This is a genomic window from Pseudomonas sp. AM8, from assembly GCF_036346475.1.
Classification (GTDB): domain Bacteria; phylum Pseudomonadota; class Gammaproteobacteria; order Pseudomonadales; family Pseudomonadaceae; genus Aquipseudomonas; species Aquipseudomonas marginalis.
The window spans coordinates 1-57,671 of record NZ_JAOTNX010000021.1; the positions used below are offsets into that span (position 1 = coordinate 1).

Genomic DNA, 57,671 nt, shown 5'->3' on the forward strand with positions numbered 1-57,671 from the left:
ATTATGCGTAATACAATGTTACGTAATGAGGGGCAGTGCCCGTCAGATTCCAACAGGCAAAGCCCCTCTCTGGTTCAAACCTGAGCGAACCCTCCATCCACAAACATTTCGCTGCCGGTCATGAAACTGCTGTCGTCCGACGCCAGGAACAATGCCGCCGCCGCAACTTCTTCCGGTTGGCCGATACGGCCCAGTGGCAATTGCGCCGTCATGTCATCAATGATTGCATCCTTCTGGCCGGTACTTGAAAGCGCCAGGTCCAGGCCCGGTGTCGAGATTGGTCCCGGTGAAAGTACGTTGACGCGAATACCGCTGCCTTTCAAATCCAGCGCCCAGCTCCTGGCGAAATTACGCAATGCGGCTTTCGTGGCGCTGTACACGCTGAATGCCGGTGTGCCCATGGTGCCGGTGGTCGAACCTGTGAGGATCACCGAACCGCCGGCGTGCATCAGTGGCAGCGCTGTTTGCACGGTGAACAGTGTGCCTTTGACGTTGATGCCGAACGTGCGATCGAACGACTCTTCGGTGATCGACCCGAGCGGCTGGAAATCCCCCAGGCCTGCATTGGCGAACAGCACGTCAACGCGACCTTTGACGCTTTTGATGTGGGTGAAAATGCGCTCCAGGTCGTCCAGCCTCGAGATATCCCCTTGAATGGCGATCGCTGTAGGCCCGATCAGGCCCAGCGCCTTGTCCAGTTCTTCCTGCCTGCGTCCCACAATCACCACCTGTGCACCTTCCGCTGCAAAGCGAATGGCGGTTGCCAGGCCAATACCACTGTTGCCACCGGTGATCACTGCAATTTTCCCGTCGAGCCTGCTCATGGTTAACTCCGAAGAATGTTGAGGCCCAACTCTAGATCCAGACTATTCTTTTGAATAGTATGCACCTTTTAGTAAGTACCCCTTTGGAGCACCCATCACATGGCGAACAACACCTTCAATTGCGGGCTCGAGGCTGCCCTGGCGGTGATTGGCGGCAAATGGAAACCGCTGGTCCTGTATAACCTGGCGCGACATGTTCATCGGTATGGCGAGTTAAGGCGTGCGATTGGCGGCGTGACCGACAAGGTGTTGATCCAGCAACTCAAGGAATTGGAACGCGACGAAATCATCGCGCGGATCGACTTCCAGGAGATCCCGCCCAAGGTCGAGTATTCCCTGACACCCTTCGGGCAGTCACTGGCCACTGCGCTGGGCGCGTTGTGCGTGTGGGGCACCGAACATATGGACACCGTCGAACGCATCAGCGAACGGCGTATCAGCGCCCTCGCCCAGGCCTGAGCCCTGCCCCGATAGCCAACTCAACTAAATGACTATTATTGGTATCACCTAAAACTATACTAAGTGCATTAGATTAGAGGTAAAACCTAGCTCTACCTCCCCCTAGAAATCAAAGTGTTGACACCTATACATGTACTATCTGTACCATCCGCACCTTTTTGGGTGGGTGCATTGGATGGCGGTGGTTCAGGTAGTAGCGAAGGTGGTGGTTGACGATACGGGAATCCAGAGCGAGATCCCTGTCCTGATAACTGAGCATGGAGTGGTGTCCTCGCTGGTTGACTACCTCCTGGATAACCACCACCTGAGTCCTAGCTGGCAGCGTTCGGTCACCCAGGCCACAAAGCTGCTGCTGGAGTACATGGAGGCCAACCAGCACCACTTCTCTGATCCCCGCGCCCTCTTCCAGGCTTTTGCCTCACGCCTCTATACCGGAACGGTTGGAGATGATGGCCTAGATCCATCTGGTCTAGGGTGGGTTCCAGCCAGTCGCAACTCATCCAACCGTCACGTTTCAGTTCTCAAGGGTTTCACAGACTATCTTGCTGATCTGTACGACGCTCCGGCCATGAACCCCTTGATGACCGCCAGTACCTATGATCAGAGACTTAACTTCGCTGCCTGGCATCGCCGTAACAGCAATGATTTCCTAGGGCACATCAGAAGCAAGGCGCTCTCGGAGAACGTGGATCAGTCGCGGAATATTCGAGGCCGGCGCACGCTCAGCAACGCTGATGATGATGCCGTGGCATTCCCTGAGAAGTTGTTCCAAGCGATGTACATGGATGGCTTCGGTGGAGCTTCTGATCCTAGGTGTGCAGTACGAGATCAATTGATATTGATCATGATGCATGGCGCGGGTTTGCGAGAGAGCGACGCACAGCATCTATGGGTAGTCGATGTTGAAGATCACCCACTGATCGAGGGTGGCGCCATGGTTCGTGTCTATCACCCAGAGGAAGGCAAGGCACCAGACAACTGGAGGGGGCGCAAAGGCACGACAACACGTGCGGCTTACTTAAGGGAGAAGTACGCCCTAACGCCCCGAAATCTTCGCCAGGGCACCAAACGTGTTGGGTGGAAAACCAGGATGGTTGACCACGTCGACAATTACATCCAGCTGCACTGGTTTCCTCCACGCTTCAGCGTGCTCTTCATGATGCTTTGGAGGGTGCATCTCCGCTACCTGACCACAGTAGAGCGGCACCACCCATACGCCTTCGTCTCCTACGAAGACTCCGCCGCAGGCCAGCCTTACACCCTTCAAGCGCTCAACGGCAACTACAAGCGGGCCCTAGCGCGAATTGGGGAAACGGTTTCAAAGCCCGAGGGTCGATCTACCCATGGCCATCGACACGCTTTTGGTCGGCGGATGACCAAGGCCGGGGTTCCCCCGCAGATCATCCGCAAAGCGATGCATCACCGCTCCCTGGATTCGCAGAAGAGATATACCGCACCAGGTGTTGCGGACGTTTCTTCTGCGCTTACAGCCGCTGAAGAGAGGCTCGATGAGTTGACCGACAGCGGCAAGATCATTTCGCCATTCAACGATTGGGACGAAGCGTTGCCAGAGATCCTGGCAGCTTTCGAATCGCCACAAGCAAAGTACAGAGTTAAGAAATTTTGACTAAGACAACACGACGCGGCTCGCGTGACGGTCGCTCTTCGGACACGAACTTCAATTGGATTGTTCAAGAGCGAGGCGAAGCTTGGGAACGCTGGCGTCAGCTCTTTTCCGGCTGGATAGCCACGCAGAACGGCTCCATTGGCGTGAAAATCAACGCGATGAATTGGTTCATGGCTCATTACCTACCAACGGTGCCGGGCGGGGCCAGTCCAGACGTGTTTTTCCAGATCGCAGAGAAAGGTTTGCTGCCGGAGTTGAGGCCAATCCTGGAGGCATCCATGAGCGCCGCGACTGCCGTTAAAAACCAGAACTGGATCGTGGATCTGCTCGGCTGGATCATCACTCACAGCTACAGCGAGCCAAATGACCATGGCGTCCCTATGGCCGTGGTCAAGAATCCGTTTGTCAAAGGGAAGGAAAAGACGGTAATCACCGAGACCGTGTACAACCCATTGCCCTACGCATACATTCGGGAGCTTCGCGAAATTCTGTGCCCGCAGCCCAGGGGAACATTCCGCGACTGGGAATGGGCTCAATCCCAGTCCGGCCAATTGCGCTCGGATTTCGGAGACTGGTTTCCGGTTGAGCAGTCAGCCATCGACGAAGATGACCCGGATTGCGTATGGCGCTACAAAAATGATCGTTACGAAATCTGGTCTCCCGTTAGGTCAATGGCGCTGCACATAAAGCTTCATTTGCCGCTTCGCACTTATCAGGTACGTTTTCTGGACTCTGGTGAGGCAGATACGTGGCGGTACGAGGGTGGCGACTGGATTCTGAACAAGCGCCATGGGTTCTCTCTAGGCCGTGAGGCGAACCCATGGAAACGAGGGGTCTTCTGCCGTATCCACGACCGGGATATCGGTGAAATCATGACCGGCCTCTACGTCAGTACGAACAAAACGGCAGACCAGAACAAGGAGTCTCGTGAGCGTGGCTACACGATCCCATGGCAGAACGAAGATGTCCTGTACTGGCTGGAACGCCTGAGGGACTGGCAAGAGAAATACAACCCTATTAACGGCCCTACGCCCTGCACCGTGCTTGTAGAGAAGCACTTTGGTAGCGTCAAAACTGTCGAGCAGAAGAAAGACATGGGCTCGATCTGCTTCCTCTTCCGCGACCCCACAGCGGCTCCAGGTGAGCGCGACAAGCCCATTGCAAGCAATACACTGCCCAACCTATGGTATCGATTGCTCTCCACGCTAGAGGATCGGGCTGCCGCGCGTGGTCAAACCCTGTCAGACGGCTCTAGGTTGCGCTTTGTGCAGCCTGTCGACCCCGAATTAAATGTACTACCGGTCAAAACGCATTTCCCGCTTCATAGCCTCCGTGTTTCGCTTTTGACGTGCTATGCCATGGAGGGGCGTGTCCCGATTCAAGTGCTATCTAAGCTGATTGCTGGGCACTCCAGGATCATTATGACGCTGCACTACACCAAGCCAACCCCGGCGATGGTGTCCCAGGTAATGGACTTGGCCAGCGGACGCATCAGTGCTGCGCAGGATGAAAGCCTGAAGATCTTCCTCCGGGACGCTGATATGCGTCAGATCCACTCTAAAACGGCATTCATTGATGCTGGCGCAATCGACATTGCGTTGGCGAATCGCAACGCCATTGGCTGGGAGCAGCGTCACATAGGCTTATGCCTTGTCGGCGGAAACAGCGCTCGATCTGACGAAATGAGCAACATAGGCGGATGCTGGAACGGAGGGGAGATTGTCGGTCGGAGCAGTAAAGGCCACATCTATGGGCCAGTTCCACACGGCCTAGAAAACTGTCCCCGCTGCCGTTGGTTCATCACGGATGCACGCTATCTACCAGCGCTTGTGGCCCACCTCAACATGCTGAGTTATTTAGCCTCTCAGGTCTCATCACTTGCCGTTGAGATCGAACAAGATCGCGATGAGCTGCTCAACGAAATGTACTTTGCTGAGCAAGAAAAACGCCCCTTCCTCCTGCATGCGGAGCTGCAACAGGCTGAAAGGCGCTACGAAAAGCAGATCAAGGAGGCCGATGAGTACGCGAAAGACTTGGTCTCCTGCTTCCAGATCATCAGCAAGATTGTCGCAATCGAAGAGGGCCGGGACACAGATGATTCGGGCACGAAGCTGGTAGCTGTGGGTTCCTTGGAGGACATCCATCAGCCCATCTCATTCATCGAAACCCGTAGCGAGCTGTGGCAGATATCTCAGCTGTGCGAGAACGCTGAAATTTACGCTGATTTGACCGATGAGCTGAGGGCCACACCTGCCATCGAAAAGCGCTCCCGCGCTTTAAACCATCTCCTCATGCAGGGCGGCTACGCACCTATTTTGATGGGAATGGATGATCGCCTCCAGCTCATCGCTGGGAATGCAATGATGAGGTCTATGGCTTTGACGCTATCTCCTAAAAACCAAATGGAGGGATTCCGCGAGGTTTCCAGCCTGCTTGAGGCCGGAGAAGGCCTAAAGCTTCTTCCAGCCGCCATGGAGCCGCTAGAGCGCGTTACGAAGCAGCCTGTAGCGAAGCTTTCTGACCTGATCACAACCACCTCAAAACAAGTACGGGAGGCCATCCGTGATCGATCCGCAGCTGATCTTTGAAGAACTCGTGTCACAGGCTACCAAGCAACAAGCCAAGTCCCTGACCGTGCTGCATGGCGTCCTGGAGGCTCATCAGAAAACGGGGAGTCGCAATTTCTCGATTGCCACGATTGCCAAGCTCTCTGTTGAGGCTGGAGGGCCGTCTGCCTCAACGATACGCAACACCGGGGGGTTTCGCTTTCGGCAGTTAATTGAGACTTGGGCTGCCAGTGTGGGAACAGATAGGAAACTGCCTGCGAAGTCCAAGGAACAGGGTGTACCAAGCGATAATGAGCTAGTTCGACGTATCGACGATCCAGCGCTGCGTGCAGTTTTTACGCAGATCTTGGCCGAGCGTCGCCGCTACCTGGCCGAACTCAACCTGTTGAAATCTCAAAAGGACATTGTTGTTGACCGACGCCCCAATGTGGTCGAGATATCTCAAGAGAGCGAGTCAGTTCAGCTGCTGCCTTCACTGAAAGGGGTTCTCAGTGACATGGAGATTACAGCCCTAAGAGCTGCGGTTTCGGACGATTTCTTCGACAAGCAAGGCTGGATGGTCACCAGGGCAGGTCAGGTGAAAGGGGATTCAGGTGAGATCTACAAGCATGGTTACGTGCCTGCGATTAGGAAAATTCTGAAGGAAATCGAATGATCTGACGGGCTGTGGAGGGATGGCTTGTAGTACAGCATGTTAGTACATACACTAACCGTCCCTCGCGGCTTTAGCCCCCAGTGCTACTGGCCCACGGTCATCTTAGTACAGTAGGTGATCTTATCTGTGTCTATTTAGTTGAGTTATAGGCTTGGCGACGAATTCGCCGGGTTACGCTCAACGAGCACTCTTCATTTCCAGAGCCTGATCGAGAGTGAGCTTGAGCTCTTCATCATTCCAGGGCTTGCTGATGTAACGGAACACATACCCATCGTTGATTGCCTGCGTGATCATGCTCATATCGGCGTAGCCGGTCAGCAGGATATTCACGCAGTGCGGATCGCGCCTATGCACCTCGCGCAGCAAGGTCGGCCCGTCCATGAACGGCATGCGCGCGTCGCAGACGATCAGGTCGACCGCGTGTTGTTCGAAAAGGCTCAGCGCCTGGGCACCGCTCGTGGCCAGCAGCAAGTCGTAAGGCTTTGCGCGCAGCAGGCGCCGAAGGCTGTTGAGGATACTTTCCTCATCATCCACCAGCATGACGGTGTGTCGTTTTTCGCAGGAAGGCAACGTATCCATGATCAGCGTCCTTCAACGGCGCAGGTAGAGACAGCCTCAATTACCGGCTGGCGTAAGGGTAACCAGACGCGGAAGCGACTCCCCCTGCCCGGCTCACTGTCGACGGTGAGGCGTCCATGGTGCTTGACCATGATGCTGTACGACAACGACAGGCCAAGGCCCGACCCCATGCCCACCGGCTTGGTTGTGAAGAACGGTTCGAATATCCGGTTCTGGATTTCAAGGGGAATGCCATGGCCGTTGTCGGCGATTTCGACGAAGACTCCACCGTCCTCCCTGCCGCTGCTGATGGTGATTTCGCCGTCGGCGCCCACGGCATGGCTTGCATTGATGAGCAAGTTCAGGAAGACCTGGTTGATCTGTGAACCCATGCATTCGATGGGCTCGACATCGCCGTAGCACTTGATCACCTGAGCCTTGAACTTGATCTCGTTCCAGATAACGTTGAGGGTACTGTCGAGCCCCTTGTGCAGGTCGGCCAACTGCCATTCGTAACTGTCGACGTGGGAGAACTCGCGCAGGTCCTTGACGATGCGAGTGACCCGGTCAAGGCCGTCGACCGACTCGGCCAGCAGGTCGTCGATGTCCTGGCGCATGAAGGTGTAATCCATCTTGTCCCGCATCACCGCAAGCTCGGGATGAGCGCTGGCATGCCTGTCGTCGGTCGCCTGCTCATGGGCTTCGAGCAGCGCGAAGATGTCCACCAGGTAACGACGCAGGCTGTTGACGTTGGAGCCGACAAACCCGATCGGGTTATTGATCTCGTGGGCCACGCCTGCAGCAAGTTGCCCTATCGCCGCCATTTTCTCGGACTGCAGCAACTGCGCCTGTGCGTCTTCGAGCCGCGCGATCAGCAGCGCCTGGGCGCCCTTCTCTTCTTCCAGCAACTTGTTAAGGTGCGTCAGCTCAAGTTGACGGGCAGCGGTATCGGTCGTGTCACTGATGGCCAGGCCCACGCCAAGATTGCTGCCATCGGCGTCTTGCACCGGGAAGAAGGTGCAGTTCTGATACATGTGCCGGACCATGCCACTGATGGGCCGGGTACTCTCGAAATTGAACAGGTGCGGCCGCTGCTGCCATGACGTGAACGCAAAGTTTTGCAGGGTGATGACGCTGTTGATCTTCTGCCGGGTCCAGGCCTCCGGCAGCTCCGGAAAGGCTTCGAACAACGTACGGCCGACCAGTTCTTCCGCGCTGCGGCCACTGTTGATGGACATGAAATGGTTAGAGAACAGCACCTTGCAGTCCTGGTCGACCAGCAATACGCCCATGTTGATGGCCTTGAGCATCGACTCAAGGGTTTCCCGGGAAATTGCCTTGATGTCTGTCATGAAGAGATCCCTTCAAAGTTCGTCCAGCAAACGATCGATGGCCCGAACGACAACGCCTGCCGTACGTTCAGTGATGCAGATCAACAAGTCGCAGGAGAACTGATGAGCCTGAACCTCGAAACGGATTTCCAGCACCATCGCCAGGTGTTCATTCAGGTTCAATTCATCCAGTGCATTCGCCGCATGTTCGGTGTGGACGAGAATGGACGGTGCGTCATAACTCACCTGAGTCGCCACCTGCCGTGCCAGGCCACTGATGCAGGCGCCGGTCAGGATGTTGGTGACATCAAGCATCAACTCGTGCTGCTGCTCCAGGCCGCTGCCCTTGTAGCCCAGCAGTTCGGCCAGTTCATCGGCCCCCTTGGAGCCAAAGCACACGAACACTTCGCCGCGTAGCTCACCCAGAAAAGACTGGCGGGTGACGATCATGAAGCTCCGACGCAGATGCTCCGGAATCAACAGGTGATTCTGTTCCCGGATCAGCGGGTGAATAAAGGGAACCGAAAGCGTCACCATGGTATCGGTCAGCAGCGCCAGTCGCTCGGCCGCCTGTCCCATGGCGATGTTCATCAGTTCCTGCAGGGCATCACGTTGGTCTTCGGTGAGTGCGGCCAAGGTTTCCATCAAAGCACTCCTATGACGTGCAAGGCATTGACTACAGCTTCAGCCGTAACCGGCTTGGCTACAAAGGCAGCAGCGCCCAGGTCGAATACCCGTTGCCTGGCCAGGGGTTGGATGTCTGCACTGATCACCACGACGACCACGTTGGCGTCTTCGCGCTTGAGTGCCTCCAGGGTCTGGAAGCCATCCATGACGGGCATGGTGAGGTCGAGAAAAAGCAGGTCGACCAAACCGGCGTGGTAAGCCTCCATCACCTCGGCACCGTTGCAGGCCTGGCGAACATCTTCGGTCAGTGATTCCGGCAGGGAACGCAAGACCATCTTGCGGGACATGGATGAATCATCGGCGATTAGAACTTTCATGGTGCACTCCACAGGTATGAAGTGTCCTGCGGCCTCGGCCGAGGCCGGAGAAATCAAGACTTCATTGAATCTTCCAATCACTCTAGCGTGACATATAGCAAAGAGCCATGAAGAAATCCGGATAGTGCTCTAATGATTTGCGCAGCCTGTAGGGATTTCCCTACAGGCTGCCAGGCGCCGGCCCGAAACTCAGTAACCACTGGCCGCCGTCATCGCCCCGCCGACAATCGCAATCCCCGAACTGCTGCCCAAGCGCGTCGCCCCGGCTTCAATCATTTTCAGTGCCGTCGGATAATCGCGCACACCCCCGGACGCCTTGACCCCAACCGCGGCGCCCACGGTTTTACGCATCAGGGCCACGTCTTCGGCGGTGGCACCGCTTCGGCTGAACCCCGTGGAGGTCTTGACGAACGCCACACCCAGGTCCCGGCAGATTTCGCAGGCCTGGACTTTCTCTTCGTCGTCCAGCAGGCAGGTTTCCAGGATGACCTTCAACGGCACGGCGCCGCAGGCCTTGTGGACCAAGGCAATGTCTTCGCGCACTGCGTCCAGCAAACCGTCCTTCAACCAGCCGATATTGAGCACCATGTCGATCTCCCCTGCCCCGGCGGCAATCGCCCGTTCGGCTTCGAAGGCCTTGGTGTCACTCAGGCCGGCGCCCAGGGGAAAGCCCACCACGGCACAAATCACCACGCTGTCGTCGGCCAGGCAGGAAGCGGCGTAAGGCACCTGCCCTGAGTTCAGGCACACCGAATAAAAACCGTGCTCCCGGGCTTCCTCGCACAAAGTGCGAATCTGCTCGCGGGAGGCGTCGGGCGCCAGCAAGGTGTGATCGATGTACTTGGCCAATGCTGCGGGTTGAAGAGTGTTCATTTAACGTGCCCTTGCCTGTATGTTGCGAATGGTCGTGTGCCGCTTGTCACAGCACCCACACTAATGCGTTATAATAATAACATTGAATGTTACTTATCTAACACAAACAATCAAGCCCTGGAATACTCGTGGACAGTAGAAAAGCCGAGCGACTCAAGCTTATCCAACAAGCCTTGCAGGACCAGAACGCCATTCACCTGAGGGAAATGGCGGCGCTGCTGGAGGTTTCGGAGATGACCCTGCGCCGCGATCTCAACCACTTCAGTGATCACCTGCGCCTGCTGGGTGGCTACATCACCCGGGTCGGCAGCGAGGTCAGCGATTACCGGGTTGCCGAGCAGGACACCCGCCACGTCGAGGAAAAGCGCCGCATCGGCAAACTCGCCGCGCGCCTCATCCAGCCCGGTGACACGGTGTTTTTCGACTGCGGTACCACCTCGCCGTTCGTGATCGACTTCATCCCCGACGACTTGGAGTTCACGGCGGTGTGCAGCTCGTTGAACGTGCTGCTCAAGCTGCATAACAAGCCCAACTGCCACATCGTGTTGTGCGGCGGCACCTTCCATCGCAAGAACCAGGTGTTTGAAAACAGTGCCGAAAGCAGCATCCTCGACAGCGTGCGCCTGACATGGGCCTTCGTGACTGCCGCCGGCGTCAGCCAGGCATTCGGCGTGACGTGCTTCAACTTCAATGAAGTCGAGGTCAAGCAAAAGGTCATGCGCCAGGCCCAGCAACGTGTGTTGCTCGCCGACTTCAGCAAGTTCGACACGGTGCGCACCGCTCACTTCGCTGCCCTGCAAGACTTTCAGTACGTGGTCAGCGACAAGAAAATCCCCCGCAGCTACAAGGACGCCATCCAGGCCCACGGCGCGCAATTGCTGGTTTAACCCAGCAACCGCTGGCGTTCCTGCGCGCTCAGGTAGCCGGTGGTGACACTGAACGAAGCGCTGGCTCCCGCCGCCAGCAAACGCACGTGGCCTTTGGCTTTCTCGGCGTTATAGCCCTCGGGTTCGCACGTCGATGGCAGCACGAACGCCGCCACTTGCTGATCCGGCGTGTGCAGGATCCAGCGTGCGGCGTGGGCGAATTGTTCGGGGCGATAGCGGGTGTAGAACGCCGCGCCATCGGGATGATCCAGCAGGAAGTGGGCCTGGCCGGTGGCGTCTGTGCCGACGCCGTCGAAGAAAAACACGATTTCAGGGTCGTACAACCCCGGCTGATCGAGACAGGCCAATTGCCCGGGTTGTTCGGCCAGTTGCGCCATGTAGGCACCCCAGTCCGGCGTCGGCTTGACGTGGTCCGGAATACTGGTGCGCAGGCGCAGGCGCTGCATGCCCCATGGCTCTACAAACCGCGCGCCGGCCACAAAGGCGTAGTTCATGTGGGCCATGTACATCAGTTCCATAGGCTTGCCGGCCAGGTTGGTCACGTCCATGTCAATATCGAACACCGCCGAATCGGCGCGCAGGGTCACGCTGGGGCACGCCCGGTAGCGATCGCCGAAGCCCTTGGCGTATTGATAGCAACCGCCCAGGCGCACAAAGCCCTCGCCGATTTCCAGCCAGGCCGAGTCCATCGGGGCGCAAGGCATTTCGCCGTGCAAGGAGTGGGTGTCATCCGGCGCCGGGCAACCGTTGCGCAGCAGGCCACTGTGAAACATGAAGCAGCCGTAGGTATCGATGACCGTCGGGCTGGGCCGGGGGTGCTCGAACAGGTTGCTCATGGTCAGGTCACAGCCGTCGAACACCGCCGACCAGATCATCTGCCCTTGATAAGGCAGCAGCACCAGGCGTCCACGACTGTTCTCCAGGCTCACGGCCAGCACGCCGGACGGATAGATCCAGGCACTGACCTTGAAATCCTCGGACTGCAACAGGATTCTCTCCTGCTCGGCAAACACCGCTGGATACAGCGCAATCCGCGTATTCATGAGGCCACCGCCGCAACAGCGCTCGACGGTAACGTGCCGGGTTGGCGCATGCACTTGACCGCGTACATCACGATCACGATAAAACACAGCAACGGCACGCTGTAGGCCAGTTGCATATTGCCGCCGCTGGCATCGGACAACAGGCCCTGGAAGATCGGAATCACCCCGCCGCCGACGATGCTCATCACCAGCAATGAACCGCCGACGCCGGTGTCTTCACCCAGGCCATCGATGGTCAGGCCGTAAATGGTCGGCCAGCACGGGCCGAGGAAAATACTCACGCCGACCGCTGCGTACACCGCCGAAATATTCGGCACCAGAATGGTGTAGGCCAGCAGCACAATGCACAGCACACCGTAGATCGCCAGGACCTTGGCCGGATGCAGGCGGCGCATCAACAGGTTGGCGATCATCTTGCCGACAAAGTAGGCGGCAAAGGTGGTCAGCAAAAACCATGAGGCGCTGCGTTCATTCATTCCGCCCATTTGCATCGCCAGGCGAATGGTAAAACTCCACACGCCGACCTGGGCGCCCACGTAGAGAAACTGCGCCAATACGCCAAAGGTAAAGCGCGGGTTACGCCACAGCCGGCCCAGGCTGTGGCGCAGGCTGCCAGGCCTGCTGTCAGCCGGCTTATTGCCCTTGCAGGCAGGGAACCGAGTGATCGCGACCAGGATAAACATCAGCACCAGCACGGCGATCATCCACTTGTAGGGCAACAGCGTGGACTGGATCATCTGCAACTGCTGCACGGCAGCCTCGGAGGCGCTCATCCGGGCCAGTTGTTCCGTGGTCGCGTCGGTGTCCTTGAACATCACGAAGCTGCCGACGTACACCCCGGCCATCGCACCGAAGGGGTGGAACGTCTGCGAGATGTTCAAGCGCCGCGTCCCGGTTTCCCGTGGCCCCATCAGGGTCGAGTAGGTGTTGCAGGCGGTTTCCAGGAACGACAGGCCGGCCGCAATCACAAACAGCGCCAGCAGGAACATGCCGTACTTGGCCGTCGACGCCGCCGGGAAAAACAGCAGGCAGCCGAACATGTACAGCAGCAACCCGATCAGGATCGTGCTCTTGTAGCTGAAGCGGCGCACCACCATCGCCGCCGGAATCGCCACGAAAAAGTAGCCCAGGTAAAACGCCGACTGCACAAAGGCGGTCTGGAAATCACTGAGCAAAAACGCTTTCTTGAAGTGTGCGATCAGCACGTCATTCATGCTTGCCGCCGCCGCCCACAGCGCAAAGATGCTGCACAGCAGGATAAAGGCGAACCAGGGCGTGCGGTTCAGGTAGAAACCATCGGGTGTCTGTTGCAGCGCAGGTTTGTTCATTATTGTTCTCCGGGCTGGTTTGGGGGTTACGGCTGTTGCTGGAAACGGGCGAACGCCTCGCTGTCGGGATATGACGTCTGGGTGCCCAGGGCCATGACCGAGCAGGCGGAATACGCCACGGCCTGTTCCATGGCCTGCCGGATACCGCCGTCGCGGCTCCAGTGCTGAATGAAGCAACCGATAAAGGCATCGCCGGCGCCCGTGGTGTCCCGTGCCACGACCTTTCGGCCCGACACCCGGAATTCGCCCTCCTCTCCCACGTACAACGCACCGTGTTCACCGAGGGTGACGATCACGTGACGAATGCCGCTGGCCACCAGCGTGCGCGCGGCACGCTGGGCGGCGTCCGGCGAGTCCACGACCTGGCCGGTGATCAACGCCAGTTCCGATTCATTGGGGATCAGGAAGTCCAGTTGCGCCAGATGCTCCCCGCTCAGGCCGGCCAGGGCCGGTGCCGGGTTGAGCAGCACCGCGATGCCGTGCCGGTGCGCAAATTCGATGGCGTAGTAGACCGTCTCCAGATTGATCTCCAACTGCAGCACGATCAGCGTGCACTCGCGCAGGTCGGCGGCCGCTGCGTCGATGTCCGCCGGCAACAAATGCGCATTGGCGCCTTTGACGATCAGAATGCTGTTGTGGGAGTCGGCCCGCACAAAAATCGGCGCGACACCGCTGGAAACCCCAGGCACCCGCTGCACATGACGGGTGTCGATACCAAAACGCTGGAAGTTGGCCAGGGTGTTGTCGGCAAACATGTCGTCGCCGACCTTGCTCAACATCAGCACCTGCGCCCCAAGCTTGGCTGCCGCCACCGCCTGGTTCGCCCCCTTGCCGCCACACCCGAGGGCAAAACCAGGCGCTTCCAGGGTTTCGCCCTGGGCCGGCATGCGGTCGATGTAGGTGATCAAATCCACCATATTGCTGCCGATGACTGCGATCTTGCTCATTGCTATTCCACCTTGTTGCACCCCGACCAGGCAGGTCGTGGCGCTCTTGTTTTGTTATTTAAATAACATTAGGTGTGAATATTCAATCTTTTTTTTGCAGGGGCCGGTCAATGAGCGCTGCGGGTGGGCCGGTGGACCGGGCAAAAAAAACCGACCCACAGGGGGCCGGTCCATAAAGCGTGTATCAGGTCTGTGCGGTGTTACAGGCTGAAGCGATCCACGGATTGCGACAACTTGCCGGCCAGCCCGGCCAGTTCATCGGTGGTCGAGGCGGTTTCGCCGATGATGCGGCTGTTGTTTTCCGACATCCCTGCAATCATCTCCACCTGGTGGGAGATCTCGTTGCTGGCCAGACTCTGTTCACCGATGGTGCGCGAGATGTCGTTCACCAACTCGGTGGTATTCAGGGTGGCCTGCAGAATATCGCGGATCGCTCGCTCCACCTCGGCAGTCACCGCCATGCCTTTATCCACTTGGGTGACGCCCTCCTCCATGCTGGTCACCGCTTCCCGGGTGTTCTGCTGGATACGCCCGACCATGCTGGCAATTTCCTGGGTCGAGGCGCTGGTGCGGCCCGCCAGGCTGCGCACTTCATCGGCGACCACCGCAAAGCCGCGTCCCTGTTCGCCGGCGCGGGCGGCTTCAATCGCGGCGTTAAGGGCCAACAGGTTGGTTTGGTCCGCGATGCCCTTGATCACTTGGATAATGCTGAAGATCGCCTCGGACTCCTTGTCCAGCGTACGAATGACCTGGGCCGATTGCTGCGCTGAGCGGGCAATGCCATCCATGTCCTTCACCACCTGGTGGATCACCCGGCCGCCGTCCTTGGCCAGGGCTTCGGCCTGGTTGGCCATATCCAGGGCGCGCCCGGCATGCCGGGTGATCTCTTCGATACTGGCGGTCATTTCACTGGCCGCCGCCGCCATGGTGCTGGCGGCCGCGCTTTGCTGCTGGCTGCTGCCGGCGACGTCATGGCAGCCTTGGCTCAAGCGTTCGCTCATACCATTGACGCCATGGGCATTGCTGCGCACCACCTCGATCATGCCGCGTAGATCTCGCTGCATGGTGGCAAGGCTGCGGATCAACGAGCTGGCTTCGTCCTTGCGCTTGGGTTCGACAATCGGCTCGCTCAAGTTGCCCCGGGCGATACTGTCGGCAATACGGCTGGCGGCCTGCAGCGGCGCCATGATGCTCGACAACACCCAGCGCCCCTGGGCCAGCAGCAGCAACAGGCTGGCGAGCAATACGGCGCCCAAGGTCAAATTGGCGTGGCTGATGGTCTGCCGCGTGCTGGCGCTGGTCTCCTGAGTATTGCTTTCGATCAGCTCGCTCATCGCCGCCATTTGATCTTCCAGCTGGGAAAACGCCTTGTTGAAGGTGTCCAGTTCCCCGCGAGCGGCCTCAGGATTCTCCAGTGCCAGCGCGACGATGCGCTCGCCGGCACTGATATAGGTGTCCAGGCTGGGTCTGATTTTTTCCAGGCCGGTCTTGATCGTGGCATCCAGCGGCAACTTGAGGTTGTCCCCCAGTACCTGACGGAAATGCTCGGCGTGTTCCTTCAACGAGGTGTTGACCTCGTCCTTGCTGCTGGTGCTTTTGCCCAACCCCACGAGCATGGCAGACAGCACGTCGGCACGCAGTGCGTCGTGCATCATGTCGGCTTCCATATGGTTGCGCAGGACCGTCATGCTCACCTCGCTATCCTGTACGGCCTCGCTCATCCGAACATTCCCCAGGTAGCCGGCCAGGCTCATGACCAGAGCCGTGAGCAACCCGGTCGCAATCAACAGCATCAAGCGTAATTTGATCGTCATGCTGACATCCCCATACCCAACCGTCGAAGCAACGTTCTTACCGTTATCGGCATCAATCCCTGTTAGTGAAGCCTAAGTTTGCGGATCTGCGCGGATCCCTTAAGCTGATCGGCTTTTGCGCTGCCGGAAACCGCCCATGTCCCGAAGTATTGCCCACCTTGCGTTACTGCTGGGGTTGATCACCGCCGTCGGCCCGTTCGCCATCGACATCTACCTGCCCGCCCTGCCTACCCTGGGCGCCAGCCTGCACGCCTCGCCGGCGGCGGTACAGATGAGCCTCACGGTGTTCTTCATGGTCATTGGGGTGTGCCAGCTGTTCTACGGCCCGATCAGCGATGTGTTCGGGCGCAAGCCGCCGATTTACGCCGGTCTGCTGATCTTTGCAGTGGGCAGCGTCGGCTGCGCGCTGGCGCCCACCATTGAAGTGCTGATCGGCTTTCGTGCCGTGCAGGCCTTCGGCGCCTGTGCCGGGATGGTCATTCCCCGGGCGATCGTGCGTGACCTGTACACCGGCCATGAAGCCGCGCGGCTGATGGCCTTGCTGATGCTGGTGATGAGTGTGTCGCCGATTCTCGCGCCACTGGCCGGCAGCCTGGTGATTTCGTTGTGGAGTTGGCGCGAAGTGTTCGCCGTGCTCGCGGTGGTGGCCGTGCTGTGCCTGGTGATGACAATTGTGCATCTGCCCGAAACCCATCCCGCCGAGCGCCGGCTGGGCAAGACCTTGGGCACGGCGTTCAGCAGCTACGGCGCACTGCTGCGTGACCCGGTCTTCATCGGTTTGTCGGTGGTGTGCGGGTTCGGGCTGGCGACGTTCTTCGTGTTTATCGGCAGTGCGCCCTTCGTGTATATCGAATACTTCGGCCTCACGCCTACCCAGTTCAGCCTGTGTTTCGCCCTGAACGCCGCGTCGTTTTTTGCCATGAGCCAACTCACTGCACGCTTGAGCGCACGCTTCGGCCTGGCGCCACTGATTCGTTGGTCGGTGGTCGCCGTAGCCGCCGTTATGGTGCTGCTGGCCGCGACCACGCTGTGGGTCGACAGCCTGGCCTTGATGATGGCGTTGCTGTTTATCGGCTTCGGTTTCCTCGGCCTGTTGTTGCCGGCGGCGGGCGTGTTATCCCTGGAAGATCATGGTGCTGTGGCGGGATCTGCCTCCGCGCTGTTGGGGGCCATCCAGATGATCACCGCTGCCGTGTCCATGACCCTGGTCGGAGTGTTTGCCGACCACACGCCGGCGCCGATGCTCATCGGTATCGCGCTGTGTGCGCTCGCGGCGATGTTCACCACGCTGTGGACCTTGCGCCGCCTGCCGGCGCACCTGGCGAGCGCCCCACCCCACGGCTGAGCGATACCGCTCGTCGGGCCTGGCCGGCATCCATTACAACTATCGCCGGCCATGAAACTACTAATCCCATAGCACCGTTCGAAACCTATGGAGATTGGAAATGACTGACTACCCACGCCCGCCCTTCGCCCCCCAGGCGCAAAACGTGCCCGGTACCCAACGCACGATGGACCCCTACCCGGACTGTGGGGAACAGAGTTACAAGGGCTCCGGCCGGCTGGCCAACAAGATCGCCCTGATCACCGGCGCCGACAGCGGCATTGGCCGCGCAGTGGCCATCGCCTTCGCCCGTGAAGGCGCCGATGTGGCCATCGCCTATCTGGACGAACACGAAGACGCCAGGGAAACCGCGCGCTGGGTCGAGGAAGCGGGCCGCCAATGCCTGTTGCTGCCCGGTGACATTGCGCAAAAAGCCACCTGCCAGGCGCTGGTCGACAAGACCGTGGAACAGTTCGGGCACATCGACGTGCTGGTGAATAACGCTGCGTTCCAGATGACCCACGAAACGCTCGAAGAGATCGAGGATGAGGAATGGGTCAAGACCTTCGATATCAACATCACCGCGATGTTTCGCCTCTGCAAGGCTGCGCTGCCGCATATGAAGGCCGGCAGTTCGATCATCAACACCAGCTCGGTGAACTCCGACATGCCCAAACCGACCCTGCTGGCCTATGCCGCCACCAAGGGCGCAATCGCCAACTTCACCGGCGGCTTGGCGCAATTACTCGGCAGCAAGGGCATCCGCGTCAACAGCGTCGCGCCCGGCCCGATCTGGACGCCGTTGATCGTGGCGACCATGACTGATGAAGACGTGCAGAACTTCGGCAGCGAAACCCCACTGGGCCGCCCCGGCCAACCGGTGGAAGTGGCGCCGATTTATGTGCTGCTGGCATCGGACGAGGCCAGCTACATCTCGGGTTCGCGTTATGCGGTCACCGGTGGCAAACCCATTCTCTAAACCCACCGATCAATTAAGCGTACTTGCCTTTTGTAGGAGCGAGCTTGCTCGCGAAAAACGTCAACGGTAACGCGTGCATTCTGGATAAATGCGGTGCCTGTGAGCTCTTCGCGAGCAAGCTCGCTCCTACAGGGCCTAGTAATATCGCGCTGATCGCCTATAAATCGAACCGGTCCACCGCCCGCCTCCGCTCATTGTCGTCACGCACGTCATAACTGGCGGTGGTCTGGATATTGGTGTGGTGCGCCAGCTTCTGTGCAATCGACAGGTCATGCTCCTCGATCACCCGCGTGATGAACGAGCGGCGAAAATCGTGGGGCATGATCTTCACCCCGACCTGCTCACCCCGTTGGCGGGCGATGTAGTAAATCGCGTGCTTGGTGATACGTTCGCGAGTGATATGGCTGCCCCTTCGTATGCGGTTGAACAGGAAGCTGTCGTCCTGCTCGCCTTCCTTGAGCTGTTCGCGCCTGAACGCCAACCAGGCCTGCAACTTGGCGAAAGCCCAGTCCGGTGCATACTTGACCAGCTCCTTGTTGCCCTTGCCGATTACCCGCAAGCTGCGTTCATCGAAGTTGATCTGCGCCAGGTCGAGGTTGACCGACTCGGACTTGCGCATGCCCGAGCCATACAGGATGCCGATGACCGCTGCATCACGCAGGCCTTGGGGGCGAGGGTCGGCGGCGCAGACTTCCATCATTTCCCGGATCAACGTGCGCCGCAGATTGCGGCCCTGGCCCAGGCGCGTGCCGGGCGTGGCCTTGACCGTACGCATTTTCAGGAGATGTTCCTGGCTGATCAGGCTCATGCGCCAGGCTTCATTCATCACCCCGCGCACGGCATTCACGTACAGGGATGAGGTATTCGGCGCGTAGCCGTCTTCACGCAACGCTGCGACCAGGGCGATGACATGTTCGGGTTGCAGCAGGTGCCAGTCGATGTCTTCGAGGTTGATGTCTTCGAAGCCCAGGCGGTCGGCGGCGTCCTGCAGCACGTAGCGCATGGTCAGTTGGCTGGAGGGGGCCAGGCGGGTGAGGTAGAGGGTCAACGGGTTACGGATAGACTCGGTCAAGGTAGATCAGCCTTTGGATTAAATACCTCGAACAACTCATTGTTTAATCGAGGTATTTAGTGAATTGGCGAAGACCGAGTCTAACCCAGGAAAAGCCCTGGCACAAAATCACGGTGCCGTGTCTTCATCCTCGGTGGGCGCCTGGGGCTGGGTCTGGGCCTGACTCCATTCGGCATCCTGCTTCTGCATCAGTGCGAACCAGTGCTGACGCATAAAGGTCAGGTAAGCGTCCGGCGCCTTGGCAAAGTCCTTCTCATCGCCATAGCAACCCGGCAACGGCAACTCCGTGCCCTGCTCCTTGTACTGGCTGACCAGCGCCTGCTGCCCGGCCACGCTACAATCCTTGGGCAGCGGCATGCCACGCAGGGCCCCGGCCTCTTCATCCCACCAGGCTGCGCCGACCCGGTCGACCCCGCGCAGGCGGTACTTCTGCGACTTGCCGACATGCATGATCAGCTTGAATTCGTTGGGGCTGACATCGCTGGTGCAGGAGCGCGAATAGCCCACGGTGGCCTGGGTGACGCCATCGCCGGTGAGGTCGGTGACCTTGGTCGCGGCCATGTCGAAGCGCAGCGCCGCATCGAATTGGCAATGCTGCACGTCGTCGTAGAGCATCCACATGCGCTTGGGACGGTCACCGTCGATCAGGTATTGGGCCGCATAGACAAACGCCGACTGGGTACCGTCATCCTCGCGTTCACTGACCTGCTCGGAGAGCACCAGCAGGTTCTTGCCCTGGCGGTCGTCCCAGGTATAGGCGGCGACCTGCCTGCCGCGCACTTCAACACCCTCAGGCACTTGGGCGAGCGCGGTGAGCGCCACGCCATCATCTGCCCGTACGGCGCTGACGCAGGCCGCCGTCATCAACAATCCGATCAAAACGGGCCGCCATTGGCCGCTTATACGCTGCACGCTATTCATCCGAGTACCCTGGCAAGAGATGGCTTACTTTACCGGCACTTGAAGCGCATTGCAGAGAAGATTCTTCAATTAGGACCAAGGGCTGGCGGATTAAAGCGCCTCACCTGCAGACAACGCCTATTCAGCCTGCAGACCTTCCCCTGCCATACCTGAGTTGCCTAGCTGAACCCTAGCTGTCTACCTGTCAAATAAACGAGTTTTTCATCTGCCTTTCATATCTGTTGCACATTTTTGCGCTTAATCTTGAACGTGAAACTTCAGAGCGAATTCCACAACACCAGCTAAGCTGTTGATTACGCTTCATCTTTAGTGCCGCTTTTTAAGTGCGGGCCAGGTGTTCGTCCAATGTTTACTACTGCTTTCACGCGCCAAGTTGCTCCAGTCCCGAGGTCATGAATCTTTGAAACCCTACCCTATTCATTGCGTGTCGATCGTTATCCCGGTCTACAACGAACAAGAAAGCCTGCCTGAACTGCTGCGTCGCACCACTGCCGCCTGCAAGCAACTGGCCTACGAATACGAAATCATCCTGGTGGATGACGGTAGCCGCGACAACTCCGCCCAATTGCTCGAAGACGCCGCCGCGCAAGACGGCAGCAACGTGGTGGCGGTGATCCTCAATCGCAACTACGGGCAGCACGCGGCGATCATGGCCGGTTTCGAGCAGTGCCGGGGTGAAGTGGTGATTACCCTCGATGCCGACCTGCAGAACCCTCCCGAAGAAATCCCGCGCCTGGTGGAACAGGCCGCCCTGGGCTACGACGTGGTCGCCACGGTACGCAACAATCGCCAGGACTCGGCCTTTCGCCGTTGGCCTTCGCGCCTGATCAACCTCGCCGTGCAACGCTCCACCGGCGTCGCCATGAGCGACTACGGCTGCATGTTGCGCGCTTACCGGCGCACCATCGTCGACGCCATGCTCGCCTGCCGCGAGCGCAGCACCTTCATCCCGATCCTGGCCAACGGCTTTGCCCGTCACACCACCGAGATCCTGGTGCACCACGCCGAGCGTGAACACGGCGAATCCAAATACAGCGCCATGCGCCTGATCAGCCTGATGTTCGACCTGCTGACCTGCATGACCACCACGCCGCTGCGCCTGCTGTCCATCGTCGGCTTCAGCCTCGCGGGCCTGGGCGTGCTGTTCGCCTTCGCGCTGATCATCCTGCGCCTGGCCTTCGGTGCCCAATGGGCCGGCGATGGCATGTTCGTACTGTTCGCGGTGCTGTTCGTGTTCACCGGCGGCCAGTTCATCGGCATGGGCCTGCTGGGCGAATACCTGGGGCGCATGTACAGCGACGTGCGTGCGCGCCCCCGCTTCTTTATTGAAAAAGTGCTGCGCAACCAACCGGCAGCACCGGCACCCGTGGTCGTCGTCGACGGCCTGGTGTCTTCCCATTCCACCACTACTTTTCCTTCCGATCAGGTTTCGTCATGAATTCAAAAGCCGTTGTCTTCGCTTACCACGATATTGGCTGTGCGGGCATTGAAGCCCTGCTGACTGCCGGCTACGACATTGCCGCCGTGTTCACCCATGCCGACGACCCCAAGGAAAACAATTTCTACGCTTCCGTCGCCCAACTCTGCGCGCGCAACGGCATCCCGGTACATGCGCCGGAAGACGCCAACCACCCGCTGTGGATCGAGCGTATTGCCAAGCTGAACCCGGAATACATCTTCTCCTTTTACTACCGCAACCTGCTGAGCGAGCCGCTGCTGGCCACCGCCAGCAAAGGTGCGTTCAACCTGCACGGCTCGCTGCTGCCTAAATACCGTGGCCGCGCACCGGCCAACTGGGTGCTGGTCAACGGCGAAACCGAAACCGGCGTGACCCTGCACCGCATGGTCAAGCGCGCCGATGCCGGGGCGATCCTGGCCCAGCAAAAAGTCGTGATCGAGCGCACCGACACCGGCCTGACCCTGCACGCCAAGCTGCGTGATGCGGCCACCAGCCTGCTGCGCGACGCCCTGCCGCAACTGGCTGCGGGCAAGCTGACCGAGACTGCTCAAGACGAAAGCCAGGCCACCTACTTTGGTCGTCGCACCGCAGCCGACGGCAAGCTGGAGTGGAAAAAACCCGCTGAAGAGCTGTTCAACCTGGTGCGTGCGGTGACTCAACCGTACCCAGGCGCGTTCTGCGCCGTCGGCGAGCACAAGCTCATCGTCTGGCAAGCCGAAGTGGTCAAGGGCAACGAAGGCCTGGCGCCGGGCCGCGTGATCAGCGTCAACCCGCTGCGCATCGCCTGCGGTGAAGACTCCCTGGTGGTCAAGTTCGGACAGCGCAACGACAACGGCCTGTACCTGGCCGGTCCGTCCTTGGCCAACGAACTGGGCCTGGTCGACGGCTCCGTGCTGCGCGGTGCCGAGTCCGGTCGCAAGCCGCGCCGTACCCGCGTGCTGATCCTCGGTGTGAACGGCTTTATCGGTAACCACCTGTCCGAGCGCCTGCTGCGTGACGACCGTTATGAAGTCTACGGCCTGGACATCGGCTCTGACGCCATCGAGCGCCTGCGCAGCCACCCGAACTTCCATTACGTCGAAGGCGACATCAGCATCCACACCGAGTGGATCGAGTACCACATCAAGAAGTGCGACGTGGTCCTGCCGCTGGTGGCCATCGCCACACCGATCGAATACACCCGCAACCCGCTGCGCGTGTTCGAGCTGGACTTCGAAGAAAACCTCAAGCTGGTGCGCTACTGCGTCAAGTACAACAAGCGCGTGATCTTCCCGTCGACCTCCGAAGTCTATGGCATGTGCCAGGACCAGTACTTCGACGAAGACACCTCCAACCTGGTGGTTGGCCCGGTCAACAAGCAGCGCTGGATCTACTCGGTCTCCAAGCAACTGCTGGACCGCGTGATCTGGGCCTACGGCGCCAAGGGCCTGAACTTCACCCTGTTCCGTCCGTTCAACTGGATGGGCCCGCGCCTGGACCGCCTGGATTCGGCGCGTATCGGCAGCTCCCGGGCGATCACCCAGCTGATCCTGAACCTGGTGGAAGGTACGCCGATCCGCCTGTTCGACGGTGGCGAGCAGAAGCGTTGCTTCACCGACATCGCCGACGGTATCGAAGCCCTGGCGCGCATCATCGATAACGACAACGATGCCTGCAACGGCCAGATCATCAACATCGGCAACCCGGAAAACGAAGCCAGCATCCGCCAGTTGGGCGAAGAGCTGCTGCGTCAGTTCGAGGCGCACCCGCTGCGCGGCAACTTCCCGCCGTTCGCCGGTTTCCGCGACGTCGAGAGCAAGGCGTTCTACGGCACCGGTTACCAGGACGTGGCGCACCGCAAGCCAAGCATCGAAAACGCCAAGCGCCTGCTGAACTGGGAGCCGACCGTGGAGATGAGCGAAACCATCGGCAACACGCTGGACTTCTTCCTGCGTGAAGCCATGCTCGAAATCGCGGACAAAAAGTAATGAAGGCAGGCTTGCGCATCGACGTCGATACCTACCGCGGCACCCGTGAAGGCGTGCCACGGTTGCTCGAATCCCTGGATGAGGCCGGGGTCAAGGCGACGTTCTTCTTCAGTGTCGGGCCGGACAACATGGGGCGCCACTTGTGGCGCCTGATCCGCCCGCAGTTCCTGTGGAAGATGCTGCGTTCCAACGCGGCCGGCCTGTACGGCTGGGACATCCTGCTGGCCGGCACCGCCTGGCCAGGCAAGCCGATCGGCCGTGACCTGGGGCACTTGATGCGCCAGGCCAAGGCGGCGGGGCATGAAGTCGGCCTGCACGCCTGGGATCACCACGGCTGGCAGGCCAACACAGGGCGTTGGAGCGATGCACAGCTGGTCGAGCAGATTCGACGCGGCGTGGAGACCCTGAGCGACATCCTCGGCGAACCCATCGACTGTTCGGCGGCCGCGGGTTGGCGTGCCGACGAGCGCGTGGTGCAAGCCAAGCAAGGTTTCAACTTCCGCTACAACAGCGATTGCCGGGGTACCAGCCTGTTTCGGCCGACATTGGCCGATGGCAGCGCGGGTACGCCACAAATTCCGGTGGACCTGCCGACCTTCGACGAAGTCGTCGGGCCGGTGGTGGCCGCCAAAGACTTCAACGGCTTCATTCTTGACCGGTTTGCCGAGTCGAAGCTCAACGTCTACACGATCCACGCAGAAGTAGAAGGGATTCTGATGGCCAATGATTTTCGCCAGTTGCTCGCCCAGGCAGGGCAGCGCGGCATCGACTTCAACCCCCTGCGCGACTTGTTGCCTGCGGACCTGACCACCCTGCCCCGGCAACACCTGGTGCGCGGCGCCTTGAGCGGCCGTGAGGGGTGGCTCGGAGTGCAGCAGGCATGATCCGGCGTTGGGCCTTGCCCCTGCTCCTGCTGGCGTTCGGTGTGTTTTACCTGTTGCCGCTGACCACCCACGGCCTGTGGATTCCGGATGAAACCCGCTATGCACAGATCAGCCAGGAAATGCTGCTGACCGGCAAGTGGGCCTCGCCGCACTTCATGGGGATCCGCTATTTCGAAAAACCGGCTGCCGGTTACTGGATGATCGCGCTGGGCCAGGCGATCTTCGGGCAGAACCTGTTTGGCGTGCGCTTCGCCTCGGCGCTGAGCACCGGCTTGAGCATCCTGCTGGTGTACCTGGTGTCGCGCCGGCTGTGGAATGACCCGCAAAAGAGCCTGGTCAGCACCGTGCTGTACATGAGTTTTGTCAGCGTGGCGGCACTGGGCGGCTATGCCAACCTTGATCCGCAGTTCACGTTCTGGGTCAACCTGACCGGCGTTGCCCTGTGGTTCTGCTTCGACAGCACCACCCGCAACGGCCGCCTGGGATCCTGGGCGCTGCTCGGTTTTGCCTGTGGCATGGGCTTTATGACCAAGGGCTTCCTGGCGTGGCTATTGCCGGTATTGATCGCCCTGCCCTACGCGATCTGGCAGAAGCGCTTTCGCGAACTGCTCGGCTACGGCCTGGTCGCCGTGGTCGTGGCCATTGTGGTGAGCCTGCCGTGGGTACTGGCCGTGCACCTGCAGGAGCCGGACTACTGGAACTTCTTCTTTTGGCACGAGCATATCCAGCGCTTTGCCGGCGACGATGCCCAGCATGCCGAACCGTTCTGGTATTACCTGCCGCTGCTGATTGCCTTCTGCCTGCCGTGGGTGGCGCTATTGCCGTCGACCTTGAAACAGGCGTGGCAGGAAAAACGCGCGGCGAAAACCGCCTTCCTGTTGCTGTGGCTGCTGATGCCGCTGGCGTTTTTCAGCCTGGCCAAGGGCAAGTTGCCCTCCTACATCATGCCGTGCCTGTTGCCGCTGGCGTTGTTGATGGGCCATTCCCTGGCCGACAAACTGGCCCAGGCCCGTGGGCGCGTGTTACGCATCAACGGCTGGCTGAACCTGGTCATCGGCGTGCTGGCCTTGCTCGCGCTGACGTGGGTCCAACTGAAAAAACCGGTGTATGAGCACGGCAGTGAAACCCTCAGCCTGGTGCTGGTGTTTATGTTCCTGTTCGGCTGGATCGTCGCCAACCTGCTGCAAGCGTCGCGCCCGCTGCGCTTGTGGGCGGCGCCGGCGATCGGCAGCTGGTTGCTGGTGGCGCTGGTCCCGGCCGCATTGCCCCATTCGGTGGTTTATAACAAGACCCCGGACCAGTTCATCATCGATCACCTCCAGGAGTTGAGCCAGACCAGCGCGTTGCTGAGCAACGACCTCGGCGCGGCCTCCGCCCTGGCATGGCGCGTCAAGCGCCCGGACGTGACCCTCTATAACACCGTCGGCGAAGTGAAATATGGCTTGGCCTTCGACGATGCGGCCCATCACAAGGTCGATACCACACAGGTCCAGCAATGGATGAGCGACGCGCGGAAACACGGCGCGGTCGGTGTGGTGATGCGCGTCAAGGGTGACGACGAACTCGCCGAAGTGGACTTGCTGCCCAAGGACGGCAAGCGCTACGAGCAAGGCAATATCGTGATCCTGGTGTTCCCGCAGGTTGCGCCATGATCACACTGCTCCTGTTATTGGCGGCCTGCCTGCTGACATGCATGGGCCAGGTCTCGCAGAAATTCGCCGTGGAAGGCTGGCGCGGCCAGCCCGACGGTTGGGCGCTGAAACTGCGCTCACCATGGTTGTGGTCGGCCCTGCTGTGCCTGGGTTTTGGTTTGCTGGTGTGGTTGCTGGTGTTGCAGCGCCTGGAAGTCGGCATCGCCTACCCGATGCTCAGCCTCAATTTTGTCCTGGTCACCCTGGTGGCGCGCTGTGTATTCAAGGAACCCATCGACACACGGCATTGGCTGGGCGTGGTGCTGGTGATTGCCGGTGTGGTGCTGCTGGGGCGCCAGGTATGAGCCGCGTGCGTGGGTTTGCCCTGGCCCTGGGCAGCGTTGGCCTGGTGAGCGCCGCCCAATTGGGTATGCGCTGGAGCATGACGCGCCTGCCCTTGCCTACCGAATGGCTGACCGCGTTCAACAGCAACGCCATCGACTTCACCGCGTTGGGCGTAGTGAGCCTGGCGATCCTGGCCTACGCGCTGTCGATGCTCTGCTGGCTCGGTGCCCTCAAGCACCTGCCCCTGGGCCGCGCCTATTCGCTGCTGAGCATCAGCTACGCGCTGGTGTACCTGCTGGCCGCCAGCCTGCCGGTGTTCAACGAACATTTTTCCCTCTCGAAAACCCTGGGGGTGGCGCTTGTCATCCTTGGTGTGCTGGTTATTAACTCTCGCCGTGCTAGCGCTGCAAGCGCCAGGAATGCCCCATGAAAATCAGTGTATTTGGTAGTGGTTACGTCGGTCTGGTGCAGGCCACCGTATTAGCCGAAGTCGGTCACGATGTCATCTGCATGGACGTCGATCAGAACAAGGTCAAGCTCCTGCAGCAAGGCCATGTGAGCATCTTCGAGCCGGGGCTGGCGGCCATGGTCAAGGAAAACCTGGAGAGCGGGCGACTGCATTTCACCTTTGACGAAAAGCTTGCCGTCGAACACGGCGAAGTGCTGTTTATCGCGGTGGGTACACCGTCGGATGAAGACGGCTCGGCGGACCTCAAGTACGTGCTGTCGGTGGGCGATGCGGTGGCCCGCCACCGTATCGACCCGGTGATCCTGGTGGAGAAATCCACCGTCCCGGTGGGCACCGGGGACACCCTGCGCGCCCATATCGAAAAAGCCCTGCACCTGGCCGGCCGGCACCTGGAGTTCGATATCGTCTCCAACCCGGAATTCCTCAAGGAGGGCTCGGCCGTTTCCGACTGCCGCCGCCCGGACCGCATCATCATCGGCTGCGAGCGCGAAGAAGTGCGCGACGTGATGCGCGACCTGTACGCGCCGTTCAACCGCAACCATGACCGCATCATTTTCATGGACCTGCGCAGTGCCGAACTGACCAAATACGCCGCCAACTGCATGCTGGCGACCAAGATCAGCTTTATCAACCAGATCGCCGAGCTGGCCGAACACCTGGGCGCCGATATCGAAGCCGTGCGCCTGGGCATCGGCGCCGACTCGCGCATCGGCTACCACTTTATCTACCCCGGCTGCGGCTACGGCGGCTCGTGCTTCCCCAAGGACATGCGTGCCTTGATCCACAGCGCCAAGCAGGCCAACTGCTCCAGCGACCTGCTGGAAGCCGTGGAAGCCATCAACCAGCGCCAGAAAAGCAAGCTGTTCGAACGTATCAATGCGTTCTTCCAGGGCAACCTGCGCGGCAAGACCTTTGCCCTGTGGGGCCTGGCGTTCAAGCCCAACACCGACGACATGCGCGATGCACCCAGCCGCGTGCTGATGGAAGCCCTGTGGGCCGCCGGCGCCAATGTGCGGGCGTTCGACCCGGAAGCCATGCAGGAAACCCAGCGCATCTACGCTGACGAGGAGCGGCTGATGCTGATGGGCACGCCGGAATCCACGTTGCTCGGCGCCGATGCGCTGATCGTCTGCACCGAATGGCAGCAGTTCAAGGCGCCGGACTTCGAGCTGATCCACCAGCGCCTGAAAACCCCGGTGATCTTCGACGGCCGCAACCTGTATGACGGTGAGCGCCTGGCGCGCAAAGGCTTCCAGTATTACCCGATCGGTCGTGGCGATTCCTGCCAGTTGCCGATCCCCCAACAACAGTGGGTGCCGCAGGTCGTGGAAGCCTGATTCGTGAACAAAGCTCAACCGTCCCTGCTCAGCCCGACGATTCGTCGCCAATCCCTCGGCTTGGGATTGCTGGCGCTGCTGTTGTTCATCGCCGGCAGTTGGCACCAGGCGATTATCGGTTTCGACTCACGCTTCGTGGTATTTGCCCAGGAGATGCTGCGCCATGGGCCGGGTTTTTTTCCCACCACCTACGGGCAGCCGTATGCCGATTACCTGGCCACCTCGACGCTGATGACCTGGCTGTTGTCCCTGCCCCTGGGCCAGGTCACCAGCCTCACGGCCTGGCTGCCCACGTCGATTGCCTCGGCAGTGATCGTCATCCTGGTGTATCGCCTGACGGCGCCCTACTCCCAGCGTTGGGGGCTGCTGAGCATCGCGCTGTTGTTGCTGAGCAGTACCTTCATCAGTGAAACCCGTGCGGTATCCCTCGACCAGATGCTCGCCGCCATCGCCCTGGCGGTGTTCTACCTCGGTTATGCCCATGATCATTTCGGTGCGGGCAGACGCCTGTACTGGCTGTACCTGCTGCTGATCCTCGGCTTTGCGATTCGCGGGCCGATCGGGCTGGTCATTCCCACGGGTGTGCTGTGCAGCTACTACCTGATCAACCGGCAATGGCGCCAACTGTTCAGTTTTGGCCTGCTGGCCCTGGCGCTGCTGGCGGCCTGTGTCGGCCTGCTGTTGCTGATGGCCAAGCTCAGTGGCGGCGAGAGCTTCATGCAGGATGTGATCCGCATGCAGTTCCTGGGGCGCATGGACGGCAGTGAAGGCTCCAGTGGCGCGTTGTATTACTTCACCAGCTCGCTGGGCAACTACGCCCTCGCCTATCCCGTGGCGCTGCTGGTGCTGCTGGCGCTTGCGTTCGGTGGGCGCCGCGTGCCGACGCCGGCGTTGCAACTGGTGCTGTACTGCGCCGCCGCAGGCTTGCTGGTGATGTTGGGCCTGTCGATTCCCCAGGCAAAGAAGGCTCGCTATGTGCTGCCGATGTTGCCGATGGCAGCGATCATTGCGGCGTACCCGTTCCAGGTCGCTGAGGGGCGGCTGTTTGCATGGCTACGCGGGCTGATGCTGGGTCTATGGACACTGCTGCCAGGCCTGCTGATCGTCGGGCTGGTATTCGCGCGGCCACGCTATCCGCAGCAGTTGAGCCAGCTGGGGCCGGTGTTCGCCGTTCTCGGCGTGTTGCAAGCCTTGGCATTGCTGGCGTTGTTCAGGGCTCGCCTACGGCCGCTGGGTCCGGCGCTTGCCGCCGTGCTTGCGGTTTGGGCAACCTATATTGCCGTGGTCGAACCGCTCGAACGCAGCGTCTACGACACCCGCACCTTTACCCTGCAAGTGCATGAGCAGGTCAAGCAACAGCGCGCCCCCGTGGTATTGCACGGCTTGGGCAAAGACGCCAAGGCGATCAAATACATGGTCAACCTCGACTGCGACCAGGTGCCGTTGTTTACCCAACAAGCTTCTGACCTGGCACCGCTGCAAGGGCCGGCGTGGCTGGTGATGAGCCAGGCGGATTTCGAAGGGCTCGAAGACCCGCGCTTTGCCTCTATCACGCCTACGTTGAGCGGTGAGTTCGACCGAACCCCCTATGTGCTGCTGCACCTGGCTAAACCTGCCCAACCTTGAGTTGCGTCTGAACCCCAACTGTAAACTCGATGGCCACATGCGGTAGCTATCTACCGCTCAGCCACGCCTTGATAAACTCATTATTTTTGTATTTAACCCTCATTAATATGCATTGGCGCTGCCCTGCCGGGCGCGGCACACTGCGCGGGTTCCTCCCCCAAATGCAGGAACTTTCAAAGGGCTTTTCCGGGCAACCAGACAAGCCTTTTTTTTGCCCGCCGTTTATGGATTTCCTTTCAATGCGCTCTCGCTGGTTTCCCGCTGCTATCAACACCCGCCCCACCGAATGGAGCCGTGCCGCGATTGGCATGGCCTTGGGTACATTCTTCAGTGTGTGGCTCTGTGCCCAGGTCTTCGGCATGGAGGTGGCCCTGCACCTGCTGGGCCCGCTGGGGGCTTCGGCGGTGTTGTTGTTTGCGGTCTCATCCGGGGCGCTGGCACAACCCTGGTCGATCATCGGCAGCTACCTGTGCGCCGGTGTCGTGGCGTTGCTGGTGGCCCGCGTCCTTGGGCGCACCCTGGGCGGTGCCTGCCTGGCGGCCGGCATGGCCGTGGTGCTGATGTGCTGGTTGCGGTGCCTGCACCCGCCCGCCGGTGGGCTGGCCATGAGCCTGGTCCTGGCCGACCCTGCCTCCGCCGCCCTGGGCTGGCACGAATTGGGAGCCGTATTACTCGGTGCCGGCGCCTTGTTGGCCTGCGCATTGGCCTACAATAATGCGACGCGAACGCGCTACCCCAAGGGTGCTGTCGAGACGTCGACGACTGTCCTGCCTGACCCCAGGGCCGCCCGCGACCCCGCTATCACGGCCGCCGACTTGAAGCTGGCGCTGGCGGACATGGAGCAATTCTACGACGTGGCCCCGACGGAGCTGGAGCAATTGATCCATGCTGCAGAAACCCACGCTCGGCGCCGCAGCATCGGTGAAGTACTGGCAACCCGCGTGACCTGAACCCGCGCCCGCCACCCTGCATAAATGCAAAAACGACCTGCATGATTTCGGGTTGTACTGTGCAAATTTGCACTGGTACGATCACGGGAGTGTTTGCGCACGACCATCTTGATAAAGAACAATAAAAGCAGGGAGTTACAGATGACTGCTCAGGTTTCAAGCGAAGCAAGCAGCGCCGAGAGGCGTCAGGACGACGTACTGGCCGAAGTACGCAACCATATCGGTCACCTCACCCTCAATCGCCCCGCTGGCTTGAATGCCATCACCCTGGACATGGTCCGCCGCCTGGCGCAACAGCTGCACGCCTGGTCAGACGACCCGCAGGTGCATGCCGTAGTCCTGCGCGGTGCGGGCGAAAAGGCATTTTGTGCCGGCGGCGATATCCGCTCCCTGTATGACAGTTTCAAACGCGGCGACACCCTGCACGAAGACTTCTTCGTCGAGGAATACGCGCTGGACCTGGCCATCCACCATTACCGCAAACCCGTACTGGCCCTGATGGACGGGTTTGTCCTGGGCGGCGGCATGGGCCTGGTGCAGGGTGCTGATTTGCGCGTCGTCACCGAGCGCAGCCGCCTGGCGATGCCGGAGGTGGCGATCGGTTACTTCCCGGACGTCGGTGGCAGCTACTTCCTGCCGCGCATTCCCGGCGAGCTGGGCATTTACCTCGGCGTGACCGGCGTGCAGGTTCGCGCGGCAGACGCCCTGTATTGCGGGTTGGCCAACTGGTACCTAGACAGCGCCAAGCTGGCCAGCCTCGACCAGAAACTCGACAGCCTGCAATGGCATGAATCGCCCCTCAAAGACCTGCAAGGCGTGCTGGCCAAGCTGGCGGTGCAGCGCCTGCCCGACCCGCCGCTGGCCGCATTGCGCCCCGCGATCGACCACTTCTTCGGCCTGCCGGACATTCCGAGCATCGTCGAGCAACTTCAGGAGGTCACTGTCGCCGACAGCCATGAGTGGGCACTGAACACCGTCCACCTGATGCAAACCCGCTCGCCCCTGGCCATGGCCGTGACCCTGGAAATGCTGCGACGCGGCCGGCGCCTGCCGTTGGAGCAGTGCTTTGCCCTGGAGCTGCACCTTGACCGCCAATGGTTCGAACGCGGCGACCTGATCGAAGGGGTCCGTGCGCTGATCATCGACAAGGACAAGAACCCTCGCTGGAACCCGCCGACGCTCCATGGACTGAACAAAAGCCACGTCGACAGCTTCTTCCATCACTTCGAGCAGGTTGCGAAATAAGCCATGCAAGACATTGAATACACTGAAGAACAGGTAATGATCCGTGACATGGCGCGCGACTTCGCCCGTGGTGAAATCGCTCCCCATGCCCAAGCCTGGGAAAAAGCCGGCTGGATCGACGACGCCCTGGTGGCGAAGATGGGTGAACTGGGCCTGTTGGGCATGGTAGTGCCGGAAGAATGGGGCGGCACCTATGTCGACTACGTGGCGTATGCCCTGGCCGTGGAAGAGATCTCGGCCGGCGATGGCGCCACCGGCGCACTGATGAGTATCCATAATTCAGTGGGTTGCGGGCCAATCCTCAACTACGGCACCGATGCCCAGAAACATACCTGGCTGGCCGAACTCGCCAGTGGCCAGGCGATTGGTTGCTTCTGCCTGACCGAACCCCAGGCCGGCTCCGAGGCCCACAACCTGCGCACCCGCGCCGAACTGCGCGATGGCCAGTGGGTGATCAATGGCGCCAAGCAGTTCGTCAGCAACGGCAAGCGCGCCAAGCTGGCGATTGTATTTGCCGTGACCGACCCGGACCTGGGCAAGAAGGGCATTTCCGCGTTCCTGGTACCCACCGACACCCCGGGGTTTGTGGTCGACCGTACCGAACACAAGATGGGTATTCGTGCCTCGGACACCTGCGCCGTGACCCTCAACCACTGCAGCGTGCCCGAGGCCAACCTGCTCGGCGAGCGCGGCAAAGGCCTGGCCATCGCCCTGTCCAACCTCGAAGGCGGCCGCATCGGCATTGCCGCCCAAGCCCTGGGCATCGCCCGTGCGGCCTTCGAGGCGGCGCTGACCTATGCCCGCGACCGGGTGCAATTCGACAAGGCGATCATCGAACACCAAAGCGTGGCCAACCTGCTGGCAGACATGCAAACCCGCCTGAACGCTGCCCGTTTACTGATCCTGCACGCGGCGCGCCTGCGCAGCGCCGGCAAGCCGTGCCTCTCGGAAGCGTCCCAGGCCAAGCTGTTCGCCTCGGAAATGGCCGAGAAAGTCTGCTCCAGCGCAATGCAGATTCATGGCGGCTATGGATATTTGGAGGATTACCCGGTGGAGCGTTACTACCGGGACGCGCGGATCACGCAGATTTACGAAGGGACCAGCGAGATACAGCGGATGGTCATTGCCCGGGAACTCAAAAACTACCAGCTGTAGGAGCTGCAAGTCTTAAGCTGCAAGCTTCAAGTAAAAGCGCATTGGCGATTACTTGCAGCTTGCAGCTATACAGCTGGCAACGGCTACTTATCCTTGAACTCAGGCGCACGCTTGGCCACAAACGCCGCCATGCCTTCCTTCTGATCCTGCGTGGCGAACGCGGCATGGAACACCCGGCGCTCAAAGCGCACGCCTTCCGACAGGCTCACTTCAAACGCACGGTTCACACTTTCCTTGACCATCATGCTGATCGGCACCGATTTGCCGGCAATCAGCGTGGCGACCTTCAGCGCCTCGTCGAGCAGTTCATCGGCGGGCACGATGCGCGCGACAATCCCGCAGCGCTCGGCTTCCACCGCATCGATAAACCGTCCGGTCAGGCACATTTCCATGGCCTTGGCCTTACCCACCGCGCGGGTCAGGCGCTGGGTGCCGCCCATGCCCGGCAGCACGCCGAGGTTGATTTCCGGCTGACCGAACTTGGCGCCGTCACCGGCCAGGATAAAGTCGCACATCAGCGCCAGTTCGCAGCCACCGCCCAGGGCGAAGCCGTTGACCGCGGCGATGATCGGCTTGCGACGGTTGGCGACGCGGTCGCTGTCACTGAACAGGTCGTCGAGGTAGATCTGCGGGTAGGTCAGCTCGGCCATTTCCTTGATGTCGGCGCCGGCGGCGAAGGCTTTTTTCGAGCCGGTCAGCACGATGCAGCCGATTTCCGGGTTGGCCTCCAGGCCATCCAGCGCCTGGTTCAACTCGCTGACCAACTGCGCATTCAGGGCGTTCAGGGCTTGGGGACGGTTGAGGGTAATCAACCCGACGCGGCCCTGGACTTCGAGCAAAATGGTGTCGTAACTCATGTATCGGCTCCTTAGAGATTGCGTGAGATGACCATGCGTTGAATATCGCTGGTGCCTTCGTAAATCTGGCAGACCCGCACATCGCGGTAGATCCGCTCCACGGGGAAGTCGCTCAGGTAACCGTAACCGCCCAGGGTTTGCAAGGCGGCGGAACAGACTTTTTCGGCCATTTCCGAGGCGAACAGCTTGGCCATGGAAGCTTCGACCAACGCCGGCTTGCCGCTGTCCCGCAGGGCGGCGGCGTAGTGCACCATCTGCCGTGCCACGGCGATTTGCGTGGCCATGTCCGCCAGGCGAAAGGCCACGGCCTGATGCTCAATGATCGGTTTGCCGAAGCTTTCACGCTCTCGGGCGTAGTCGCGTGCAGCCTCGAAAGCGGCGCGGGCCATGCCCACCGATTGCGAGGCGATGCCGACGCGACCGCCTTCAAGGTTGGCCAGGGCGATCCTGTAGCCCTCGCCCTCCTCCCCAAGACGGTTGGCCACCGGCACCTTTACATCCTCGAACAGGATCTGACAGGTATCGGAGGCATGCTGGCCGAGCTTGTCCTCGACCCGCGCCACGCTGTAGCCCGGCGAATCGGTGGGCACGATAAACGCGCTGATGCCACGCTTGCCCGCTGCCGGGTCGGTCACCGCGAACACAATCACCACCCCGGCATTCTGGCCGGAAGTGATGAACTGTTTGCAGCCATTGAGCACGTAATGATCGCCTTCACGCCGTGCGCGGGTTTTCAGGCCACTGGCATCCGAACCGGCTTGCGGCTCAGTCAGGGCGAAAGCACCGAGCATGGCGCCGCTGGCCAGGGGCTGGAGGAATTGCTCTTTCTGCTGATCGTTGCCGAAGTTCAGGATCGGCACGCAGCCCACCGAGTTGTGCACGCTCATGATGGTGGAGCAGGCGCCGTCACCGGCGGCGATTTCTTCCAGGGCCATGGCGTAGGCCAGGTAACCCGTGGCGCAACCGCCCCACTGTTCCGGCACCAGCATGCCGAAAAAGCCCAGTTCGGCCATTTCGCCGATGGCTTCCTTGGGAAAGCGATGTTCGCGGTCCCACTCGGCGGCAAACGGTTTAAGCCGCTCCTGGGCAAATTGCCGGGCGGCGTCGCTGATTTGCAGTTGTTCGTCATTGGGCAGCATTGGGCTCAGTCCTTAATACAGGCATTCGACGGCCATGGCCGTGGCTTCACCGCCGCCGATACAAATGGCCGCGACGCCCCGCTTGAGGCCTTTCTGGCGCAGGGCCGAGAGCAGGGTGACCAGGATCCGCGCGCCGGACGCGCCAATCGGGTGGCCCAGGGCGCAGGCACCGCCGTGGACATTGACCTTGGCGTGGGGGATTTCCAGCTTGCTCATGGTCACCAGGCTGACCACGGCAAAGGCTTCGTTGATTTCAAACAGATCGACGTCGTCGAGGCTCCAGCCGGTCTTGCTCATCAGCTTGCGAATCGCGCCCACCGGCGCCACCGGAAACAACCCCGGTTCATCGGCAAACGCTGCGTGCCCATGGATCACCGCCAACGGTTTGAGCCCCCGCTGTTGTGCCTCGGACTCGCGCATCAGCAGCAATGCGGCCGCGCCGTCGGAAATCGAGCTGGAATTGGCCGCCGTCACCGTGCCGCCTTCGCGGAACGCCGGTTTGAGGCCGGGAATTTTTTCCGGCCTGGCCTTGGGCGGTTGTTCGTCATGCAGGATGGTTTTCTGCTCTTTGCCGACGGTGACCTGTACCGGGACAATTTCGGCGGCGAAGCTGCCATGGGTGATTGCCTCCTGCGCACGGGTCAGCGACGCGATGGCAAACGCATCCTGCGCCTCACGGCTGAAGCCGTTGAGCTGCGCGCACTCCTCGGCAAAGGTGCCCATCAGGCGGCCTTTTTCATACGCATCTTCCAGGCCGTCGAGGAACATGTGGTCGATGACCCGCCCGTGCCCCATGCGATAGCCGCTGCGGGCGCGGTCCAGCAGGTAGGGCGCGTTGGACATGCTTTCCATGCCGCCGGCGATCACCACGTCGACGCTGCCGGCCAGCAGCGAATCATGGGCGAGGATCGCCGCTTCCATGCCCGAGCCGCACATCTTGTTGAGGGTGGTGCAACGCGTGGACTTATCCAACCCGGCGCCCAAGGCGGCTTGACGCGCAGGCGCCTGGCCCAGGCCGGCGGGCAGCACGCACCCAAACAACACCTCATCCACGGCGTCGGCGGCGATGCCTGCACGCTCGATCGCCGCACGGATGGCGGCAGAGCCCAGTTGCGGCGCAGTCAGGCCCTTGAGGTCGCCCTGGAACCCGCCCATGGGCGTGCGCACGGCGCTGACAATCACGATGGGATCATTCATGGCTCATCCTCCTTACTTGGCCACCATGCGCAAGGCGCCGTCGAGACGGATCACCTCGCCATTGAGCATGCTGTTTTCAATGATGTGCCGCACCAGCGCGGCGTATTCGGCAGGCTTGCCCAGGCGCGGCGGAAACGGCACACCGGCGGCCAGGGAGTCGCGTACTTCCGGGGTCATGCCGGCCATCATCGGGGTTTCGAAAATGCCCGGGGCGATGGTCATCACGCGAATGCCGAAGCGCGCCAGCTCCCGTGCGGCGGGCAAGGTCAGGCTGGCTATCGCGCCTTTGGACGCCGCATAAGCGGCCTGCCCGATCTGCCCGTCGAACGCAGCCACCGACGCGGTATTGATGATCACCCCGCGCTCGCCGTCGGCGTTCGCTTCCGTTTCGGCGATGGCCGCTGCCGCCAGGCGCAGCAGGTTAAAGCTGCCGATCAGGTTGACGTTGATCACCTGGGCAAAGCTGGCCAGCCCGTGGGGGCCAGTCTTGCCGAGGATCTTTTCACCGCGCACCACCCCCGCGCAGTTGACCAAGCCGTGCAAACCGCCAAACGCCGCGACCGTTGCCTGCACGGCGGTTTCGGCTGCGGCCTCCTGGCTGATATCCGCCACTGCGCTGCGGGCGTTGTCGCCGAGCTGCCTGGCCTTGGCCGCCACGGCGTCGGCATTCAAATCCACCAGCATGACCTTGGCGCCGGCCGCGACCAGCATATCTGCGGTGGCCGCACCGAGGCCGGAAGCGCCGCCGCTGACCAGAAAAACCTTGTTCTCAATCTGCATTATTGTTTCCTTGAACGGTCGAGATCGTCGAAATAGTCGCTCTGCAACGCCACGGCAGCAATGGTCAAAGCCTTCAACATGGCTGACTGGTTTGGCCAATCATCGACCGCGCTGATCGTCCGGTCAGCCCAAGCGATTGGACGTGCGTCGTGCAAGCTCCTAACCTGAGGGCCTGCGCCACCGAAGAAGTCCTCCCCGCGATGATCGTACGTCCCAAACCGAACCTGCTGGGCATCCTGTTTTCCCTAAAGGGCTCGATTGCCAAGCGCATCGCCCTGCGCAGCCTGCTGGTCACGCTGCTGGCGTCGGTGATCGTGCTGGTGGAAACCCTGCACCCGGCCTATTTCTCCAAGGTCAACGCCACGCCCTTCACATTGCTCGGGCTGTCGCTGTCGATCTTCATGAGTTTTCGCAATAACGCCTGCTATGACCGCTGGTGGGAAGGCCGCAAGCAACTGGGGCAGATGATCATTGAGGTGCGCTCGCTGATTCGCGAGACCCAGTTGCTTACTGACCCGGCGGAGCGTGGGCGCCTGCTGCGGGGCCTGGGCGGCTTCGCCCACGGGCTGGTCGCGCGCTTGCGCCACGAAGACGAAGCCCGGGCGATCCAGCCCTGGGCGAGCGTGGAAGCGAGTCATCCCAACCTGCCTGACCGGGTGCTGCAACAGATTGGCGCGGGATTTTCCGCCCTGGCCGAGCAAGGCGCCCTCAGCGAATGGCGTTACACCCAGTTGGAAACCCGTCTGGTCAGCCTCAGCCAGGTACAGGCCGCGTGCGAGCGAATCAAAAGCACGCCGCTGCCCTTCCCCTACACCTTGCTGCTGCACCGCACCATTTACCTGTTCTGCATCCTCTTGCCGTTCGCCATGGCCGAACCCCTGGGCTGGCTGACGCCGGTGTTTACCGCCATTGTCAGCTACACCTTCTTCGGCCTCGATGAGATCGGCGACGACCTGGAAGACCCTTTCGGCTTTGACGAAAACGACCTGCCCTGCAATGCGATCCTGCGCACCCTGGAACGTGAGCTGCTCGCCGCCCTCGGCGAAACCGACCTGCCGCCGGCCCTGGAACCGGTGGAATACGTGCTGACCTGACGCGGGTTTGACACCTGCCGTGGTCTGGCCGAAGCTTGCGGCTTTGCTTCTTCAGCTTTTCGGACGCCTGCATGTCAAAGTCACGCCGTTACGCCATCGTCGGCCTGTGCGCCCTGTTGTTGATTGTGCTGATCACCTGGTATTTCTCCCGCACCGCCCAGGTGGCCATGCCTCCTGCCATTGCCCACGGTTACTCAAAAGCCTTGAAACAGGCGCATAACGGCGAGCCGGGCGCCGCGCGCGTGCTGTATCAGCAACTGGGCCGGCCGGACCTGTCACCCGAACGCCGCGCCGCGCTGCATGCCGAATTGCCCAACTACCCCAGCCCCCAGGCCTTGAAGCTCGCCGATAAAGACCTCACCAGCGACTCCGCGTTGGTGCGCGAAGCGGCCATCCACAGCATTGTCGGCCTGGTGCCCAGCGGCCAGCGCACCCTGCTGCTGGGCCCGGTGCTCGATGATCCCGAACAAAGCGTACGCTTTGCCGCCGCCAATGCCCTGCTCGGCCTGTCGCCCGACACCTTGGGCCTGTACTTCGGGCCATTGCAGCAGGTATTGGACGAGTTCGTGAAAAAGCTCAAGGCCCAGCCGGAAACGGCCGAAGGCTGGATTCAACTGGCGCGCCTGTACATCCACAGCGCCCTGCTGCCGGAAGCGCAAAACGCCCTGGAACAGGCCATGCGCTTGCAGCCGGACAACCTGCAAGCGGTGGTCGCGCAGATCGAGTTGCTGGATAAACAGGGCAAGACCGATGAGTCCCGCCAATTGCTGGCCCGGCAATTGGCGGCGCACCCTGAGTCGGCCTACCTGCAACATGCCCTGGGTATGTGGCTGCTGCACCATGGCGAGCGCCCCTATGCGTTGCTCGGCCTGTCCAAGGCCGTGGAGCTGGAGCCGGACAATCAGGATTACCGCTACGACCTCGCTACCACCCTGCATGCCCAGCAGGAATTGGAAGCGGCCCAGCGCCAGTTGGAGGAAATCGTCCAGCGCCACCCGGCCAATCGCAAGGCCCGGGTGCTGTTGGTCAATTATTGGAAAGAAAGCGGCCAATTGCAGAATGTGCAGGTGCTGCTCGCCCAGCTCGAACAGCAAAACCCTGACGATCCGGCACTGCAGCAAGGCTTGTAGGCACAATAATCGCGCATCAGTTTGAACCGCCACAAAGCGCTACGGTCAAGAGAACATGGCGCGTCCAGCTGGATGCGCATCCTCTACTCGTATGTGACCTGAGGGCACTTCTTGTCTACATCCAAAGCGTTGTTAACCGAAAAAGCAGCCATCGGCATCGAAGGTCTCGACGACATTCTTGCCGGAGGGCTATCGCGCAGCCACCTGTTCCTGCTGGAAGGTGAACCTGGCACCGGTAAAACCACGGTCGCCCTGCACTTCCTGCAGGCCGGGGCGAAAGCGGGTGAGCGAACGCTCTACATCACACTGTCCGAAACCGAGCGTGAGTTGCGCCAGGGCGCCGAGTCCCACGGTTGGGACCTGGACGACAATATTCATATCTTCGAACTGACCCCGCCGGAGAGCCTGCTGGATGCCGAGCATCAGCAGAGCCTGTTGTACTCTTCGGACCTGGAGCTGGGCGAAGCAACCCGGCAGATCTTCGAAGTGGTGGAACGGGTCAAGCCGACCCGAGTGGTCATCGACAGCCTCTCGGAAATCCGCCTGCTCGCGCAAAGCTCGCTGCGCTATCGCCGCCAGATCCTGGCGATCAAGCATTATTTCGTACGCTACGACGCCACCGTGCTGCTGCTCGACGACCTGACCACCGAATCCCTCGACAAAACCGTGCACAGCGTGGCCCACGGGGTGATTCGCCTGGAAGAACTGACCCCCAGCTACGGCGCCGAACGCCGTCGCGTGCGGGTGGTTAAATATCGCGGGCAGAAATATCGGGGTGGGTTTCACGACTTCACCATCATGCACGATGGCATTCACGTCTTTCCGCGCCTGGTCGCGGCGGAGCATCGTGGCGGTTACATACGCCAGACCTTGAGCAGCGGCATTCGTGAGCTGGATGCCCTGATGGGCGGCGGCGTCGAGACCGGCTCCAGCAGCCTGATTCTCGGCCCGGCCGGTACCGGCAAATCGCTGATCTCGATGATCTTCGCCGCAGCGGCGGTAGGCCGTGGCGAAAAGGCCGCGCTGTTTATCTTCGATGAAGAACTGGGCCTGCTGTTCGAGCGCATGAACAATATGGGCATCGACCTCGCCGCCCTGCAGGCCACCGGCAACCTGCTGATCGAACAGGTGGACGCGGCCGAGTTGTCCCCCGGCGAGTTTTCCCACCGCGTGCGTCGTTGCGTGGACGAGCGCGGGATCAAGACGGTGGTCATCGACAGTATCAATGGCTACCAGGCGGCAATGCCGGAAGAAAACGCGCTGATCCTGCATATGCATGAACTGCTGCTGTACCTCAACCGCCGTGGCGCGGCGACGTTCATGACCGTCGCGCAACATGGACTGGTCGGCGACATGCAGGCTCCTGTCGACATCACTTACCTGGCCGACACCGTGATTCTGCTGCGTTATTTCGAGGCGTTGGGCAAGGTGCGCCGCGCCATCTCGATTATCAAGAAACGCACCGGCGCCCACGAGTCGACTATCCGTGAATACCGTATCAGCAGCCGCGGCATGACCGTCGGCGAACCGCTGGACAATTTCCAAGGGGTTTTGCGCGGCATCCCGACCTACATGGGCGCCGGTTCGCCTTTGCTCAAGGATGAGGGCGTGTGACCACCATTTCACCTGTATCCGAACGCGCAATCGTCCTGGCGCCCATGGGCCGTGATGGTTCGTTGGCGCTGATGATGCTCAAGGAAGCCGGCTACACCGGCATGGTTGCCAGCAGCCTGCCCGCATTGTGCGAGGCCGTGGAGCAAGGCGCAGGCATGCTGATCATCGCAGCCGAAGCCCTGCGCGGCGCGGACCTGGAGCCCCTGCTGGAATACCTTCACCAGCAGCCCGCCTGGTCCGACCTGCCCATCGTGCTGATGACCCATCACGGCGGCAGCGAGCAGAACGGTTCATCCCACCTCAGCGGCCTGCTGGGCAACGTGACGTTCCTGGAGCGCCCCTTCCACCCCGTGACCTTGATCAGCCTGGTGAGCGCGGCCCTGCGTGGACGGCGTCGGCAATATGAAGCACGGGACAGGTTGATCGACCTGAGCGAGAGCGAACTGCGCCTGCAGCGCACCCTTGAGACGCTGGAACAGCAAGTCGAAGAACGCACGGCGCAGTTGCGCAGCAACGAAGAAGCCTTGCGCCAATCCCAGAAGATGGAAGCCGTCGGCCAATTGACCGGCGGTATCGCCCACGACTTCAACAATATGCTCACCGGCATTATCGGCAGCCTGGAGCTGCTGAGAAGGCGTGTGTCCCGCGGCAAGCTGGACGATCTGGACAGCCTGATCGACCTCGGCGTGACCTCCGCCAACCGCGCCGCCGGCCTCACCCACCGCCTGCTGGCGTTCTCGCGGCGCCAATCGCTGGATTCCAAGCCGGTACAGATCAACCAGCTGGTGACCTCCATGGGCGAGTTGCTGCAACGCAGCCTCAACGAAAGCATCGCCTTGGACATGCGCCTGGACACTCAGTTGTGGACCGCCGAGGCCGACCCCAATCAACTGGAAAGTGCCCTGCTCAACCTGGCGCTCAACGCCCGGGATGCCATGCCGAGTGGGGGCCGCCTGGTTGTCGAAACCTGCAACCGTCACCTCGACAGCGTCTTCACCGCCGCCTACGGCACGCTCAAGCCCGGCGACTACGTGGAACTGAGCGTCAGCGACACCGGCTGCGGTATTCCGGAAAGCCTCATGGGCCGGGTATTCGACCCCTTCTTTACCACCAAGCCCATTGGCCAGGGCACCGGCCTGGGCTTGTCGATGATCTACGGTTTCGCGCGCCAGTCGCGCGGCCATGTAACCCTCCACAGCGAGGTAGGCAAAGGCACCACGGTGAGCCTGTTCCTGCCGCGTTTCGTCGGCGAAATCACCCCCGATGTGACCGTGGACCCTGCCCTGTTGCCGATCGCCAACAGCGGGGAAACCGTGCTGATCGTCGAGGACGACCCGGCGGTGCGCGTGCTGGTCAGCCAGGTATTGAGTGAGCTGGGCTACGCCTTTGTCGAAGCGGGCGATGCCGATGGCGCACTGCCGATTATCGAATCCAGCCAGCGCATTGACCTGATGATCAGCGACGTCGGCTTGCCCGGCATGAATGGACGCCAACTGGCAGAGATAGGCCGGCAGGTTCGTCCGGACCTGAAGGTGCTGTTCATTACCGGATATGCCGAGCATGCGGCGGTGCGTGGTGGGTTCCTGGATCCGGGGATGCAGTTGATCACCAAGCCATTTACCTTTGATTTGTTGACGGCGAAGGTGCGGGAGATGATTCGGGTGTAAATGGCCATTAGCCAAGCAGTGTCATTCAGGCTCAGGAAGAGCCTGATGCACCACCTGGCCCTTCAGGCCAACAACCGCTGTATATGCTCCTGCAAGGTATCCAGGTCAAACGGCTTGGCCAGGATCGGCGCATTGCGCGTGATCGGGCTGTTGCAGTCGAGAATCTCCTGCGGGTAGCCGCTGATAAAGATCACTTTCAATTCCGGGCGCAACTTGAGCGCGGGCTCAGCGATCTGCACGCCGGAAATCCCACCGGGCAAACGGTAGTCGGTGACCATCAGGTCCAAGTGCGGCTTGGTGGCGAGGATTTCAAAGGCCTGCTCCCCGTTGATCGCCTTCAATACCCGATACCCCAGGCCGGCCAGGTACTCACCCAGCACAAACATAATGGATTCGTCGTCCTCGACGATCAGTACGACATCTTGTGCATCTTCACTCATGGGAAGCCTTTGTCCGGTCAATTGCTGCAATTACGACCATGGGGTCACGTAGAGGTTGCGTCGGGGTGACGATTGATTTCATGCCGACGGTTCAAGGGGCAGGCACACCCGGAACAAGGCGCCCTCGCCTATCTGGCTCTCGACCTCGATGGTGCCGCCATGGGCGGCTACGATCTGCTCGGAAATAAACAACCCAAGGCCCAGTCCCGCGGCAACCTGGCTGGCTGACACACGTTCGAACTGCTGGAAAATACGCTTCTGGTTCTCTTCGCTGATGCCGATCCCGTGGTCACGCACTTCTACCCTGGCTTCGCCATGCTCGGTATACACGCGCACCTCCACCGGGCTCTTGGCCCCGTAGCGCAGGGCGTTGGTCAGCAGGTTGGTGACCACCTGTTCGATACGAAACTCATCCCAGTTGCCCACCACCGGCCCCTCGGCCGCGAGGTGCATCGACGATTCGGCGGCAGCCACCTGCGGTGCGAAATTCTCCACCAGGTTGCTCACCAATTGCGCCAGGTCGAAGCGCCCCGGGCGTATCGACAGTTTGCCGGTGCGGATACGCGAGACGTCGAGCATGTCTTCGATCAGGCGGATCAGGCTCTGGATCTGGCGCTCATCGCGGTCGACCATGGCGTGCATCTTGTCCAGGGTGAACGCGGCGGCGTTATCCCGGGCCAGGTGCATCTTGCGCAGCTGGGTTTCGAGAATCAGGCCGTTAAGGGGCGTACGCACCTCGTGGGCGACGATCGACATGAAGTCGTCGCGCATGCGCACTGCCTGCTCCAGCTCGGCCTGGGTGGCCTGCAGGCGCGTGAGCAACAGCTCCTGCTCGCGGCGGCTGCGCTCCAGGGCTTCGACTTGCTGCTTCATCGCCTTGCTCTGGCGGTACAGGTCGACAAACACATTGACCTTGCTCTTGACCGCGTGGATATCCAGCGGCTTGTGCAGGAAGTCCACGGCGCCACTTTCATAGCCCTTGAACGCATAATTGAGTTCACGGCCGGCGGCGCTGACGAACACAATCGGAATGTTTTTGGTTTTCTCGGTGCCGCGCATCAGCTCGGCCAGTTCGAACCCGTTCATGCCGGGCATCTGCACATCGAGAATCGCCATGGCGAACTCGTGCTCCAGCAACAGGGACAAGGCCTCATCGGCGCTCAAAGCCTTGAAGACCTGACGGTCCTCGCGCTTGATCAACGCTTCGAGGGCCAGCAGGTTTTCCGGCAGATCGTCGACGATCAGCAGTTTGGCCTGGACAGTACTTAACATGGGGAGGATTCCAGGGAAGCCAGCAATGCGGCAATGCGGCTCAGGGTCAGAATATGATCAGGGGTGTGCAGGGCCAGGGCCGCCCGCGGCATCACGGCAATCCGCGCTTCGCTGGGGTCCTGGACCACCGTGGTGCCGCCCGAATGCTTGACATGGGCCAGCCCGTGGGCGCCGTCCTGGTTGGCCCCCGTCAACAAAATCGCCAGCAGGCCCTGGCCATAGGCATCGGCGGCGGAGGCAAACAGGTAGTCGATCGCCGGCCGGGAATGGTGTACCCGCTCTTCCTGGCTGAGGGACAGGCTGCGGTCATGCTCGACCGAAAGGTGATAACCAGGCCCGGCGAAATACAACGTGCCCGCCTGGATCGCTTCCTTGTCCTGCCCTTCCCGTACCGGAATCGGCAGGCGTCGCGCAAAGACTTCCGCCAGTTGGCTGCGGCGCTCATCCGGCAGGTGCAATACGGCTATGATCGGCAGGCCGAAGGTGTCGGGCAGTTCGCTGAAAATACTCAGCAACGCCTCGACGCCGCCGGCGGAGGCGCCGACGACGATGGCTTCAATCCCGCGAATCGGGTTGGCGGCAACGTCGTTCATGATTTGCGGTAGATCCGTTCCTGCTTGACCAAGGGTTCGAATTGCTTGCTGTAGGCGGAAAAGTCCAGGGTTTCCTTACTGCCCAGGACCAGGAAGCCGCGATGGCACAGCGACTCATGAAACAATCCAAACGCCCGATCCTGCAATTTTTTATTGAAATAGATCAGCACGTTACGACATGAAATTAATTGAGTTTCTGAGAATACACTGTCGGTTGCCAGGCTATGGTCGGCGAAGGTCACATTCTCCCGCAACGATTTGTCGAAGATCGCGTAATCGTAAGCCGCCGTGTAGTAGTCGGCAAATGATCGCTGCCCCCCGGCCTGCTGATAATTGGCGGTGTAGGCCCGCACATTCTCCAGGGAGAAGATGCCTTGCTTGGCTTTATCCAGGGACGCGGGGTTGATGTCGGTGGCATAGATGATCGTGCGTTCCAGCAGCCCTTCCTCACGCAACAGGATGGCCATGGAGTACACCTCCTCCCCCGTGCTGCAGCCGGCAATCCAGATCTTGATCGACGGGTAGGTCTTGAGCAGGGGCACCACTTCCTGACGGATCGCCAGGAAGTGCGACGGGTCGCGAAACATCTCGCTCACCGGGATCGTCAGGAACTGCAGCAACTGCATGAACGCCGCCGGGTCGTGCAGCACCCGCTCCTGCAGCGCTGAAATCGTGGCGCAGTCGAACTGGCGCAAGGCATGGGCCACGCGGCGTTTGACCGACGCGCCGGAGTAGTCGCGAAAGTCGTAGCTGTACTTGAGGTAAATCGCCTCGATCAACAGGCGCAGCTCAATATCGCTGCTCTTCTCCAAAAAACGTTGCTCCACTTAAATGCGTTCCATCTTCGGTAGCCACACGCGAATCAGCGAGAACAGGCGATCCAGGTCGATCGGCTTGGCCAGGTAGTCGTTGGAACCCGCCGCGAGGCAGCGCTCCTGGTCGTCTTTCATGGCCTTGGCCGTCACCGCGATGATCGGCAGTTTCTTCCAGCGCGGGTCCTGGCGGATCAAGGCGGTGGCCTCGTAGCCGTCCATCTCCGGCATCATCACGTCCATCAGCACCAGGTCGATATCGTCGACTTCATTGAGTCTCTCGATGGCTTCGCGGCCGTTACGCCCGATCACCACCACGGCACCTTTGTGCTCCAGGGCGCTGGTCAGGGCGAAGATGTTACGCACATCGTCGTCCACCAACAGGATCTTGCGCCCTTCGAAGACCTTGTCGCGGCTGCGAGCGGTCTTGAGCATCTTCTGGCGGTCATGGGACAGCTGGGATTCGACTTTGTGCAGAAAGAGTGTGACTTCATCGAGCAGGCGCTCTGGCGAGCGGGCGCCCTTGATGATGATCGAGCGCGAATACTTGCGCAGTTCGGCCTCTTCATCGCGGGTCAGGTTGCGCCCGGTGTAGACGATCACCGGCGGGAACGAGCAGATATCTTCGGTGGCCATGCGCTTGAGCAACTCGTTGCCCAGCATGTCCGGCAGCTTGAGGTCGATGATCATGCAGTCATAGACGTTGGTGCGCAGCAGTTCCAGGGCGGCCTGGGCATAGCCGACATCGGTGATCTCGATGTCATCGTCGCCGATCAGGCGGGCAATGCTGTCGCGCTGCAGGTCATCGTCCTCCACCAGCAGTACGCGCTTGACCTTCTGGGTCAGCTTGGCCTCAAGGCGCGCAAACACGTCCTTGAGCTCTTCGCGCGTCGTCGGTTTTACCGCATAGCCGATGGCGCCCATATGCATGGCGGCTTCGACACGGTCCTCCACGGAAATCACGTGCACCGGGATATGGCGCGTGTTGGCGTGCTCCTTGAGGCGTTGCAGCACGGTGAGCCCGGAATGGTCCGGCAGGCGCATGTCCAGCAGGATCGCATCGGGAATGTACTCCTCGGCCAGGCTGTAGCCCTCGTCCGCGCCGTGGGCCACCAGGCACTGGTAACCCAGCTCATGGGCCAGGTCGAACAGGATGCGGGCAAAGTTCGGTTCGTCCTCCACCACCAGGATGCAGCGGGTGGTGAACGGCGCCTTGTCGCGGTCATCGGCGAAGCGCGGGATCTGCCTGGTATCGGCCACCGGCAGCGGCGAAATTGCGATGGGCGTGGGTGCGGGTGCGGTAATCACCTGGCGCGGCGGCTCGATTGGCGCGGCATCTTCCTCGCGTTCGACATACTGCTCCGGCAACACCAGGGTGAAGGTGCTGCCTTTGCCGGGCTCACTGGTCACGCTGATATAGCCGCCAAGCAACGCGGCCAGGTCGCGGGAAATCGACAGGCCCAGGCCAGTGCCGCCGTAACGGCGGTTGGTGGTGCCATCGGCCTGGCGGAACGCCTCGAAGATGCTTTCCTGCTGGTCCGGGGCAATCCCGATGCCCGAATCGCGCACGGTAAAGGCGATGCCTTCCCCCGGCGCGCGGGACACCGACAGGCTGACCTCGCCTTGCTCGGTGAACTTGATCGCGTTGGAGAGCAGGTTCTTGAGGATCTGCTCCAGGCGCTGGCGGTCGGTGAACAGCATGATCGGTGCATCGACCTGCACCTGTACCTGAAACCCCAGCTTACGGTCGGCGGCCAACGGCTCGAACATCCCGCGCAGGCCATCGACCAGGCGCGTGACGCTTGAATTTTCCGGCCGCACTTCCAACTTGCCGGCTTCCACCTTGGAAATATCCAGGATGTCGTTGATCAGGTTGAGCAGGTCATTGCCCGCCGAATAGATCGACTCGGCAAACTTGACCTGTTCGGCGCTGAGGTTTTCCTGGGGGTTTTCCGCCAGCAACTTGGCCAGGATCAACGAACTGTTCAGCGGCGTGCGCAGTTCGTGGGACATATTGGCGAGGAATTCGGACTTGTACTTGCTGGAGCGCTGCAATTCATCGGCGCGATCTTCCAGCTCCAGCTGGGCCTGGTTGAGTTCGACGTTCTTGCGGTCCATGGCGTCGCGCTGTTCGGCCAGGGTCTGGGTCTGTTCGGCCAGTTGCTCGTTGGTCTGCTCCAGCTCTGCCTGCTGGGTTTCCAGGTGAGCCTGAGACTCCTTGAGAATGCGCGACTGTTCTTCGAGTTCTTCGTTGGCGGTCTTGAGTTCTTCCTGCTGGACCTGCAGTTCTTCGTTGAGCTGCTGGGTTTCGGCCAGCACTTCCTGCAGGCGTTGGCGATAACGGGCGGCTTCGATGGAGGTGCCGATATTGCCGGCGATCAGCTCCAGCAGTTCGACGTCGCGCTCCTCCAGCGGGCGCAAAAAGCCCAGTTCGATCACACCGTTGACACGGTCGTCATCGCTGGTGGGAACCACCAGCACGCTGCGGGTCGAGCCTTCCCCCAGGCCGGAGCTGACCTTGAAGTAGTCCACCGGCACGTCGTCCAGGCGAATCAGGCGATCGAGCTGGGCGGCCTGCCCGACGATGCCCTCATCGCTGTAGATCGACTGCTCCAGCTGTTCCTGCTCGCGGGAGAAACCATAGGTGGCCACGCGCTTGAGGCCGCCGTGCTCTTCGCGGACATACAGCGCCGCCACCGCCGAGCCCATGTACTGGGCAAAGAACTGCAGGATATTGCGTCCGAGCATGTTCAGGGTGAGTTGGCCGAGCACTTGTTCGGCCAGTTCGGTCTGGCCGTTACGCAGCCATGCCTGTCGCTCCAGGCGCTGCGCGATCTTCTGTTGTGACGCGAGGTTTGCGCTGTAACTATCTGACAGGGAAAGTAAATTTTTTCTACCGATATACGCCAGGATCCCGCTCAGGCCGAGAACGAACAACAGATAGAGGGTGACGCTGATCACCGTGGTGCGCGTGACTTGTTCGTTGCGAGTGATCCGGAACTGCTGCTCCATCGCCACCGCGTCCTCGTATTCCTTGCGAATTTCGTCGGTCAGGCGCTTGCCCCGGCCGGACTTGACGGCGTTGCGGTAGTCACCGCTTTCGCGCTGCAGGTCGATCATCGACTGGGCGTATTTGTTCCATTCGGCTTGCAAGGCTTCCAGGCGTTTCAGGCGGTCCACCTGTTGCGGGTTGTCCGCCACCAGCTCCTGCAAGTTACGCAGGTCGGCAATGATGCGCGGCTTGGCCACTTCGTACGGGTCGAGGAAGTGCTCATCCCCGGTGATCAGGAAACCACGCATGCCGGTTTCAAGATCGACGGTCAGCTTGGACGACTCGTTGAGGTTGTTGATGACCCGGTCCGTGTGCTCCACCCACTGGATCACCGCAAGCAAATAGGTGATCAGACAGACGAAAAACACCGCGCTGAGCACGCCCACACCCAGGGGCAATGCCACGTTTCGGCTGAGCAGTGTACGAAAGCTCTTTTCATCGACGGACGACGCGGGAGTCATGGGCATGCCTTGGCCAAATAGGGAAAAACCGGGAGTTTGCCCCAAAGTGACGGTAGAGGGCTACGTTTCTGACACGAAACATATTCACATCCCAAACTTGCCACCGCCGATGCCCGACATTTATGGAACCAATGCCGGAGGAACACCTTTGTGCGCTCCCGACACTCACCGGAGGTCTGAAGCAGGTCCAGGGAGGACCAACAACCAAAGGTAATGAAAATGTCATCCTCATTGAGCGTCCAACCACGCCCCTCGGTTATAGATCACTCCATTGCATCGACGCCTGCTCAGTCGCAGGCCACCCCTGGTAACACCCTGTCCATACACAGCGACCCAGCTTCAACACCTGCACGACGCTCCTCGGATGAATCGCAGCCTCTTTCACCCCAAGCACGCGCGCAGGCAAACGCACAGAACTGGAAGAACCTCGCGCACCAGCTCACCGAGGCGACGAAGAGCCTGGGAGAGGACGCGACTCCAGCAGCCGTGTTGTCACATTTGAAAACCACTCAAACAGTCATTGATCCACACTCGGCCTTTCACCCGTCCGGCATGCCGGGCAGCGAGTCCGCCGCCAGCCTGGAAAGCTTTATCAAGCATCACGATTTACCTATCCCTGAAACCCGAGCTGACCTGGTTCACTTGGCAGATGCCGCTAACGCTCGGGCCCTGGAACCGCCGCTGGGTGATCTAGGAGGTGGCTTATCCTGGCCCCTTCCCCTGACCCAGGAACAACGGCGCAAGATACGGGTCATCGTCGAGTCCAGCATCCTGCGCAGCAATATCCGGACAGAGCCCTCCTTAGTCCGGGCGGAGCTGGCCAAAGCGGCGCTGGGTGCGCTTATCAAGGCCAGCGCTCTTTCGGATGTCGAACTGCAAGACCCGGCCAGGGCGCTGGACACCCTGCTCAAGTCCCCCATGGCCCAGAAGATAGGGCAAGGGATCCAGGACGGGCTGAATGGTATCGACACGCCAACCAGCATCAGCGATTACGTGTTGGCCGCCCTTCACATCGGTCTCGATCTTGAATCCGTCGTGTTGCCTGTGAGAAATTCAATCGCCGGCTTTGACTTGAGCCATCAAGACTATTGGGGCCTGCCACCGTCAGCCATCGTCGAGGGGCTCAGTAAACATCTGGTGACTAAAGGCAGGGCCACGCCGGCCACGGCCAAGCTGGCCACCCACCTGTTGCTGTCACGCACAGCCCCCCAGTTCCTGGTCAAGGATATTCCCGACACACTGGTGAACGGCAGCCAGGCCTGGGTGAGTTTCTGCCTTGCGGTGGCCAAGGTCGAAGCGAGTGCGCCGGGGACCGCATCACAAATGAGCTACGGCCAGGTCATGAGTGCCGCACAAGCCTTGAATGGTCCTGCGGAACACGCCATCACGCCGTTGTTACTGGATTGGGGCGTGTCCAATGGTTTGGTCGAAAAGAAGGACGATGCCCTCTACACCCCTGAGGAAGTGGACAGCATCCGGACCGCGTTCAATGAGCAGTTAAGTGCCAGAATCAAGGCCTCCCAATCACTCACTGCCGAGATTCCAAGTAGAAAAGCCATCGCCCTGGAAAAACTCAAGGAGCATTTTGGCGAGCGCACTGACTTTGAGTCGAAAAGTCTCTCAACCGTCTCCGATGACAAAGCCAAGCAACTGGATGGCAAGCACTCGATGCTGGACATGGCCATGATGGGCATCAACGTCAACTGGAAAACCGACGACCCTGGCCTTCCTATCCACGCGATCAACCAGCAACCCAGGCTCAACGTCAATGGGATATTCCTGGGGCAATACGAATCGGCAATCGAATCACTCAAAGATGGCATTGAGACCCAGGTAAAACACATGATTTCCGAGCTGCCACTGGAAGATCGGAAAAACCTGGAGTTCGGTAAAATCGAATTATTTCAATACAACCAATACAAGATTGGCAGGGGTTTCATAAACCCGGCCACTTTCCAATCCAAGCTCAATGAATTGCTGGTAAGAACCGAAAGGCAGGTTGACGGAAAAACCGAGGTCAATGTTTATGAGATCGATGTCCGGAACAAACGCATCGTCAAGCGACAGAGTGAGGCAGCCATTACGCGGGATGGATGGCGCGACGCGAATATATCGACCAAAGTGGAAAAGTTCACCCCTGAGCACAAGGACCGGCTCGAGCGAGAACAGCCGCCGGAGGACCCTTCTCGTCCCCCATCGAGTTTCACCTCTACCCGAACACACGACCTGGCAGGCGCTTTTTTTGAGCACCTTGGTATCAGGAACCCATGGCAGCAAGCCAGTGGAAGCACGACATTCGATCAGCAGAAAGAAAGTGATGAGCGACTCAGGCAGTTTGCTCTCAACTCGATTCCCTTGAGATCGGCCATTGTCAACTTTCGTGACGGTGACTATGAAGCCGGGCTTTTGGACCTCGGCCTGGATGCTCTCGGGCTGCTGACCATGGGTTACGGTGCTGCCGCAAAGCTCGCCAAGGTGGCTTCATCCTCGGCGTCCGCTGCCGTAAAGGCATTGCAGGCGGGTCGCGTCATCGGCAGTAGCCTTATCAGCTCGCTCAACCCGTTGAGCGGAGTGAGGGGCGCGGCGACGGGAGGCGCCAAGCTGGCCACGCGCGGCGCAAAATTTCTCGGCGACTCCGGGCAGGTACTGATCAACAAGGTGCGTGGCGCATCCGGAAGCTATGACCTGTTGAAGGCGGCAAACAAGCAATATGGCCCGACGCTGATAGGGTCTTATAAGGTCGGAGAGCAAAGCGTCGAAGGCTTTGCCGTGTTGAAAAACGATCAGTGGTTCAGTTATGACCCTGTCCGGAACCTGCCCTATGGCCCGCCAATCGAGGATTTCTCCCCCCTGCGCGGCAGTCTGTTCGATAGCGTCGCGGATATGCACCTGACGAGTGTAGGAACGAATATCGCTAAGGCGAGGACCTCCAACGCACTTCCAAAATTCAACCAGGGTTATCGAAGCGGTGCATTGGATGACCTGTCGGATTACGCTGGAGAGCGCAGTTTCGAAGCGTTGGTGGCACTCGCCGCAAAACCTGGCAGGACACCGGAAGAAATGGGGATTCTGGCCAGGGAGTTGAAGACCAGAAGAATTGAAGACGGCGAGTATTTCACCGCGCTGCTTGCCAGCGACGTCGGGAATCCCGGGGTTTCCATCAATCGCTTTGCCCAGTCGGACTACCTCGGCCGTGTCGATCTGACCTCCAAGGGCGATTGCGCCGGGCTATCGAATGCCATGGCGCTCGCCTTGCATCGAGGCGACGAAAAAATATTCCTCGACAATCTTCGCAAGGCGTCCACGACTAAATCGCCCTCTTCGCTGCATGACAAATTCAATCGCGATATAAAAACACTGCAGTACGCCGTAAACACAAAGGACACCTTCCATATAAACGCCGCCCCTTCACTGATCAATCATCAGTCCATCATCGACGACCTGAGCAAGTCCACTGCGTCAAAATACCTGAGAATCAGCACGGAAGATCACGCCATGCTGGCGGGTGTCAGAGTCAAGGATGGTCAAAAAGAGTGGTTTTTCTTCGAACCCAATGGCGGGCTGGTCAGTTTTGACAACGTAGAGTCCATGCGCGAAGGCATCGAAAAAATCCTCAGCAGCGGCGGTGTCAGCGCGACCTTGAAGCCTAAGGTTTCGCCGGCGGGCAAAAAGGAATTCCACGTGAGCGCTTTCCATCCCGATGACATCGTCACAGACAAGGTCGACAGTTTTGCGGTTTCAATCATGGTGTCCACGCCCTTGCCGTCTTGATGCATGGGACTGCCCCGGCCCCCGGCAGGGTTGGGGCTCCTGAAAAAGCAAGGCGTTGAACGGTGCGCAGGAGGGCGCCACTGACCGCTCGCGGCCCCTCGTGGTTAACGCGACATTTTCCTCCATTCCCGTCACAATGCCCGCGCCAACGGAACTTGCCGAGATTGACGCGACTCATTAGAGAATGGTCTTTCAACCGCTAAAGACCTGCACCTCCATTTTTTCGGGAACCCTCATTATGTCCGCAGCCCCCTCCACCCTCCTTGTCGTCGAAGACGATGCCATCGTGCGCATGTTGATCGTTGATGTGCTCGAAGAGTTGGAGTTCCTGGTGCTTGAAGCTGCCGACGCTGAAGAAGCCTTGAAGATTGTCGAAAATGCCGCGCAGCACATCGACCTGATGATGACCGACGTCGGCCTGCCGGATATGGACGGTAAGCAATTGGCAGCCAAGGTGCGTGAAGTGCGGCCCACCCTGCCGATCCTGTTTGCCAGCGGCTATGCCGAGAACATCGATGTGCCCGCCGGCATGCAGGTGATCGCCAAGCCGTTCTCCATCGATCAATTGCGCGACAAAGTCAAATCGATGCTGCCTGCCGCCTGACCCCCCCTCTTTTACACAGTGCAGCCCATCGAGGCGGCTATTTGTGCGTCTTTACCCACAGGTTCAAGCCGCCGTACGGATCGGCATTGATGAGTTCGCATAATTCGCAGGGATTAACGTGACGTTCGGGAAATAAAACAGGAAACTCATCGCCTTTATTCCCCGTCAGTCAAACGCACTTTGGAAGGACGCGACAACATGATTGGAAAACCGACGCGCCTGCTGTTGGCGAGCCTCTCGATACTCATGAGTACCGGCGCCTGGGCCGATTTCACCGCCACCCCCAGCGAAGCCCGGGCCATCGCCAAGGAAGCCTACCTGTATGGCTACCCAGTGGTGGAGATGTACAAGACGCTCTACACCCAGGCCGTCGACAAGGGCGGCGCCAACTTCAAGGCGCCGTTCAACCATATCGGCAATACAGCTCAGGTGTTCACCCCCAAGGACACCGCGGTCGTCACCCCGAACCTGGACACGCCCTACTCCTTCGTCTGGCTGGACCTGCGCAGCGAGCCTCAGGTTCTGACACTGCCCAGGATCGAAGACAACCGTTATTACTCGGTGCAGTTGATCGATCTCTACACACAGAACATCGCCTACCTGGGCACCCGCAGCACCGGCAACAACGGCGGCCACTACATGATCGCCGGCCCTGACTGGAAAGGTCAGCAACCGGTCAACGTGGACCGTGTGGTGTACAGCGAAAGCAACATCGCCTACGCCCTCTACCGTACGCAGTTGTTCGACGAGAAGGACCTGAACAAGGTCAAGCAGATTCAGAACGGCTACAAAGTGCAGTCACTGAGCAGCTACGTGAAGCAAGCCGCGCCGGCCAAGGCTCCGAAAGTGGAGTGGCCCAAGCCCATGGCGACCATGACCGAAGGTCCGCAACTGTTTCGCTACCTGAACTTCATGCTGGCCTTCGCCGCGCCCCAGGACAGCGAGAAAGACCTGCTGGCGCGTTTCGCCAAGATCGGTATCGCCCCAGGCGCGCCCTTCAAGGTCAAGGCGTTGACCGCTGAACAGCGCAAGGCCCTGGAAGACGGTATCTCCGATGCCCGCGCCGAGTTTGCCGCGTTCAAAAAGGACAAGGTTGACACGCATCAAGTCTCCAGTGCCGATTTGTACGGCAGCCGCGACCACCTGAACAACAACTACCTGTACCGCTACGCCGGTGCGGACATGGGGATTTTCGGTAACTCCGGCGATGAGGTCGCGTACCTGAGCTACGTCATCGACAGCGAGGGCAAGCCTGCCAACGGCGCACGCCACAGCTACACCGTGCATTTCGCCAAGGACCAGTTGCCACCGGCCGATGCGTTCTGGTCCCTGACCATGTACGACGCCAAGACCAAGCAACTGGTGCCCAACCACAAGAAACGCTACCTGATCAACTCGCACATGCTGTCCGGCCTCAAGCGCGACGCCGATGGCGGCCTGACCCTGGCCCTGCAGCACCACGAGCCGCCAAAAGCCGAGCAGAGCAACTGGTTGCCGGCCCCACCCGGTCCGTTCTACGCAATCCTGCGGATTTACCTGCCCACGCCTGAGGTGGGTAACGGCCAGTGGAAACTGCCGCCGTTGACGCCGCTCAAGTAACACCGCGTGCCCGGTCGCCGCAAGGCTGGACCGGGCCAGTCCTACCACGAGCCCTACCCCCTACTACCGCTGGTTTATCAACCTGTAAAACGGGTAACGTGCGCGCGATTGTCTATGGAGTTGCACTGCACATGACTTGCTGGAATGTCCTCGGCCTGGCCCCGGATGCCGATAGCCGCGCGATCAAGCGCCAATACGCCGCCCTGCTGAAGAAAACCCGGCCGGATGATGACCCCGAGGGTTTCCAGCGCCTGCGCGAAGCCTATGAGGCCGCGCTGGAGTGGAGCCAGGGGCAGCAGGAAGCTGACGAAGTGGTCATCGACATCCTGGGCGACGGCCTTGCCGACCACTACCAGGCAGCCATGGCCCATGGCAATGCGCTGCACTTTGAAATCCAGCTGTTGTTACGCGACATCGAGGGGCATCTCAACCCCGAAGACACCCGCTGGGCCTTTGAAACCTTCAACTGGCTGACGGCCTGGCAGCGCCTGGAGTTGCCCGGCGAGCTGATCGAAAGACTCGAGCGCAAGCACCGCAGCGCGTTGCAGCAACCCTTTCGCCAGGCCCTTGAGCAAAAGGACGAGGCCGCTTTCCTGGCTGCCTATGCCGCACGTTCCGAACATCCCTGGGTGAACAATCATCCCCATGCCGAGTGGTTCAACCAATGGCTGGCCCGCCTGCTTGCACAGAGTCACTACTGGTCGAGCGCAGTGTTCGACGCGGTGTGCGCCGGCCAGCACTGGCATGGCGGCGCCGGTCACGACTGCCCGGCGGGGGATTGGGCGCGGCTGTTGCAACGCCAGCAAGGCCCGGTCTTCATGGCACGCCAACGGGCACTGGCAGCCGAAGCGCCCAACAGCCCGCAACAACGTGCCGCCCGGCTGCTATTGGCACCGATGAGCCTGGGTCAGCGCCGTGCCTTCGCCCAACGCTTCGATGATCATGACTGGAAAGCCTGCCAGGCACTCAGCGCAGATATCTACGCCGACCATGTGGCCGAAGCCGAAGCGATGCCCGGCGGTACCGTGTATTTCTGGCAAGGCTGGGACACGACCATGGACACCTGGCCCTGGATTGTCGCACTGGTATTGAGCTGCCTGGTGGGCGTGCTGGTGAATGCCGAGCCCCTGGCCGGCAATGTGCTGCCGACCTTGGGCTACGGCCTGCTGTGGGCGTTGGGCGCCGTGATAGGCGCCGGATTGGCTTGGCAGGTCTGGCGCCCGCTGGCTCATCAGTACCGCGTGCTCGATGAACGACTCAGTGAGCACCTGCCGCGCTGGCTCAGCCCTACTCACCTGCCGTTGTTGCCGATACGGGACCTGCTGCCAGGGCTGGTCCTTGCCGCAGCGCTGGGTTACGCCTTCGGCCCGTTTGCCAGCCTGGCGCTGGTCGCGACCCTGGCGGTTATCGGCGTCATCAAGCGACCCTTCATGAACAGCCACACCCCCTGGACCGCCCGCCACCCGCGCTGGACGGCCCTGGGCATGGTGCTGTTGGTCACCAGTGGGATTGTGCTGTACGCCGGCTTGAAGGTGCTCGACAACCAGCAACACGTGACCCGTAACCAGGGCCTGCAACAGTGGCCCGAACGCCTGTGCAGCCGCATGCCTCGCACCGCCCCCGACTGTCAGGCGCCCGCCACCCAGGCACAGTGGTATGGCCAGGAGGCCGCGCAATGAATCCGAAATGGTTGTTACCCATCAGCCTGGTATTGGGCCTGGGATTGCTCGGTGTGGCCGGCGCCACCAAACCCCTGCAACGCGTGCAATTATGGCTCGACCAACGGGACAGCCCTTCCACCGCAACGGCCAGCGCACTGGCCCCGATCATTGACTGCGTGAACCGCATTGATCGCGATACGCGCCTGGCGTACTACCGTATGCGTTCGACACAGCCCGAAGCACCCACCCAGGATAAATTTGGCGACCGTGATGAGCCTGAACCGCGCCTTATCCAAGCGGCGGTCTGTTCGCAGTTGTACACACTCAAACTGGAGCGCCAGCAGCCCGGAAGCCACCTCGGTACTCTCGCCACGGTGTATGCCGACAAGCTGAATAAATTCACCTCGCTGGCAGACATGGTTGACCCGATACAAACCGAAGGTATGCCGTCGAACATACGCCAGTTTGTGGCACAGGCCATGAACAAGAGTCTGGAGGAGCAACTGGCCCAGCGGGGCGAAGAATACCTGCGGGCATCCGCCGAATTACGCAACCATTTGCAGGACGAAGACCTCCGTTTGCGCCCGGCACAGCTGGAGCGACTCGAATCGCGCTTCGGCCGGGACCTGCATTGGCACCTGCTCAAC

At 60.5% G+C, this 57,671-nt stretch carries 48 protein-coding genes and 2 pseudogenes (1 of these 50 running past the window's edge); 27 read left to right on the forward strand and 23 right to left on the reverse strand.

The features are described from left to right. Nucleotides 1–74: 74 nt before the first annotated feature. Complete coding sequence (locus V3W40_RS32275; protein ID WP_065927547.1) at nt 75–824, reverse strand: SDR family NAD(P)-dependent oxidoreductase; 750 nt, start codon at nt 822–824, stop codon at nt 75–77. Between the two features lie 99 nt (nt 825–923). On the opposite strand from V3W40_RS32275, the gene V3W40_RS32280 reads away from it, so the two are divergent. The 4 genes from V3W40_RS32280 (at nt 924) to gmtX (ending at nt 6,132) form a co-directional block, all read left to right on the forward strand. Then, nucleotides 924–1,283, forward strand: a complete 360-nt coding sequence (locus tag V3W40_RS32280) for a winged helix-turn-helix transcriptional regulator (protein ID WP_027605843.1) — start codon at nt 924–926, stop codon at nt 1,281–1,283. Between the two features lie 130 nt (nt 1,284–1,413). Continuing rightward, nucleotides 1,414–2,910 (forward strand): gamma-mobile-trio recombinase GmtY, encoded by a 1,497-nt coding sequence (gmtY, locus tag V3W40_RS32285; RefSeq protein ID WP_330216361.1) that lies wholly within the window; start codon nt 1,414–1,416, stop codon nt 2,908–2,910. Further along, nucleotides 2,907–5,498 (forward strand): gamma-mobile-trio integrase GmtZ, encoded by a 2,592-nt coding sequence (gene gmtZ / locus V3W40_RS32290; protein ID WP_330216362.1) that lies wholly within the window; start codon nt 2,907–2,909, stop codon nt 5,496–5,498. The genes gmtY and gmtZ overlap by 4 nt, the downstream gene beginning before the upstream one ends. Next, the gene (gmtX, locus tag V3W40_RS32295) at nt 5,473–6,132 is read left to right on the forward strand and encodes a gamma-mobile-trio protein GmtX (RefSeq protein ID WP_330216363.1); all 660 of its coding nucleotides are present in this window, start codon (nt 5,473–5,475) and stop codon (nt 6,130–6,132) included. Before gmtZ ends, gmtX begins: the two co-directional genes overlap by 26 nt. 195 nt (nt 6,133–6,327) lie before the next feature. Here the strand turns inward: gmtX and V3W40_RS32300 are convergent. The 5 genes and pseudogenes from V3W40_RS32300 to deoC form a co-directional block, all read right to left on the reverse strand. Continuing rightward, nucleotides 6,328–6,711, reverse strand: a pseudogene (locus V3W40_RS32300) (response regulator); the annotation flags it as partial. A 2-nt stretch (nt 6,712–6,713) separates the two neighbouring features. Continuing rightward, nucleotides 6,714–8,042, reverse strand: coding sequence for an ATP-binding protein (locus tag V3W40_RS32305; RefSeq protein WP_065927545.1), 1,329 nt, complete (start codon nt 8,040–8,042; stop codon nt 6,714–6,716). A 12-nt stretch (nt 8,043–8,054) separates the two neighbouring features. After that, nucleotides 8,055–8,666: a chemotaxis protein CheC gene (locus V3W40_RS32310; protein WP_027605845.1), complete on the reverse strand. Its 612-nt coding sequence runs from the start codon at nt 8,664–8,666 to the stop codon at nt 8,055–8,057. Continuing rightward, nucleotides 8,666–9,025 carry a response regulator gene (locus tag V3W40_RS32315; RefSeq protein WP_065927544.1) on the reverse strand — a complete coding sequence of 120 codons (360 nt, stop codon included), beginning with the start codon at nt 9,023–9,025 and terminating at the stop codon, nt 8,666–8,668. The genes V3W40_RS32310 and V3W40_RS32315 overlap by 1 nt, the downstream gene beginning before the upstream one ends. A 189-nt stretch (nt 9,026–9,214) precedes the next feature. Further along, nucleotides 9,215–9,898: a deoxyribose-phosphate aldolase gene (gene deoC, locus V3W40_RS32320; protein ID WP_074846799.1), complete on the reverse strand. Its 684-nt coding sequence runs from the start codon at nt 9,896–9,898 to the stop codon at nt 9,215–9,217. Nucleotides 9,899–10,026: 128 nt separating this feature from the next. Here deoC and deoR point away from each other — a divergent pair, with 128 nt between their 5' ends. Continuing rightward, a complete protein-coding gene (gene deoR, locus V3W40_RS32325; RefSeq protein ID WP_065927542.1) occupies nt 10,027–10,785 on the forward strand; it encodes a DNA-binding transcriptional repressor DeoR in 759 nt (252 codons plus the stop codon). Here the strand turns inward: deoR and V3W40_RS32330 are convergent. The 5 genes and pseudogenes from V3W40_RS32330 to V3W40_RS35065 form a co-directional block, all read right to left on the reverse strand. After that, nucleotides 10,782–11,828 carry an aldose 1-epimerase family protein gene (locus tag V3W40_RS32330; protein ID WP_330216364.1) on the reverse strand — a complete coding sequence of 349 codons (1,047 nt, stop codon included), beginning with the start codon at nt 11,826–11,828 and terminating at the stop codon, nt 10,782–10,784. The two genes, deoR and V3W40_RS32330, sit on opposite strands and share 4 nt — an antisense overlap. Next, entirely contained in the window at nt 11,825–13,156 is a 1,332-nt protein-coding gene (gene fucP / locus V3W40_RS32335; protein WP_074846801.1) for an L-fucose:H+ symporter permease, read from the reverse strand. The genes V3W40_RS32330 and fucP overlap by 4 nt, the downstream gene beginning before the upstream one ends. 26 nt (nt 13,157–13,182) lie before the next feature. Continuing rightward, complete coding sequence (gene rbsK, locus V3W40_RS32340) at nt 13,183–14,103, reverse strand: ribokinase (protein ID WP_330216365.1); 921 nt, start codon at nt 14,101–14,103, stop codon at nt 13,183–13,185. Between the two features lie 200 nt (nt 14,104–14,303). After that, nucleotides 14,304–15,167: a methyl-accepting chemotaxis protein gene (locus tag V3W40_RS35060; protein WP_371263379.1), complete on the reverse strand. Its 864-nt coding sequence runs from the start codon at nt 15,165–15,167 to the stop codon at nt 14,304–14,306. Then, nucleotides 15,162–15,917 (reverse strand): annotated as a pseudogene (locus V3W40_RS35065) (MCP four helix bundle domain-containing protein); the annotation flags it as partial. The pseudogene V3W40_RS35065 and the gene V3W40_RS35060, both read right to left, overlap by 6 nt. A 136-nt stretch (nt 15,918–16,053) precedes the next feature. On the opposite strand from V3W40_RS35065, the gene V3W40_RS32350 reads away from it, so the two are divergent. Together V3W40_RS32350 and V3W40_RS32355 are read left to right on the forward strand one after the other, a co-directional pair. Then, a complete protein-coding gene (locus tag V3W40_RS32350) occupies nt 16,054–17,262 on the forward strand; it encodes a multidrug effflux MFS transporter (RefSeq protein WP_330216366.1) in 1,209 nt (402 codons plus the stop codon). Nucleotides 17,263–17,362: 100 nt separating this feature from the next. Continuing rightward, nucleotides 17,363–18,220 carry an SDR family oxidoreductase gene (locus V3W40_RS32355; protein ID WP_330216367.1) on the forward strand — a complete coding sequence of 286 codons (858 nt, stop codon included), beginning with the start codon at nt 17,363–17,365 and terminating at the stop codon, nt 18,218–18,220. Nucleotides 18,221–18,377: 157 nt separating this feature from the next. On the opposite strand, the gene V3W40_RS32360 is transcribed toward V3W40_RS32355, so the two are convergent. After that, the gene (locus V3W40_RS32360) at nt 18,378–19,292 is read right to left on the reverse strand and encodes a site-specific integrase (protein ID WP_027605855.1); all 915 of its coding nucleotides are present in this window, start codon (nt 19,290–19,292) and stop codon (nt 18,378–18,380) included. A gap of 108 nt (nt 19,293–19,400) precedes the next feature. Further along, nucleotides 19,401–20,213, reverse strand: a complete 813-nt coding sequence (locus V3W40_RS32365) for a M949_RS01915 family surface polysaccharide biosynthesis protein (RefSeq protein ID WP_065946995.1) — start codon at nt 20,211–20,213, stop codon at nt 19,401–19,403. Between the two features lie 400 nt (nt 20,214–20,613). Here V3W40_RS32365 and arnC point away from each other — a divergent pair, with 400 nt between their 5' ends. The 11 genes from arnC to V3W40_RS32420 all read left to right on the forward strand — a co-directional run bounded on the left by arnC (nt 20,614) and on the right by V3W40_RS32420 (nt 33,281). Next, nucleotides 20,614–21,651, forward strand: coding sequence for an undecaprenyl-phosphate 4-deoxy-4-formamido-L-arabinose transferase (gene arnC, locus V3W40_RS32370; protein ID WP_065927534.1), 1,038 nt, complete (start codon nt 20,614–20,616; stop codon nt 21,649–21,651). After that, nucleotides 21,648–23,639, forward strand: a complete 1,992-nt coding sequence (gene arnA, locus V3W40_RS32375) for a bifunctional UDP-4-amino-4-deoxy-L-arabinose formyltransferase/UDP-glucuronic acid oxidase ArnA (RefSeq protein ID WP_092484314.1) — start codon at nt 21,648–21,650, stop codon at nt 23,637–23,639. The genes arnC and arnA overlap by 4 nt, the downstream gene beginning before the upstream one ends. Beyond that, complete coding sequence (gene arnD / locus V3W40_RS32380) at nt 23,639–24,523, forward strand: 4-deoxy-4-formamido-L-arabinose-phosphoundecaprenol deformylase (protein ID WP_330216368.1); 885 nt, start codon at nt 23,639–23,641, stop codon at nt 24,521–24,523. Before arnA ends, arnD begins: the two co-directional genes overlap by 1 nt. Further along, entirely contained in the window at nt 24,520–26,175 is a 1,656-nt protein-coding gene (arnT, locus tag V3W40_RS32385; RefSeq protein WP_330216369.1) for a lipid IV(A) 4-amino-4-deoxy-L-arabinosyltransferase, read from the forward strand. The genes arnD and arnT overlap by 4 nt, the downstream gene beginning before the upstream one ends. Then, entirely contained in the window at nt 26,172–26,519 is a 348-nt protein-coding gene (gene arnE, locus V3W40_RS32390) for a 4-amino-4-deoxy-L-arabinose-phosphoundecaprenol flippase subunit ArnE (RefSeq protein ID WP_141157763.1), read from the forward strand. The genes arnT and arnE overlap by 4 nt, the downstream gene beginning before the upstream one ends. Further along, nucleotides 26,516–26,929 carry a 4-amino-4-deoxy-L-arabinose-phosphoundecaprenol flippase subunit ArnF gene (gene arnF / locus V3W40_RS32395; RefSeq protein WP_065927529.1) on the forward strand — a complete coding sequence of 138 codons (414 nt, stop codon included), beginning with the start codon at nt 26,516–26,518 and terminating at the stop codon, nt 26,927–26,929. Before arnE ends, arnF begins: the two co-directional genes overlap by 4 nt. Next, nucleotides 26,926–28,305: a UDP-glucose dehydrogenase family protein gene (locus V3W40_RS32400; protein ID WP_065946990.1), complete on the forward strand. Its 1,380-nt coding sequence runs from the start codon at nt 26,926–26,928 to the stop codon at nt 28,303–28,305. The genes arnF and V3W40_RS32400 overlap by 4 nt, the downstream gene beginning before the upstream one ends. A 3-nt stretch (nt 28,306–28,308) precedes the next feature. After that, complete coding sequence (locus tag V3W40_RS32405) at nt 28,309–29,931, forward strand: ArnT family glycosyltransferase (RefSeq protein WP_330216370.1); 1,623 nt, start codon at nt 28,309–28,311, stop codon at nt 29,929–29,931. A 239-nt stretch (nt 29,932–30,170) separates the two neighbouring features. Next, nucleotides 30,171–30,881, forward strand: a complete 711-nt coding sequence (locus V3W40_RS32410; protein ID WP_065927526.1) for an HPP family protein — start codon at nt 30,171–30,173, stop codon at nt 30,879–30,881. Nucleotides 30,882–31,022: 141 nt separating this feature from the next. Then, nucleotides 31,023–32,126 (forward strand): enoyl-CoA hydratase/isomerase family protein, encoded by a 1,104-nt coding sequence (locus V3W40_RS32415; protein WP_330216371.1) that lies wholly within the window; start codon nt 31,023–31,025, stop codon nt 32,124–32,126. A gap of 3 nt (nt 32,127–32,129) precedes the next feature. Beyond that, nucleotides 32,130–33,281 (forward strand): acyl-CoA dehydrogenase family protein, encoded by a 1,152-nt coding sequence (locus tag V3W40_RS32420; protein WP_074846809.1) that lies wholly within the window; start codon nt 32,130–32,132, stop codon nt 33,279–33,281. Between the two features lie 83 nt (nt 33,282–33,364). On the opposite strand, the gene V3W40_RS32425 is transcribed toward V3W40_RS32420, so the two are convergent. Genes V3W40_RS32425 through V3W40_RS32445 form a run of 5 tightly spaced genes read right to left on the reverse strand, consistent with a single transcriptional unit; the run spans nt 33,365 to nt 37,409 of the window. Then, complete coding sequence (locus V3W40_RS32425; protein ID WP_115487314.1) at nt 33,365–34,138, reverse strand: enoyl-CoA hydratase; 774 nt, start codon at nt 34,136–34,138, stop codon at nt 33,365–33,367. A gap of 11 nt (nt 34,139–34,149) precedes the next feature. Then, complete coding sequence (locus V3W40_RS32430; protein ID WP_330216372.1) at nt 34,150–35,277, reverse strand: acyl-CoA dehydrogenase; 1,128 nt, start codon at nt 35,275–35,277, stop codon at nt 34,150–34,152. 12 nt (nt 35,278–35,289) lie between these two features. After that, the gene (locus tag V3W40_RS32435; protein WP_137212311.1) at nt 35,290–36,474 is read right to left on the reverse strand and encodes an acetyl-CoA C-acyltransferase; all 1,185 of its coding nucleotides are present in this window, start codon (nt 36,472–36,474) and stop codon (nt 35,290–35,292) included. A 12-nt stretch (nt 36,475–36,486) separates the two neighbouring features. Then, the gene (locus V3W40_RS32440; RefSeq protein WP_330216373.1) at nt 36,487–37,254 is read right to left on the reverse strand and encodes an SDR family NAD(P)-dependent oxidoreductase; all 768 of its coding nucleotides are present in this window, start codon (nt 37,252–37,254) and stop codon (nt 36,487–36,489) included. Beyond that, nucleotides 37,254–37,409, reverse strand: coding sequence for a hypothetical protein (locus V3W40_RS32445; protein ID WP_159440246.1), 156 nt, complete (start codon nt 37,407–37,409; stop codon nt 37,254–37,256). Before V3W40_RS32445 ends, V3W40_RS32440 begins: the two co-directional genes overlap by 1 nt. Before the next feature lie 45 nt (nt 37,410–37,454). On the opposite strand from V3W40_RS32445, the gene V3W40_RS32450 reads away from it, so the two are divergent. The 4 genes from V3W40_RS32450 to V3W40_RS32465 all read left to right on the forward strand — a co-directional run bounded on the left by V3W40_RS32450 (nt 37,455) and on the right by V3W40_RS32465 (nt 42,759). Next, nucleotides 37,455–38,348 (forward strand): bestrophin family protein, encoded by an 894-nt coding sequence (locus V3W40_RS32450; protein WP_330216391.1) that lies wholly within the window; start codon nt 37,455–37,457, stop codon nt 38,346–38,348. Nucleotides 38,349–38,419: 71 nt separating this feature from the next. Beyond that, nucleotides 38,420–39,478: a tetratricopeptide repeat protein gene (locus tag V3W40_RS32455; RefSeq protein WP_330216374.1), complete on the forward strand. Its 1,059-nt coding sequence runs from the start codon at nt 38,420–38,422 to the stop codon at nt 39,476–39,478. Nucleotides 39,479–39,589: 111 nt separating this feature from the next. Then, nucleotides 39,590–41,092 carry an ATPase domain-containing protein gene (locus V3W40_RS32460; protein WP_330216375.1) on the forward strand — a complete coding sequence of 501 codons (1,503 nt, stop codon included), beginning with the start codon at nt 39,590–39,592 and terminating at the stop codon, nt 41,090–41,092. Continuing rightward, the gene (locus V3W40_RS32465) at nt 41,089–42,759 is read left to right on the forward strand and encodes a response regulator (RefSeq protein ID WP_330216376.1); all 1,671 of its coding nucleotides are present in this window, start codon (nt 41,089–41,091) and stop codon (nt 42,757–42,759) included. The genes V3W40_RS32460 and V3W40_RS32465 overlap by 4 nt, the downstream gene beginning before the upstream one ends. 62 nt (nt 42,760–42,821) lie before the next feature. On the opposite strand, the gene V3W40_RS32470 is transcribed toward V3W40_RS32465, so the two are convergent. From V3W40_RS32470 to V3W40_RS32490, 5 genes are all read right to left on the reverse strand, one after another. Further along, nucleotides 42,822–43,199: a response regulator gene (locus V3W40_RS32470; protein ID WP_057703059.1), complete on the reverse strand. Its 378-nt coding sequence runs from the start codon at nt 43,197–43,199 to the stop codon at nt 42,822–42,824. Nucleotides 43,200–43,277: 78 nt separating this feature from the next. Continuing rightward, complete coding sequence (locus V3W40_RS32475; protein ID WP_065927516.1) at nt 43,278–44,471, reverse strand: hybrid sensor histidine kinase/response regulator; 1,194 nt, start codon at nt 44,469–44,471, stop codon at nt 43,278–43,280. After that, nucleotides 44,465–45,064: a chemotaxis protein CheB gene (locus V3W40_RS32480; protein ID WP_065946981.1), complete on the reverse strand. Its 600-nt coding sequence runs from the start codon at nt 45,062–45,064 to the stop codon at nt 44,465–44,467. Before V3W40_RS32480 ends, V3W40_RS32475 begins: the two co-directional genes overlap by 7 nt. Beyond that, nucleotides 45,061–45,891, reverse strand: a complete 831-nt coding sequence (locus V3W40_RS32485; RefSeq protein ID WP_174562736.1) for a CheR family methyltransferase — start codon at nt 45,889–45,891, stop codon at nt 45,061–45,063. Before V3W40_RS32485 ends, V3W40_RS32480 begins: the two co-directional genes overlap by 4 nt. Next, complete coding sequence (locus V3W40_RS32490; RefSeq protein WP_330216377.1) at nt 45,892–49,389, reverse strand: response regulator; 3,498 nt, start codon at nt 49,387–49,389, stop codon at nt 45,892–45,894. A 219-nt stretch (nt 49,390–49,608) separates the two neighbouring features. On the opposite strand from V3W40_RS32490, the gene V3W40_RS32495 reads away from it, so the two are divergent. From V3W40_RS32495 to V3W40_RS32515, 5 genes are all read left to right on the forward strand, one after another. Further along, entirely contained in the window at nt 49,609–53,160 is a 3,552-nt protein-coding gene (locus V3W40_RS32495) for a hypothetical protein (protein ID WP_330216378.1), read from the forward strand. Between the two features lie 238 nt (nt 53,161–53,398). Beyond that, entirely contained in the window at nt 53,399–53,764 is a 366-nt protein-coding gene (locus V3W40_RS32500; protein ID WP_065927512.1) for a response regulator, read from the forward strand. Nucleotides 53,765–53,962: 198 nt separating this feature from the next. Then, complete coding sequence (locus V3W40_RS32505; protein WP_065927511.1) at nt 53,963–55,363, forward strand: DUF1254 domain-containing protein; 1,401 nt, start codon at nt 53,963–53,965, stop codon at nt 55,361–55,363. 131 nt (nt 55,364–55,494) lie between these two features. Then, complete coding sequence (locus tag V3W40_RS32510) at nt 55,495–57,042, forward strand: J domain-containing protein (protein WP_330216379.1); 1,548 nt, start codon at nt 55,495–55,497, stop codon at nt 57,040–57,042. Further along, nucleotides 57,039–57,671, forward strand: partial view of a DUF3829 domain-containing protein gene (locus V3W40_RS32515; protein ID WP_065946976.1) — the 5' portion only. 351 nt of this gene lie beyond the right edge of the window; 633 of the gene's 984 nt are visible here — the first part of the coding sequence; the start codon lies at nt 57,039–57,041; its stop codon lies off the right edge, out of view. Before V3W40_RS32510 ends, V3W40_RS32515 begins: the two co-directional genes overlap by 4 nt.

What these genes read in the sequence shown, in the direction of transcription:
- V3W40_RS32350 (WP_330216366.1), top strand. Translation starts at nt 16,054, where the DNA reads ATGTCCCGAAGTATTGCCCACCTTGCGTTACTGCTGGGGTTGATCACC.
- fucP (WP_074846801.1), bottom strand. Translation starts at nt 13,156, where the DNA reads ATGAACAAACCTGCGCTGCAACAGACACCCGATGGTTTCTACCTGAAC.
- arnT (WP_330216369.1), top strand. Translation starts at nt 24,520, where the DNA reads ATGATCCGGCGTTGGGCCTTGCCCCTGCTCCTGCTGGCGTTCGGTGTG.
- V3W40_RS32315 (WP_065927544.1), bottom strand. Translation starts at nt 9,025, where the DNA reads ATGAAAGTTCTAATCGCCGATGATTCATCCATGTCCCGCAAGATGGTC.
- V3W40_RS32440 (WP_330216373.1), bottom strand. Translation starts at nt 37,254, where the DNA reads ATGCAGATTGAGAACAAGGTTTTTCTGGTCAGCGGCGGCGCTTCCGGC.
- arnE (WP_141157763.1), top strand. Translation starts at nt 26,172, where the DNA reads ATGATCACACTGCTCCTGTTATTGGCGGCCTGCCTGCTGACATGCATG.
- V3W40_RS32400 (WP_065946990.1), top strand. Translation starts at nt 26,926, where the DNA reads ATGAAAATCAGTGTATTTGGTAGTGGTTACGTCGGTCTGGTGCAGGCC.
- V3W40_RS32495 (WP_330216378.1), top strand. Translation starts at nt 49,609, where the DNA reads ATGTCATCCTCATTGAGCGTCCAACCACGCCCCTCGGTTATAGATCAC.
- gmtY (WP_330216361.1), top strand. Translation starts at nt 1,414, where the DNA reads ATGTACTATCTGTACCATCCGCACCTTTTTGGGTGGGTGCATTGGATG.
- V3W40_RS32420 (WP_074846809.1), top strand. Translation starts at nt 32,130, where the DNA reads ATGCAAGACATTGAATACACTGAAGAACAGGTAATGATCCGTGACATG.
- arnF (WP_065927529.1), top strand. Translation starts at nt 26,516, where the DNA reads ATGAGCCGCGTGCGTGGGTTTGCCCTGGCCCTGGGCAGCGTTGGCCTG.
- V3W40_RS32410 (WP_065927526.1), top strand. Translation starts at nt 30,171, where the DNA reads ATGCGCTCTCGCTGGTTTCCCGCTGCTATCAACACCCGCCCCACCGAA.
- V3W40_RS32510 (WP_330216379.1), top strand. Translation starts at nt 55,495, where the DNA reads ATGACTTGCTGGAATGTCCTCGGCCTGGCCCCGGATGCCGATAGCCGC.
- V3W40_RS32480 (WP_065946981.1), bottom strand. Translation starts at nt 45,064, where the DNA reads ATGAACGACGTTGCCGCCAACCCGATTCGCGGGATTGAAGCCATCGTC.
- arnD (WP_330216368.1), top strand. Translation starts at nt 23,639, where the DNA reads ATGAAGGCAGGCTTGCGCATCGACGTCGATACCTACCGCGGCACCCGT.
- V3W40_RS32275 (WP_065927547.1), bottom strand. Translation starts at nt 824, where the DNA reads ATGAGCAGGCTCGACGGGAAAATTGCAGTGATCACCGGTGGCAACAGT.
- V3W40_RS32330 (WP_330216364.1), bottom strand. Translation starts at nt 11,828, where the DNA reads ATGAATACGCGGATTGCGCTGTATCCAGCGGTGTTTGCCGAGCAGGAG.
- V3W40_RS32505 (WP_065927511.1), top strand. Translation starts at nt 53,963, where the DNA reads ATGATTGGAAAACCGACGCGCCTGCTGTTGGCGAGCCTCTCGATACTC.
- V3W40_RS32415 (WP_330216371.1), top strand. Translation starts at nt 31,023, where the DNA reads ATGACTGCTCAGGTTTCAAGCGAAGCAAGCAGCGCCGAGAGGCGTCAG.
- V3W40_RS32475 (WP_065927516.1), bottom strand. Translation starts at nt 44,471, where the DNA reads ATGTTAAGTACTGTCCAGGCCAAACTGCTGATCGTCGACGATCTGCCG.
- V3W40_RS32310 (WP_027605845.1), bottom strand. Translation starts at nt 8,666, where the DNA reads ATGGAAACCTTGGCCGCACTCACCGAAGACCAACGTGATGCCCTGCAG.
- V3W40_RS32365 (WP_065946995.1), bottom strand. Translation starts at nt 20,213, where the DNA reads ATGAATAGCGTGCAGCGTATAAGCGGCCAATGGCGGCCCGTTTTGATC.
- V3W40_RS32435 (WP_137212311.1), bottom strand. Translation starts at nt 36,474, where the DNA reads ATGAATGATCCCATCGTGATTGTCAGCGCCGTGCGCACGCCCATGGGC.
- arnA (WP_092484314.1), top strand. Translation starts at nt 21,648, where the DNA reads ATGAATTCAAAAGCCGTTGTCTTCGCTTACCACGATATTGGCTGTGCG.
- V3W40_RS32305 (WP_065927545.1), bottom strand. Translation starts at nt 8,042, where the DNA reads ATGACAGACATCAAGGCAATTTCCCGGGAAACCCTTGAGTCGATGCTC.
- V3W40_RS32450 (WP_330216391.1), top strand. Translation starts at nt 37,455, where the DNA reads ATGATCGTACGTCCCAAACCGAACCTGCTGGGCATCCTGTTTTCCCTA.
- V3W40_RS32280 (WP_027605843.1), top strand. Translation starts at nt 924, where the DNA reads ATGGCGAACAACACCTTCAATTGCGGGCTCGAGGCTGCCCTGGCGGTG.
- V3W40_RS32425 (WP_115487314.1), bottom strand. Translation starts at nt 34,138, where the DNA reads ATGAGTTACGACACCATTTTGCTCGAAGTCCAGGGCCGCGTCGGGTTG.
- V3W40_RS35060 (WP_371263379.1), bottom strand. Translation starts at nt 15,167, where the DNA reads ATGCAGCGAGATCTACGCGGCATGATCGAGGTGGTGCGCAGCAATGCC.
- deoC (WP_074846799.1), bottom strand. Translation starts at nt 9,898, where the DNA reads ATGAACACTCTTCAACCCGCAGCATTGGCCAAGTACATCGATCACACC.
- V3W40_RS32455 (WP_330216374.1), top strand. Translation starts at nt 38,420, where the DNA reads ATGTCAAAGTCACGCCGTTACGCCATCGTCGGCCTGTGCGCCCTGTTG.
- rbsK (WP_330216365.1), bottom strand. Translation starts at nt 14,103, where the DNA reads ATGAGCAAGATCGCAGTCATCGGCAGCAATATGGTGGATTTGATCACC.
- V3W40_RS32355 (WP_330216367.1), top strand. Translation starts at nt 17,363, where the DNA reads ATGACTGACTACCCACGCCCGCCCTTCGCCCCCCAGGCGCAAAACGTG.
- V3W40_RS32490 (WP_330216377.1), bottom strand. Translation starts at nt 49,389, where the DNA reads ATGACTCCCGCGTCGTCCGTCGATGAAAAGAGCTTTCGTACACTGCTC.
- V3W40_RS32430 (WP_330216372.1), bottom strand. Translation starts at nt 35,277, where the DNA reads ATGCTGCCCAATGACGAACAACTGCAAATCAGCGACGCCGCCCGGCAA.
- V3W40_RS32500 (WP_065927512.1), top strand. Translation starts at nt 53,399, where the DNA reads ATGTCCGCAGCCCCCTCCACCCTCCTTGTCGTCGAAGACGATGCCATC.
- V3W40_RS32470 (WP_057703059.1), bottom strand. Translation starts at nt 43,199, where the DNA reads ATGAGTGAAGATGCACAAGATGTCGTACTGATCGTCGAGGACGACGAA.